Below are 57,671 nucleotides of genomic sequence, written 5' to 3' on the forward strand. Positions count from 1 at the left end.
CCGGCCACAGGGAGGATCGCCGCCCTCCCCTTGCACCCCTCGCCCCACTCTCCCATATCCGCCGCATGAACGATCCCCATGCGCATAGTGCCGCGCCCTGGCACGGAACCACCATTCTTTCCGCCCGCAGCGCCGACAAGGTCGTCATCATCGGCGACGGCCAGGTGTCGATGGGCCAGACGGTGATGAAGCCCAACGCGCGCAAGGTGCGCCGCCTGCACGACGGCAGCGTCATCGGTGGTTTCGCCGGCGCGACCGCCGACGCCTTCACCCTGTTCGAACGGCTCGAGAGCAAGCTCGAACGCCACAATGGCCAGTTGCTGCGCGCCGCGGTCGAACTCGCCAAGGACTGGCGCACCGACAAATATCTCCGCAACCTCGAAGCGATGATGATCGTCGCCGACAAGGAGGTGACGCTCGTCATCACCGGCAACGGCGACGTGCTCGAACCCAAGGGCGGCATCGCCGCGATCGGCTCGGGCGGAAATTTCGCGCTGTCGGCCGCTCGCGCGCTGGTCGATTATGAAAAGGACCCCGAAGTACTGGTGCGCAAGGCAATGGAAGTCGCCGCTGACATCTGCGTCTATACCAACGACCAGTTCACCCAAGAAACCATCGAAATTCAGGCATAAGACCCCATGAACGAAGCCCTTACCCCGAAGGCGATCGTCGCCGCGCTCGACACGCATATCATCGGCCAGCATGCCGCCAAGCGCGCGGTCGCCGTCGCAATGCGCAACCGCTGGCGCCGCCAGCAGCTCGGCCCCGACCTCCGCGACGAGGTCAGCCCCAAGAATATCCTGATGATCGGCCCCACCGGCTGCGGCAAGACCGAGATCTCGCGCCGCCTGGCCAAGCTCGCCGACGCGCCCTTCATCAAGGTCGAGGCGACGAAATTCACCGAGGTCGGCTATGTCGGCCGCGACGTCGAACAGATCGCCCGTGACCTTGTCGAGGAAGCGGTGCGGCTGGAGAAGGACCGCCGCCGCGAGGCGGTGCGCGCCGCCGCCGAGGAAGCCGCGATGGAACGGCTGCTCGACGCGCTCACCGGCAAGGGTGCCAGCGAAGCAACGCGCCAGAGTTTCCGCCAGCGCATCCGCGAAGGCCATCTCGACGACAGCGAGGTCGAGATCGAGGTTTCCGATGCGCCGTCGATGCCGTTCGAACTGCCGGGCCAGCCGGGGCAGATGAGCATGATCAACCTGTCCGACATGCTCGGCAAGGCGATGGGTGGTGCGCCCAAGAAGCGCCGCAAGCTGAAGGTCATCGAGGCCGCGACGCGGCTGATCGAGGAGGAGCAGGACAAGCGCCTCGACCAGGACGATGTCGCGCGCATCGCGCTCGCCGATGCCGAGGCGAACGGTATCGTCTTCCTCGACGAGATCGACAAGATCGCGGTCAGCGATGTGCGCGGCGGATCGGTAAGCCGCGAGGGCGTCCAGCGCGACCTGCTGCCGCTGATCGAAGGCACGACCGTCGCGACCAAATATGGGCCGATGAAGACCGACCATATCCTGTTCATCGCCTCGGGGGCCTTCCATGTCGCCAAGCCGAGCGACCTGCTCCCCGAACTCCAGGGTCGCCTGCCGATCCGGGTCGAACTCGGCGCCCTGACCGAGGGGGATTTCGTGCGTATCCTGACCGAGACCAAGGCCGGACTGCCCGAGCAATATTCGGCGCTGATCGCGACCGAGGGCGTGACGCTGAACTTCACCCCCGATGCCATTGCGCGCGTCGCGAAGCTCGCCGCCGACGTCAACGAGAAGGTTGAGAATATCGGCGCGCGGCGATTGCAGACGATCATGGAACGACTGGTCGAGGAAATCAGCTTCACCGCCGAGGACCGCGGCGGAACGGTCATCGACATCGATGCCGCCTATGTCGACAGCCAGCTTTCCGACATCGTCGGCGACACCGACCTCAGCAAATATGTGCTCTGACGGCCTGCCGCGCGGACGGGCGTAATTCCCGTCCTTTTCAGCCGTTCCTTTGCCGAACTTCATTTGACTTTGCCGCGCCGTCAGTGCGATGAACGGCGCGCAAGGTCGACATGGGTTGCAAACGACCGGCACGGAGATTTTGATGGCAGACGAGGAAGCCCCGGAGCAGGGCGAACTGGCGATCACGCGGACGGGCGACCGGCTGCGGTTGGCCCGCGAAGCCGTGGGCCTGTCGCTCGCCGATGTGGCGACACGGACGCGCATCACCCAGCGCCATCTCGAAGCGATCGAGAAGTCCGAGTTTTCGGGACTGCCGGGCCGCACCTATGTGACCGGATTCGCGCGCGCCTATGCCCGCGCCGTCGACCTGCCCGAGGCCGAGATCGGCGCGGCCATCCGCCGCGAACTCGAAGAAGACGCTTATGGTTCGCGCCCGCTTTACGAAGCCTATGAACCGACCGACCCGGCGCGGCTGCCGACCGCTCGGCTCGCCTGGACCCTGGTCATCGTCGCGCTGCTGCTCGGGTCCGCTTATGGGATCTGGCGTTTCCTGTCGGTCGAACCCGACGAGGCGCTGATCGCGGCGCAGAATCAGGCCGCCGACAACTCCGAGGCCCCGGCGACCGCGCCCGGCACCGCGCCGGCGCCGAAAGCCGCCGCGCCGGGCCAGGCCGTCCCCGCCGATGCGCCGGTCGTGCTGACCGGCCTGTCCGAAGTGTGGATCGGCTTCGACGATGCGACCGGCAAGACCGAGAATTGGCGCACCCTCGACGCGGGCGAAACCTATGAGGTGCCGGCGGCATATGTTCAGCAGTTCACGCTGCGCACCAGCATTCCGCAGGCGCTGAAGGTCACCGTCGGCGGCCGCGACATCGGTGCGGTCGGACCCGCCGATACGCTGGTCAAGAATATCTCGCTCAAGCCCGCCGATCTGGTCGCGCGAGCCGACGGCGCGGGGGCGGCGCAAACCATCCCGCCGGTGGCGACGAAGCGCTGAGCGGCGCCCCGGTCCGCCGGGCTGAAAGGTCGCCGCGCCGAATTGGGTTTGCGCAAGCGGCCCTTGGCGCGTTATGAGCCAGGTAATGGTTAATCGGGTGTGGGAGCCGAAAAGGCAGATGACGATGCGTAACTATTTTCTGGGAACCGCGGCCGCCGCGCTGCTGGTTTCGCTTCCCGGTGCCGCGCACGCGCAGGACGACACGATCGGCAAGCGCGTCGACCGGCTCGAAAAGGAAATGCGCGCGGTACAGCGCTCGGTGTTTCCGGGCGGCAGCCCCGCCTTTTTCGAAGGCGAGATCGCACCCGACAATGTCGCCGGCGACCGGGTGAAGAGCAGCGCGCCGGTGATCGACCTCACCGCGCGCGTCGACGCGCTCGAAAACCAACTGCAGACGCTGACCGGCCAGACCGAGCAGAACGCGTTCCAGCTGCGCGAACTCGAAAAACAGTTCACCGCCTACAAGGCCGAGGTGGACAAGCGCTTCGCCGCGCCGCCGCCGACGGTCGAAACGACGCCCGCGAGCCTGCCCGTCACGACGGTCGCCAGGCCGCCCGCGACGACGCCTGCCTCGACGACGAAGCCGGCCACGACCACCGCCGCCGCGCCGGTGAAAAAGCCCGCGGCGCCCCCGGCAGCCCCCGCCGCGAGCGCCGCCCGCCTCGCGCTGGTAAAGAAGGTCGAGATTCCGGCGACCGGAAACGAAACCGACGACGCCTATAATTATGGCTATCGCCTGTGGGAGGCGAAGCTCTATCCCGAGGCGCAGACCCAGCTGAAGGACGTCGTCGCCAAATGGCCGCAGCACCGCCTCGCCAGCTTCGCGCAGAATCTGCTCGGCCGCACCTATCTCGACGAAGGCAAGCCGAGCCTCGCCGCGGTCGCCTTCTATAACAATTACAAAGATCGGCCGAGCGGCGCCCGCGCCCCGCACAGCCTGATGTACATGGGGGTCGCACTCGACAAGCTGGGCCGCAAGGCCGACGCCTGCAAGGCTTTCCGCGAGCTCGAGGAAGTCTATGGCGACAAGGCTCCGCAGGATGTGCGTACCGATGCTGCCGCCGCAAAAACAAAAGCCGGCTGCTGAGGCCGACGCCGTCCACCGGCTGGGGCGCCAGCTGGCGTCGCTCGTCGGTCCGGACTGGCAGCAGCGCAGCTATGGCGTCGCGGTATCGGGCGGGCCGGATTCGATGGCGCTGCTCTGGCTGATGACCAGCCTGCTGCCCGGGCAGGTGCGCGCGGCGACCGTCGATCACGGCCTGCGACAGGGTTCCGACGAGGAAGCCCGCATGGTCGCGGGCTTTTGCGCGCGTGAACTCATCCCGCATGCCACGCTGACCCCGCCGACCCCGATCAAGGGGTCGCAGCAGGCGGCGGCGCGCACCGAACGCTATCGCTTGCTCGAACAGTGGCGCAAGGACGAGGGGCTCGGCCACATCCTCACCGCGCATCATGCCGACGACCAGCTCGAAACGATCGTGATGCGGCTCAACCGCAGCAGCGGCGTCGGCGGGCTGGCGTCGATCCGCGCCAGGAACGGCGCGATTCTGCGTCCGCTGCTCCATTGGCGGCACGACGAACTGGTCCGCATCGCGCTCGACGAGGACCTTCCCTTCGTCGACGATCCGTCGAACAGCGACAGCCGTTTCGACCGTGCCCGGCTGCGTCATGCGCTCGCGTCGCAGAAGCTGCTCGACGTCGAGGCGGCGTCGCGTTCGGCCGACTGGCTGGCCGAGGCCGACGACGCGATCGACTGGGCGGTCGAACGGCTGATCGCCTCCTGGCCCGACGCCTCCGACATCGCGGTGATCCGCGACGAAGGCTATCCGCCGGAGATTTTCCGCCGGGTCGTAACCCAGCGGCTGCGCGCCAACGACGGCGGTCTTGCGCTACGCGGCGCCTCGCTCGACGGGGTCGTCACGGCGATGAAGAATGGGCGGCGCGCAATGGTGGGGGCGCTGCTGATCGATGCGGTTCCGGGCCTCGCCGGCACCATCTGGCGTATTTCCGCCGCGCCGCGCCGGAAAGCCCGCAAATAACCGCCTTTGGCTCATTGTCATTTAACGCGATTATCCTATCTTGGCAGGGTTGATGCGCGACGTGCGCGATATTTGGAAAGTTTCCGATGCAGGACGACAAGGAACCGCAGGGCAACCCCTGGATGAAGAGCGTGATGATCTGGAGCGGCATCTTGCTCGCCATGCTCCTCGTCGCCTCGATGTTCGGCGGCGCGTCGCAGCCCGCGGGGACCCCGCTGACCTACTCCGAATTCCGCCAGAAGGTTCAGGAAGGCACGGTCAAGGACGTCGTGCTGACGGAGGAGCGTGCCACGGGCACGTTGACGAACAACGAACGGTTCAGCGCCAACCTGGTGCCCGATCCCAGCCTGCTCAAGCTACTCAACGACAACAATGTCAAATATGACGGCAAGCCGACCGAAACCGGCAATATCTGGGTCTATCTGCTGATCCAGTCGCTGCCCTTCCTGCTGATTCTCGGCATCGCCTTCTTCGTCTTCCGCCAGGTGCAGAAGAACAACGGTTCGGGCGCGATGGGATTCGGCAAGTCGCGCGCCAAGATGCTTACCGAGAAACAGGGCAAGGTGACGTTCGACGACGTCGCCGGCATCGACGAGGCGCGCGAGGAGCTTGAGGAAATCGTCGAGTTCCTGAAAGACCCGACGAAATTCTCGAAGCTTGGCGGCCAGATTCCCAAGGGCGCGCTGCTCGTCGGCTCGCCCGGCACCGGCAAGACCCTGCTCGCCCGCGCGATCGCCGGCGAGGCGGGCGTGCCCTTCTTCACCATTTCGGGCTCGGACTTCGTCGAAATGTTCGTCGGCGTCGGCGCCAGCCGCGTACGCGACATGTTCGAACAGGCCAAGCGCAACGCGCCGTGCATCGTCTTCATCGACGAGATCGACGCCGTCGGCCGCCATCGCGGCGCCGGGCTCGGCAACGGCAATGACGAGCGCGAACAGACGCTCAACCAGTTGCTTGTCGAAATGGACGGCTTCGAGGCGAATGAGGGCATCATCATCGTCGCCGCGACCAACCGCCCCGACGTGCTCGACCCCGCGCTGCTGCGTCCGGGCCGCTTCGACCGCCAGGTCGTCGTGCCGCGCCCCGACATCGAGGGTCGCCAGAAGATTCTTGAGGTGCACACGCGCAAGAAACCGCTCGCGCCTGACGTCGATCTGCGCCGCGTCGCGCGCGGTACGCCGGGCTTCTCGGGCGCCGATCTGGCCAACCTCTGCAACGAAGCCGCACTGCTCGCCGCGCGCAAGGGCAAACGCCTGATCGCCAGCGACGAATTCGAGGAAGCCAAGGACAAGGTCATGATGGGCGCCGAGCGGCGTTCGATGGTGATGACCGAGGACGAGAAGAAGTCGACGGCCTATCATGAGGCCGGCCATGCGCTCGTCTCGCTGCACGTCGAAGGCTGCGACCCGCTCCACAAGGTGACGATCATCCCGCGCGGCCGTGCGCTGGGCGTGACCTGGAATCTGCCCGAGCGTGATCGCTATTCGACCAACATGAAGCAGATGAAGGCGCGGCTCGCGCTCTGTTTCGGTGGCCGCATCGCCGAGCAGCTGATCTATGGCAAGGATGAGCTCAACACCGGCGCGTCGAACGATATCCAGCAGGCGACCGACATGGCGCGCTCGATGGTCATGGAATATGGCATGTCCGAAAAGCTCGGCTGGCTGCGCTATCGCGACAACCAGGACGAGGTGTTCCTGGGCCATAGCGTGTCGCGCGCGCAGAATATGTCCGAAGACACCGCGCGACTGATCGACGCCGAAGTCCGCCGCCTCGTCGAGGAAGGCGAGAATGTCGCGCGCAAGGTGCTCACCGACAATCTCGACGAGCTTCACCTGCTCGCCGCCGCGCTGCTCGAATATGAGACGCTGTCGGGTGAGGAATCGAAGCGCGCGATCAAGGGCGAGGACATCGGCCGCGAGGACGACCAGAGCAAGCACGGCACCCCGGTGTCGGGCCACGCCGGCTCGCTGCCGCAGATCAAGCGCAAACCGCGCCCCTTCGGCGACGTCAATCCGCAGGGTGCGTAAATTTCCGTTGGTGGGGGTTTGGGAATGAAGCGCAAGAAGTTCGGCCTGCCGCGGTTCGGCCTCGGCGTCGCGGCGATGTTCGCGCTCGCCAGTCCGGTGCAGGCGTTCCAGCGCGTCGAGTTCAGCCAGAATGTCGAGGTCGAGACCGTGACGACCGGCGCCGAGGGCCAGCGCAAGATCAGTTTCTCGGCACCCGAGACCGTCGTTCCCGGCGACCGGCTGCGCTTCACGCTGCAACTCGACAACCAGACCAGCGAATCCGCCGCCGGCCTCAAATTCGTCAACCCGATCCCGCCCGAGGTGCGCTTCGCCAGCACCGACGATATGGCGGGATTTTCGGTCTCGATCGACGGCGGCAAGACCTATGGGACCCTTGCCGGGCTGACGGTGCCGGTGGCTGGCGCGGCGGCACGTCCGGCGACCGCCGACGACGTCACCCATGTCCAATGGGTCCTGCCCGAACCGCTGGCGGCGGGCGCGGTCAAGAAGGTGACCTTTTTCGGCATCGTCCGCTAGGCTGCGGGCATGACCATTTATTGCGATGAATCGGGCGGACTCAACGCGGGCGCGATGACCTTCGCCGCGGTGATGCTGACGCCCGAAGCGGCGGCGGACATCCACAAGCGTTTTCGCGGCGTCACCGGGCTGCGCGGCGAACTGAAAGGCAGCCGCATCTCGGTCGTCGAGCGCGCCTATCTGCTCGAACTGTTCGACCGAGCCGGCGGCCGCGCCTGGGTCGCGGTGGCTGAGCGCGATACGCTTGCGAAAAACGCGGACGGCACCATGCCGAGCGACCTCGCTCTCTATGGCGCATTGCTCAACAGTGCAGTCGGCCACTGGCTGCCCGAGACCGGCGGCGTGTGCACCGACGTCGTCATCGACGACGGGCGCTACGACCCCAAGATCCTGTCGCACGTCCGCGCGGAAATCCAGGCCGGCCTCGGGCAATGGGGCCGCGCCTCGCTCGCCGACAGCAAGCGCAGCGACGGCGTCCAGATCGCCGACGTGATCGCCAACAGCCTGTTCAACATCGCGGTGAAGTCCCCACGCGCGGCGCGGATCGAGCGGATCATCGAGCCGATGCTGGCGTCGAAGGCGATCCGGGTGGCGGAGCAGACTCGAGTTCCCTAAGCGAGCTATGGCAACTCGCCGCCCCGGATGCGTGCCGAAAGCGGCAGCCCATATGCCGACGCGAGTTCAGGATTCTCACGAAGCAATTTATCGAGATCTGCTTGATTCTCCTTTAGGCGCGCAACCTCCAATTCCAGCGCAGCTGCGCGATCTTCGCTCTCACGCCACTGGAACAGATCGCGCTGATCGGGTTCCAAGACTTCCGTGACCACATCGCGTGACACGCCGAGCACGAACAGCGGGACAATGGCCGCAAGGAAAAGCAGCAGGCAGGAGAGCGTGTTCGACCGAAATGCCAGTATCCCCAGAAGGACGGTAGCCAGAGCGGCACCCCAGAAGCCAATCGTCAGCCAAGCCACCATGAGAGATGGACGGCCCAGCATACGCAGAAGGCGTCGGATTTCCAGAAGTGCGTACAGGCTTGCCATGATCGATACGCCCGTCAGAATCGAGCGTCCCCATGATTGGGGCATACCCGCCTGATAGAGTTCAAACGAAGTTGCCAGCGTTTCGACAAGGCCGACAAACAGGGCAAAAATGCTCGCTACGGCTAGCTTATAGGGGCGATGGGTCATGTCCACCCTCCGGGACATCGAAACTATCTGTAAGTCTTGCGTCGAGAGAATAGCATGCAACCTTTTTGCCAACAAAAAGGGCCGCGGTTTCCCGCGGCCCTCCTTGGTGATCCGATATGGCTTCGACTTATTCGAAGTCGCTGCCACCGCCCGCGGGGCTGCGCGGCGGCGCAGCGGCGGTGAGGCGCAGGGCTTCGGCCGAGCGGCTGATCGAGCTGATTTCATCGGGCGTATCGTCGTCGTCGACGACAACCTTCTGCAACGATATGGTCAGCGCTTCCGACAGATCCTTCGGGCGCACGGTCTGTTCGGCGATCTCGCGCAGCGCGACGACGGGGTTCTTGTCGCGGTCGCGATCGACGGTCAGCTCCGAACCACCGGAGATTTCGCGGGCGCGGTGCGCCGAGAGCAGAACCAGATCGAAACGGTTGGAAACTTTGTCGACGCAATCTTCGACGGTAACGCGGGCCATGTGTTTTCCTTGATCGAGGAGAGGCCAGCCCGGAGGCATGGCGGCAAGCGCTGCGCGCTAGCAGGCGGCCCGACGAATGTCAACGAATCCCCTGCCCTTGCCCCCACCGTCGCGGCCGTCCTATGAGCGATGGCATGATCGCCGATCCCGTCCCCGCCAGCGAACTCCAGACGCTGCGCGCCGACGTCGCCGGCCACCGGCTGGAGGTCATCTTCGACGGGGCGGAACGGCTCGAACGGCTGCTGGCGCTGATCAACGGCGCGATCCGCAGCATCGACCTGGTCATGTATATCTTCCGGCAAGACGGTGCGGGCACGCGGATTCTCGACGCGATGACGATGGCGGCGAAACGCGGGGTGCGCGTTCGCGCCGTGATCGACAGCTTCGGCTCGTCGGACACCGCCGACGCCGTCTTCGCCCCGTTGCGCGACGCCGGCGGCGGCGTGACCTTTTTCTCGCGCCACTGGCGTTCGACCTATCTCATCCGCAATCACCAGAAGCTGTTGCTGGTCGACGAGGAGATCGCGGTGACCGGCGGTTTCAACATCGCCGACCCCTATCTCAACCGCCGCGACACCCATTGCTGGTTCGACCTTGGCATCGTCGTGCGCGGGCCCTCGGTGGCGCGAATGGTCGACTGGTTCGCCGAGATCCACGATTACACCGTCAACGACGACGGCAAGCTGCTCGCGCTGCGCCGCCTGATCCGCGAATGGCCGGTGGACAGCGGGCCGGTGACCTGGCTCGTCGGCGGCCCGACCCAGCGGCTGTCGCCCTGGGCGCGCGCGGTGCGTACCGACCTCGAGGGCGCGCGTCGGCTCGATATGGTGATGGCCTATTTCTCGCCCGGCCAGGGCATGTTGCGGCGGCTGGGCAGGGTCGCGCGGCGCGGGCGGACGCGCTTCATCATGTCGGCGAAGTCCGACAATCCCGCCACGATCGGTGCCTCGCGGCTGCTCTATGGCTATTTGCTGCGCAAAAGGGCGGCGATCTGGGAATATCAGCCGTGCCGGCTGCATATGAAGCTGATCGTCATCGACGATGTCGTGCACGTCGGCACCGCCAATTTCGACATGCGCAGCCTGTTCGTGAACGTCGAGGTGATGCTGCGTATCGAGGACGCCGGATTTGCGGCGCAGATGCGCGATTTCGTCACCCGGCAAAAGCCCGACTGCGAGGTCATCACGCGCAAGCGCCACAAGGCGCGCGCGAGCTGGCTGACCCGGCTGCGCTGGACGCTCGCCTGGTTCGTCGTCGGGGTGGTCGATTATACGGTGACGCGCCGGCTCAACTTCGGGCTTGGAGAGATCGATCCCGAGACCGAGATCTGATCCTCAGTCCTTCCAGCCCCAGAACAGGAAGCAGGGCGGGACGTTGACCCATTCGAAGGCATTGTCGATGCGCGCGAAATGCGCCGCGAGGAAATCGCGCGCGCGGGCGCGGAACTGATAGACGAGGAAGGCGCCGCCGGGGCGCAATGCGCGGTGCGTCGCCGCCGCGATCGCCGGGCCGACACCTGCGGGCAGGGTCGAGAAAGGCAGGCCCGACAGGACATAGTCGGCATGGTCGAAACCATGGGCGCGAATGATCTCCTCGACGTCGGCGGCCGACCCGTGCACCGCGATGAAGCGGCTGTCGCGGATGTCCTTGCGCAGATAGTCGATGAAATCCTCGTTGGTGTCGATCGCGATCAGCGTCGCATCGCCCGCCATCCGTTCGAGCACCGGGCGGCAAAAGGTGCCGACGCCGGGACCATATTCAACGAACAATTTGGTATTCTTCCAGTCCACCGGCTTCAGCATGTGGCGGATCAGCGTCGGCGACGACGGCACGATCGACCCGACCATCACCGGATGCTTGATGAAGCCCTTCACGAACATGCCCCACGGCCCGAAAAAGCGCCGCGCGCGGTCCCTGATCCGTTTGATCAGGGGAACCTTTTGTTCTTGGGCCTGCGCCCGGGGATTGGACATGATGGCTTTCGCGTTGTTGCGGACCCTTGAGGCGTGGCAAAATCGGGCGCGCGGCGCAAGGAAAGAGTGCGCTTGACAATCCCCGCCCACGTTCCGTCGCTGGACAGACGGGACAGGCCGTGTAGGACAATCGGGCCAACGACTTATGCAAAAAGAGGGGGAGCCGGGAATGTCGAATGTCAGCCGTTCGATCCCCCCCGACCGGATGGCGGTGCTGTTCGCGGTGATGCTTGTCGCCGCCGCGGGCAATACCGCGATGCAATCGATCCTGCCCGCGATCGGCGCGAAACTGCATATTCCCGACGTCTGGGTCAGCCTGGCGTTCAGCTGGTCGGCGCTGCTGTGGGTGCTCACCGCGCCGCATTGGGCGCGCCAGTCGGACAAGCGCGGGCGCAAGGCGCTGATGGCGCTCGGCGTCATCGGGTTCCTGTCGTCGATGGCGCTGTGCGGGCTCGTCCTCTGGTCCGGGCTGATGGGCTGGCTCGCCGCCGGCACCACCTTCATCCTCTTCGCGCTGTTCCGCAGCCTTTATGGCGGCTTCGGCTCGGCCGCGCCGCCGGCGGTCCAGGCCTATGTCGCGGCGCGCACCGACCCGGAAGAGCGCACCCAGGCCCTGTCGCTCGTCTCCTCGTCCTTCGGTCTCGGCACCGTCATCGGCCCGGCGATCGCGCCCTTCTTCATCCTGCCCATCGTCGGGTTGGCGGGCCCCCTGCTCGTCTTCGCGCTGATCGGGATCATCGTGCTGGTCATGCTGCGCTGGCGCCTGCCCAACGACATCCCGCGCTTCGCCGCGCGCGGCGCGATCGCGTCTTACCCGCTGTCGGCGGGTCCTTCCGAACCGACCGCCGAAGACGAGAATGAACCCGACCTGCCGCCACAGGAACCCTTGAGCTGGAACGATCGGCGCGTGCGCCCCTGGCTGCTCGCAGGCTTTTTCGGCGGACAGGCGCAGGCGATGATGCTCGGCGTCATCGGCTTCCTGATCCTCGACCGGCTCGAACTGCGACTGCGCCCCGACGAAGGGGCGGCGATGACCGGGATCGTGCTGATGGCCGGCGCCTTCGCGACCCTGCTTGCCCAATGGGGGCTGATCCCGCTGTTCAGACTAACCCCGCGCCCCACCGTGCTGTGGGGCGCCACGCTCGCCATCGGCGGCATATTGATGACCGGCCTCGCACAGGATCTGCACGGCATCGTCATCGGTTTCGCCACCGCTTCGCTGGGTTTCGGGCTGTTCCGCCCGGGCTTTACTGCGGGCTCGTCGCTCGCCGTGCCGCGTCGCGACCAGGGCGCCGTCGCCGGCATGACGGCATCGATCAACGGATCGGCCTATATCATTTCGCCCGCGATCGGCGTGCTGCTCTATAACTGGCACCCGATGGTCGCCTACGGCCTGATGGCCGGATTCTGCGGCTGGCTGGTCCTCTGGGGATGGAAGGCGCTGCGGCAGGACCAGGCCTTCGGTACCGCCCACGAACCCTAGCCCCGAGCCTGTCGGTTCGGGGCTAGGGGGAATTCAGTCGGTCGCCTCGTCGTGCTTGCGCTCGCGCACTGGCTTGAGCATGCCGGGCGCGAAAAAACCGATCGGATCGACGCTCATCGCGTTCTGTTTGATCTCGCCCTGGATTTTTTCATAATCCTTCTCCATCGCCTCGGTGACCGAGGCGCGCGTATCCTTGAGCGCGGTGTCGAAGTCCGCCATCGTCACCGTATCGCTGTCGATCGACCGCTTGAGCGCGGCGAGGCCGGCGCGGCGCGTCAAATCCTCCAGATCGGCGCCGGTGAAGCGGTCCGATTTCTCGGCGAGCACCGACAGGTCGACATCGTCCGCCAGCGGCATCTTGCCGGTCTGGATTTCCAGGATGCGCTTGCGCCCCTCGGCATTGGGCACCGACACATAGATCAACTCGTCGAGCCGCCCCGGGCGGAGCAGTGCCGGGTCGATCAGATTGGGCCGGTTGGTCGCCCCGATCACGACGACCGACTGCATCTCCTCGATCCCGTCCATCTCGGCGAGGATCGTATTGACGACGCGTTCGGTCACCTGCGGTTCGCCCGACGTGCCGCTGCCGCGCGCGGGCACCAGACTGTCGAGTTCGTCGATGAAGATGATCGTCGGCGCGACGGCGCGGGCGCGGGCAAACAGCCGCGCGATCTGCTGCTCGCTCTCGCCATACCATTTCGACAAGAGGTCGGACGATTTGATCGAGATGAAATTGGCGTCGGATTCGCGCGCCGCCGCCTTGGCGAGCAGCGTCTTGCCCGTGCCCGGCGGGCCATAGAGCAGGAAGCCCTTGGCCGGACGAATGCCGAGCCGCCGGAACGCCTCGGGGTTCTTCAGCGGCAGTTCGATCCCCTCGATCAGCTTGTCGCGCGCCGCGTCGAGCCCGCCGATGTCGCTCCAGCGCGTCTTGGGCGCCTGCACCATCACCTCGCGCATCGCCGACGGCTGCACGCGTTTCAGCGCATTGTTGAAGTCCTCGCGCGTGACGCGAAGCTCCTCCAGCACCTCGGGCGGAATCGTCCCCTCCTCCAGGTTGAGCTTGGGCATGATCCGCCGCACCGCCTCGATCGCCGCCTCGCGGGTCAGCGCCGCCATATCGGCGCCGACAAAGCCAAAAGTCGTGCGCGCCAGTTCGCCCAGGTCGACGTCCTCGGCCAGCGGCATACCGCGCGTGTGGATGCCCAAAATCTCGCGCCGCCCGCTTTCGTCGGGAACGCCGATGACGATTTCGCGGTCGAAGCGGCCCGGACGCCGCAGCGCCTCGTCGATCGCGTCGGGGCGATTGGTCGCCGCGATCACGACCAGGTTGGTGCGCGGTTCCAGCCCGTCCATTAGCGTCAGCAACTGCGCGACAAGGCGCTTTTCGGCCTCGCCGGTTACCTGTCCGCGTTTCGGCGCGATCGAATCGATTTCGTCGATGAACAGGATCGACGGAGCGGCCTTGGTCGCAGCCTCGAACACGTCGCGCAGCCGCTTTTCGGACTCGCCATAGGCGGACCCCATGATCTCGGGCCCGTTGATCAGGAAGAATTGCGCATCGCTCTCGTTGGCGACCGCGCGCGCCAGCCGCGTCTTGCCGGTGCCCGGCGGCCCGTGCAGCAGCACCCCGCGCGGCGGATCGACGCCGAGGCGGCGGAACAGTTCGGGGTAACGCAGCGGCAGTTCGACCATCTCGCGCAACTGGTCGATCGTCTCGCCCAGCCCGCCCAGATCGTCATAAGTGACGTCGGTGCGCCGCGCATCCTGCGGCTCCTGATATTCGGGGAGCAGCTCGATCTCGGTATTCTCGTCAATGAAGACGACGCCCTTCGGGGCGGCCGATACGACGATCAGGCGAACTTCGGCGAGCGCATAGGCGGGCGCGTTGAGCATCTGCCGCAATTGCGGCGGCATGTCGCCCGACGGCAAGCGCTGCTGCCCGGCGGTCGCCACCGTATCGCCGGCCACCAGCGGACGGCCGAAAAAGCTGCGCTTCAGCGCGTTCGCCGATCCCTGCAGCCGCAGATTTTCCTGCGCCGGGGCGAACACCACGCGCGTCGCGGGGCGTGTTTCGACCCGGGTCAGCGCCACCATGTCTCCCGCGCCCGCACCGGCATTGGCGCGCTGCAGGCCATCGAGGCGGATCACATCGAGTCCCTCGTCCTCGGCATAGGGCAGCACGACGCGCGACGCAGTGCCGCGCTTGCCGCTGATCTGGACGATATCGCCTTCGGTGACGCCCAGTTCGGCCATCGCCGCGCGCGGAATGCGGGCGATGCCGCCACCGCTTTCCTCGGCGCGGGCGTTCGCCACCTGCAATTTGACCTGTTTTTCTTTTACCGCTGCTTCGGCCAAGGCGTGTCTCCCGCAAAATGGTCAGAACGGCGAAGATAGGACGCCGGTTCCCGTTTTGCGACCCCTTTGGATACACGCCGGCCAAGCGGGACTTATGCCGCAGCGCACAAAAATTGTTGGCATGGGCCGCACTGTCATGTCACTATCATGGACACACGATATGCCACGTCTCCCTCCCCTCAGCAGCATGGAAGCCTTTCTCGAGGTTGCCCGGCACGGAACGGTCAAGGCCGCGGCGAGCGAACTCGGCCTGTCGATGCCCGCGTTGTCGCGGCGCATCCAGACGCTCGAACATGCCGTCGGCCGACCGCTGTTCGATCGCCACCACCATGGATTGCGGCTGACCGAAGCGGGACGCGCGCTGCAGGACCAATTGTCGCCGATCCTCGACGAATTGCGCGCGGTGGTGGTGCAGGCGAGCAGTCCCGACGCGTCGATGCGGCTGCACCTCAACGTCCTGCCGCTCTTTGCCCAGCAGCGCCTGTTCCCGCGCCTGCCCGAACTCCGGCAACAACATCCCGAACTGCATATCGACATCGACACCATGTCGCACGCCGAGGCGCGGCTGGGCGAAGGGATCGACGCCGCGATCGCGCTCGCCCGCACGATCGACCCCGCGCTCTATGCGGCGCGGCTCGACCAGGACAAGGTGTTCCCGATCGCGTCGCGGACGCTGACCGAAACGGGCCGTCCGATCACGGTCCCCGAACAGTTCCAGCGCCTGACGATCCTCGTCCATCGCGAAATGCCCGAAACCTTCACCGAATGGAAAAAGGCGATCGGCATGCCCTATCTCGAGCCCGCCGGGATCGACTATTTCGATTCGGGGCCGCTGATGCTCGAGGCCGCGGCGCAGGGCATCGGCGTCGCCTTCATGCACGGCCATCATCTCGACGACGCGCACGACCCGCGGCTCATCCGCCTGTTCGATTTCGACGTCGACAGCCCGTACAGCTATTGGTTCGTCTGCCGCCCGCGCGCGCTGCGCCAGCCGGCGGTGAAGCTGTTCCACGACTGGCTGCTCGCGGCGAAGATCTGAGCGGTCAGGCCGGGCTGGCGGCGGATTCGCCGCGCATGGTCGTCGCAATGTCCCATACGGCGATGAACATCGCGGCGATCACCGGGCCGATCACGATGCCGTGAAACCCGAAAAGCTGGAGCCCGCCGAGCGTGGTGATCAGCACGACATAATCGGGAATGCGGGTCTCGCGTCCGACCAGCACCGGGCGCAGCACATTGTCGACCATCCCGATGACGAACAGCCCGCACAGCACCAGCACCAGCCCCTGCCAGATTTGCCCGGTGAACAGCAGGTAGAGCGCCATCGGAACCCAGACCAGCCCCGTCCCGACCGCGGGAAGTAGCGAGGCCGCGCCCATCAGCACCCCCCACAACAGCGCCGCCTCGATCCCCAGCGCCCACAGCACGATCCCGCCGATCAGCCCCTGCAGGATCGCGACGACGATGCTGCCCTTGATTGTGGCGCGAACCACGACGACGAAACGACTGGCGAGCAGTTCGAGATGGTCGGTGCGCAGCGGCATCGCACGCCGGATGCTCTGTTGCAGGCCCTCCCCGTCGCGGATCAGGAAATAGGCGAGATAGAGCATCACCATCAGGTTGATCAGCAATCCGAAGAGGCTCTGTCCGATCGACAGCGCCTGCCCCAGGATCGCGCGGACGCCATCGGCCGCTCCGCCGCCCAAAATGCTCTTCGCGGTCGCGATATTGCCCAGGTCGATGCGGTCGACCCACGATGCCAGCCATTCGGGCATGCCGGCGCGGAAGTTGGTCCAGATAAGCGTCGGGTCGATCGCCCCCGAATGGATGCGCTGATAGACGGCGGCGGCTTCGTTGATCAGCGCGACGGCGAGGATGGACGCGGGCAGGATGACCATCGCCAGGATCAGCAGAATGGTCAGCAGCGCGGCGCCGTTGCGCCGCCGGGGCATCTTCGTCAGCAGGCGGCGATAGAGCGGCTCGAACAGGATGGCGGCAATCACCGCCCACAGGATCGCGGCGGCGAACGGCAACAGGACCACCGCAAAGGCGATCGAAATCGCGATCAGGATCGCCAGAAAGGACCAGCGATTGCCGTCCCGCATCCGATCGTCGCTGTCCGCCATGCTTCTCCCCGCCGATGCCGCCGGGCGCGGCACGCCCGCGACTCTAGGCCGCGAGGTGCGCCGCCGTAAAGCTGAACGTCGCTGTCAGGAAAATGGTGCTGCTGGACAGGATTGAACTGTCGACCTCGTCATTACCAATGACGCGCTCTACCACTGAGCTACAGCAGCAACCGGGCCGCCGCGAACGCGTGTTCGCTGGGCAGGCGCGGCCTATGGCGGGGCCTCTGCCGCCTGTCAAGGCGATAGGCTTGACGCTTTGCCGATTTCGCGGGCATGGACGATGGCGTGAGCAAGCCCCCCTCCCCCGCCGACCTCGAACGCGAACGCCGCCTGGCCGAAGCGCTGCGCGAAAATCTGCGCAAACGAAAGGCGCAGGCGCGCGAAACCCGGACCGAAACCCCGCCTAAAGACTGACGGTCACCGTCACGTCGTCGCCCTCGGCGATCCCCTCGGCCTTGCGCACCGCGGCCTTCACCGGAAGGATCCAGCCGCCGCTTTCCTTGTGCGGAAAGACCGAGGTGTTCCAGCTTGTATCGCCGATCGTCACCGCGACCCGCGCCGACCCGAATCCGCCGCGCTTGTCGAGCCATTGCCCCGACATCGCCGCAACGCGAATGCCGTCGGCGACCTCGCCGTCGATCGTCAGGAAAAACCAGGCGGCGGGCGCCGTCGCCGACTGCCAGCGCCATAAAGGCGTGGTGGTGGTAAAGCTTTCCACGCCTGCTATTTCGCCGCGCGGACCGGGACCGGGATATTGCAGATGTCGGCACCACCGGCGGGCTTGATGAAGAACGGATCGCGCCGGTTCGCCCGCGCATCGGCATATTTCGCGAAGCTGTCGCTCTCGGTCGAGAGATATTCGAACTTCGGCTGGTCGGCGGGCGGCAGATCGGTCGCGATCCGGATCGACGCGATCGGCACCCGCTCGGCTTCGCTTTCATAGAAACCAAGTGCGCCCGTCCCGCGCGGCAGGCTCGACAGATATTCGATGCCGCTGATCACGCGCCCGACAAGCGCGATATTGCGGTCGAGGTGGCGGGGGGCATGGCCGATGACGGTGTAGAGTTCGGCGCCCGATCCGGTGTCGGGTGAGAGGTTGCGACCGACACCGACCATGCCATAGCAATGGATCGGCCAGGCGCTCTGCGTCAAATTCGACGGAATGGACTTGCCCTTCTCGTCTTGAATGAGCGTATCCCAGATTTGATCATAGGCAACCGCCCAGCCTTCGTAGAAGAAATTGCTCCTGCTGTAGGCGTCGATTCCATATGGCGATTGCGGATCGATCCTGATCGGGTTTGTTGCGATCGCCGGGTTTGCAATCGCCGTTTCGTAAGCGCTCTCCGGCACCACCGCCAAACCCTCGGGCAGCGCCTTCTTCTCGGTCGCGTCGCCCCATTGCGCGACATAATTGTCCTGCACCCGGTTGACGCTCGTCCCGTCCCACCAATGCGCGGCGGCGAGCTTGCGGATATTGCCGATCCACCCCTGGCTGAACGGCACGGGCATCAGCTGGATGACGACGCGGCGCGGCTTGCCCTTCGCGTCCAGCGCAAGGTCCATCACCAGCAGGTCCGATGCGGGAATCTCGATCCAGTCCGCCGCCGGCGCGGCCGCCGCGATCTCGCCCGGTGACGGGATTTCGGCGGCCGGCGCCGGTGCCTGCTGCGCGGCGGAGGGAGCGGTGAGCGTGAGGGCCGCTGCGGCGGCGAGGAGGCTGTGTTTCATAGGCGATGTCTGCCACGCCCATGCCGCTTGCGAAAGCCCCGCCAAGCGATTAGGGCGCCCCTTCCAGTGCATGCGGAGCGGTGGCCGAGTGGTCGAAGGCGCTCGCCTGGAAAGTGAGTATACGTCAAAAGCGTATCGAGGGTTCGAATCCCTCCCGCTCCGCCATTTTCCCTATTCGGTCGAAATCCCATCGTCGCCCAGCGAGCGGTACAGCGTGATCCGGTTCCGCACCGCTGCCAGTTCGACCGCGATCTGGGCGCGGCGGGCGCTGTAGAGGCTGCGCTGCGCGTCGAGGCTCGACAGGAAGCTGTCGACCCCACCGCGATAGCGCGCGTCGGTCAGCCTTGCCGTATCGGCCGCCGCCTCGGTGTTGGCGCGCGCGGCGCGCAGCCGCTCGCCAAGCGTGCCCTGATCGGCGAGCGCGTCGGCGACTTCGCGAAACGCGGTCTGGATCGCGCGTTCGTAACTCGCGAGCGCCGCATCGCGCTGCGCCTCGCTGACCGCGACCCCGGCACGGCGCCCGCCGGCGTCGAAGATCGACAGGCTGGCGTCGGCGCCCGCGCTGAAGCGGAGCGCGTCGCCGGTGAACAGCGACCCCAGCGCATCGCTCGCGAAACCGAGCAGCCCGGTCAGCGAGATCGTCGGGAACAGCCGCGCGCGCGCGACGCCGATATCGGCATTGGCGGCGCGGAGCAGATATTCAGCCTCGACCACGTCGGGTCGGCGCAGCAGGACTTGCGAATTGGTTCCCGCCGGCAGCGTCGCGATCGACGCGCTCACCTCGTCGAGGGTCTGCGGCAACAGCGCCTTGTCGTAATCGGCACCGACGAGCAGCCGGATCAGATTCTCGTCCTGCGCCACCGCGGCGGTTTGCAACGCCAGGTCGCCCTCGGCGGTCGCCAGCACCTGTTCGGCCTGGCGCAGGTCGGTGCGCGGTGCGACCCCGCCCTCCAACCTTGCACGGGTCAACGTGACGCTGCGCCGCGCGCTGTCGGCGGTCTCGCGCGCGATTCCCAGCAGTTCGCGGTCGGCGGCATGGTTGGTCCAGGCCTCGGCCAGGTCGGCGACCAGCGCCAGGCGCACGGTGCGGGCCACCGCCTCGGTGGAAAAGGCGCGGTCGCGGTCGGCGGCGGTCGCATTGGCGAGCCGCCCGAACAGGTCGAGTTCGAACGCCGAGACCCCGGCCTGCAACGCATAGCTCTCGCGTCCACCGCTCGCGACGCCACCCGAAATACCGCCGTCGGTATAATCGCCCGAGCCGCTGATCCCGATCGCCGGGAACTGCGCCGATCGGGTCACCCGCACCTGCGCCCGGGCTGCCGCGACATTGGCGGCGGCGACGCGCAGTTCGCGGTTGTTGGCGAGCGCCTGATCGATCAGCGCCAGCAGCCGCGGATCGCGAAACAGGGCGGCGAGCGTCACCCGCGGCAGCGCCGCCTCGCTCTGCGCCAGATAGGCGTCGCCGACCGGCCACGACGCCGGCACCGGCGGCGCCGGCTGGACATATTTGGGCGCCAGCGAACAGGCGCCCAGCGCCAGCGTCGCCGCGCCCAGAAGCAGGACGCGCGTCATGCCGCCACCTCGCTGCCGTCACGCCGGCGGCCGATCCAGCCGCGCACCGCGAGCAACCCGTCGCGCACCCCGCGGCGGACGAGGACGAAGAAGAGCGGAATGAAGAAGATCGCGAGGAAGGCGGCGGTGAGCATGCCGCCGATCACCGAGGTGCCGATCGCGACGCGACTGTTCGCGCCCGCCCCGGTCGCGATCGCCAGCGGCAACACGCCGAAGATGAAGGCGAAGCTGGTCATCAGGATCGGACGCAGGCGGATGCGCGCCGCGGCGACCGCCGCCTCGATCACGCGCTTGCCCTTGCGCTCTTCCTGTTCGGCGAATTCGATCATCAGGATCGCGTTTTTCGCCGCGAGTCCCATCGTCGTGAGCAGGCCGATCTGGAGATAGACGTCGTTTTCGAGCCCGCGCAGCGTCACCGCGAAGACCGCGCCGATCAGTCCGAGCGGAATGACGAGCAGCACCGCGAGCGGGATCGACCAGCTTTCATAGAGCGCCGCGAGGCACAGGAAGACGACGAGCAGCGAAATCGCATACAGGAAGGGCGCCTGCCCCGACGACAGCCGCTCCTGATAGGAGGAACCCGACCAGGCCACGCTGGTGCCGGCAATCTCGCCCGCCATGCGCTCCATCTCGTTCATCGCCTCGCCCGAACTGGTGCCGGCGGCCGGCTGCCCCGAGATTTCGAACGCCGGCACGCCCTGAAAACGCGAACTGCTGCTCGGCGTCGTCGACCAGCCGACCTTTGCAAAGGCCGAGAAGGGCGACATCTCGCCGTCGCTCGATCGGACGTACCATTGGCCCAGATCCTCGGGCTTGGCGCGATAGGGCGCATCGCCCTGCACATAGACGCGCTTGACGCGGCCCTTGTCGATGAAGTCGTTGACGTAGCGCCCGCCCCAGGCGGTCGCGAGCGTCGAATTCACGTCGCTGTTGGTCAGTCCATAAGCGGTCAGTCGCTGGGTATCGACGTCGACCTTCAGCGTCGCGACGTCGGGAAGGTCGGACAGGCGCACCGATGTCAGCTTGGGATTGGCGTTCGCCATCGCCAGCAGTTTCTCGCGCGCTTCCACGAATTCTTCGCGGCTCATGCCGCTGCGGTTCTGGAACTGCATCGTGAAACCCGAGGAATCGCCGAGACCGCGCACCGCGCCGGGCACGAGCGCAAAGATCTGGGCATCGCGCAGTCCGCTCAGCGCCTTGCGCGCGCGCGCAGCGATCGCGTCGGCGGTGTTTTCATCGCCCAAACGCTCGTCCCAATGGACGAGGTTGACGAAACCCTGCCCGGTATTCTGTCCCGCGGCCGAACCGCCGCCGCCACCCGCGATCAGGAACAGCGCCCCGACGTTCGCCTTTTCCTCGGTCAGCATATATTTTTCGATCGCGTCGCGGACCTCGAGCGTCCGCCCCTGCGTCGCGCCGGCGGGCAGACGGAACTGGACTTGGACGCGCCCCTGGTCCTCGTTGGGCAGGAAGCCGCCGGGCAGGCGCAGGAAGAGCACGGCCAGCGCGACGAGCAGCACCGCATAGATGCCGAGGAACAGCCATTTATGGTCGACCACCTTGGTCACGCTGCCGACATAGCGCTCGACGGTGCGGTCGAAGCGGGTGTTGAAGCCGTCTTTCGCCCGCTCGAGCAAGGCGCGCGCGCGTGGAAAACGCCCCCGCGGCGTCGCGGCGTCGCCCTGATGCTTGGGCTTGAGCAAGGTCGAGGTCAGCGCCGGGCTGAGGATCAGCGCGACGAGCACCGACAGCATCATCGCCGAAATGATCGTGACCGAGAACTGGCGATAGATGACACCGGTCGATCCGCCGAAGAAGGCCATCGGCAGGAACACCGCCGACAGCACCAGCGCGATCGCGATCAGCGCGACCTGCAATTCCTGCATCGACTGGATCGTCGCCTCGCGCGCCGACATTTCGGGATTCTCTTCCATCAACCGCTCGACATTCTCGACGACGACGATCGCGTCGTCGACGAGCAGGCCGATCGCGAGCGTCAGCCCGAACAGCGTCAGCGTGTTGATGCTGAACCCCAGGATATAGAAGATCGCAAAGGTCCCGAGCAGCACCACCGGCACCGCGATCGCCGGGATAAGCACCGCGCGCCAGCTTTGCAGGAAGACGAACATGACGAGGATGACCAGCAGGATCGCCTCGAACAGCGATTTCTGCACCTCGCTCACCGACAGCTTGATGAAGGCGGTGGCATCGTTGGCGTAGCTGTAGGTCAGTCCGTCGGGGAAATCGGCGGCGAGTTCCTCCATCCGCGCCTTCACCCGGTCGGCGGTTTCCAGCGCGTCGGAACCGGGCGACAACGAGATCGACATGCCGGCGCCGGGGTGGCCGTTGATGCGGCTCACGACGGCATAGCTTTCGGCGCCGATCTCGACCCGCGCGACATCCTTGATCCGCACTGCCGCCCCGTCGGGCAGCGTCTTGAGCACGATATTTTCGAACTCGGCCACCGTCTGCATTCGCGACTGGGCGGTGACCGTGGCGTTGAGCATCTGGCCCTGCGGCGACGGCAGGCCGCCGACCTCGCCCGCCGCGACTTCGGCATTCTGCGCGGTGATCGCCGAAATCACATCGCTCGGCATCAGCGACACCGCGGCGAGCCGCTGCGGGTTGAGCCAGATTCGCATCGCGTGCGGGCCGCCGAAGATATTGACCTCGCCCACGCCCTCGACGCGCGACAGCGGGTCCTGGATGTTCGACGCCATATAGTCGGACACGTCCTGGTTCACGCGCGTGTCGGTCGCGTCATAGACGCCGACGAGTAACAGCGTGTCCGAATTGGCCTTGGTGACGCGAATGCCCTGCGCCTGCACCTGTTGCGGCAGGCGCGACAGCGCCGCCTGGATCTTGTTCTGGACCTGCACCTGCGCGATGTCGGGGTCGGTGCCCTTGGCGAAGATGGCGGTGATGTTCGCCTGCCCGCGCGAACTCGACTGCGAACTGAAATAGAGCAGCCCGTCGATCCCGGTCAGTTGCTGCTCCAGTACCTGGGTGACGCTATTCTCGATCGTCTCGGCCGATGCACCCGGATATTGCGCGCGGATGTTGACCTGCGCCGGCGCGATGTCGGGATATTGCTCGATCGGCAGCAGGTACAACCCGCCAACCCCGCCGAGCATGACGATGATCGCCAGCACCCATGCGAAAATCGGACGATCGATGAACAGACGCGACATGGGCGGTCAGTTACCCTTCGCCGCTGGCTTTTCCGAAGCGCCGCCCGCCGTGCCGCCCTTGGGCACCCCGACACGTTGCCCGCTGCTCGCCGTGACAGGGCGGATCGGCTGCCCCTGCCGCAAATTGCCGAGCCCCTGGCTGATGACGCGGTCGCCCGCCTTCAATCCGTCGGTGACGATCCAGTCGGTGCCCAATGTGCGATCGGCCTTCACCTTGCGGCGCTCGGCCTTGTTGTCCTTGCCGACCAGATAGACGAATGCCGACCCGTCGAAATCGCGCTGCATCGCCGCCTGCGGCACGCGGAAGGCATTTTCTTCGATCGCCTGGTCGAACGCCGCCTTCACGAACATGCCGGGAAGCAGCGTGCCTTTGGGATTCGGGAAACGCGCGCGCAATGTCACCGTGCCGGTTTCCTCGCTGACCACCGCTTCGGAAAATTCGATCGTTCCGGCAAAGCCATAAGCGCTGCCGTCTTCGAGGATCAGCCGCACGCTGGTGCTGCCCGGCAGGACACCGCCCGCGGCGATCGACTGGCGCAGCGCGGTCAATTCGGCGCTCGACTGCTGCATGTCGACATACATCGGGTCTGTACGCTGGATCACCGCGAGCGGATCGGTCTGGTTGGCGTTGACCAACGCACCGGCGGTGAACAAGGTTCGCCCGATGCGACCGCTGATCGGCGCGGTGATCGTCGTATAGCGCAGGTTGATCCGCGCGGTTTCGAGCGCCGCTCCATTCTGTGCGACGACCGCATTGGCAACGCGCGCCTGCGCCAGTGCGTCGGTGTAATCCTGCTTGGCGATCGCCTCCATCTCGGCGAGCGGGCGGAAACGGTCGGCCTTGACCTTCGCCGCTTCTGCGCTGGCGCGCGCGCTCGACAGATTGGCGGCCGCCTGGTCGACCGCGGCCTGATACAGGCTGGCGTCGATCTGGAACAGCGGCTGGCCGGCGCGGACATAACCGCCCTGTTCGAACAAGCGCCGCCGGATCAGACCGTTGATCTGCGGGCGGACTTCGCTCGTCTCGAACGCCACCGTCCGCGCGCCAAGTTCGATCGGCACCGGAACGGTGGCCGGCTGGACGACGACATAGCCGACCTCCGGCGCCTGCCGGTTGCCATCGCCCTCGTCGCTCGCCGAACAGCCCGCAAGCAGCACCATCGCGACACAGATCGCGCCGAGCCGAAGCCTCGGCCGCCCATTCACATGCATTCGAAGAACCTTTTCGGGCTGGGGACTAGCCTTAAGTCGCTATCCTTGAGCAAATTGGGCGGTCTTGCGCAATGCTTTGGTTACGATTGCGACAGGTTGCGACAATTTTGCTGGCCGCGAGCGATTTTTTTCCAAGGCTGCGCAGGGCGGGGTCCGTCTTGAGATTGTCGCGGGACCCTTCCCGCCCCGATTTCAAGAGGACCTTCATGCGCAAGACCCTACTCGCGTCCACCTGTCTTGTGGCTGTCATCGCCACGCCTGCCTATGCCGAAACCGTGATCGGCAACGCGCTCACCACGCCCATCCGCACCTCGACGGTCAATGGCGGAACCGCCCCCGATGACGCGAGGCTCGCCGCTTCGGGATCGATCAAGCCGACCTCGGGCACCGCGGTCACGATCGACAGCAATCACAAGATGACCAACGAGGGCACGATCCAGATCACCAACGCCGATGGTTCGATCGGCATTTTGGCCAATGCGGGGACGACCGGCGCGATCACTAACGCGGCCAGCGGCAAGATCGTCATCGACGAGACCTATGCGCCGACCGACATCGACAATGACGGCGACATCGACGGCCCCTTCGCGGTCGGCACCGGACGCGTCGGCATCGCGACCGCCGGCGCCTTTACCGGCAACATCGTCAATTCGGGTGCGATCACGGTCGAGGGCAATGATTCGGCCGGCATCCGCCTCGGCGGCCCGCTGACCGGCAAGTTCACCAATGATGGCACGATCTCGGTCCTCGGCGACCGCGCGCTCGGCGTCGGCCTGCGGGATGTCACCGGCAATGTCCGCCTCGCGGGCACGATCACCGCGACCGGCCTCGATGCCACCGCAGCGCGTCTCTCGGGCAACATCACCGGCGCGCTTGAGATCCAGGGCACGTTGACCTCGACCGGCTACCGCACCACCACCGTCCCCGCCGACCCTTCGAAGCTCGACGCCGACGACCTGCTCATCGGCGGCCCGGCGCTGTCGATCGAGGGCGACGTGACCGGCGGCATCATCTTCGCCGTCCCGCCCAAGGACAGCAGCACCACCGACAATGACGAGGACAAGGACGGCATCGAAGACGCCAAGGAAGGCTCGGCTTCGGTCCGCTCCTTCGGGTCGGCGCCCGCCGTGCGCATCGGCGCCGCGGGGCGCGATGTCACCATCGGCCCCGTCGCGGGCACCGGTACCAATTTCGGCGTCATCATCGACGGCGCGATCCTCGGCAACGGCCTCTATGCCGGCAAGAATGCGGCCGCGATCCAGATCGGCGGCATGGGCGGAAACGTCACCATCGCCGGCGGCCTCGCGATCGGCAGCAGCGGCACCGTCACGGCGGTTTCCAACGGCGCTTCGGCGACCGCGCTGCAGGTCGGCGCCGGCGCGACCGTCCCCGAAATCCGTAACGCGGGCAGGATCGAAGCCTCGGGCGGCAACGCCGCGACGGCGATCTCGACCGGCATCCTCGTTCAGGCCGGCAGCAATGTCGGGATGATCCGCAACAGCGGCACGGTCAGCGCCAAGGCGGCGGGCACCGACGGAACCGCACGCGGTATCGTCGACCTGTCGGGCAATGTCGGGCTGGTCGAAAACAGCGGCACGATCACCGCGACCGGCGCGCTGGGCACCTCCGACCGCAACATCGCGATCGACCTGTCGGCCAATACCGGCGGCGCGTCGGTCAAGCAGACCGCCGTCGCTTCGGGCATCACCGCACCGTCGATCGTCGGCGACATCCGTTTCGGCGTCGGCAACGACCTGATCGACATCGCCGACGGTTCGGTGAAGGGCGACAGCTTCTTCGGCACCGGCAACAACACCCTCGCGCTGTCGGGTGACGCGACGTACGACGGCACCGCCCAGTTCGGCAACGGCAACGACATCATGACGCTTGCCGGCACCTCGAAATTCGGCGGCCTCGCCGACTTCGGCGGCGGCAGCGACACGCTGACCATCGGCGGCACCGCGATCTTCTCGGGTCGCCTCGCCAATGCGCAGGGCCTCGCGGTCGCGGTCAACGGCGGCGCCTTCGACGTCGTCGGCGCGGCGACGATTTCGTCGCTCGCGGTCACCAACAAGGGCGTGCTCGGCGTCACCCTCGACGGCGGCACCACCGGCACCGCGATCCAGGTGACCGGCAACGCCAGCTTCGGCGCCGAATCGAAACTGGCGCTGCGGCTGTCCAGCCTCGACAATGCCGAGGGCCAGCATGTCGTGCTGACCGCCGGCACGTTGACGGGTGCCAGCAACCTCACCACCACCTCGACGACGCTGCCCTTCCTGTTCAAGGGCACCCTGACCTCCAACGCCACCCAGCTGATCGTCGACGTGTCGCGCAAGAGCACGACCGAACTCGGCCTCAACCGCTCCGAAGCGGGCGCCTTCAACGCGGTGATCGACGCGCTCGCGGGGGACGAGGCCATCGAACAGGTGTTCCTCGACATCACCAACGGCACCCAGTTCAAGGGCCAGCTCGGCCAGATGCTGCCCGAGCATGAAGGCGGCGTGTTCGAAACCGTCACCTCGGGCTCGCGCGCCCTCGGCCGCTACCTGATGGATCCCAACGCGCCGTTCCAGGACGAAGGCAAATGGGGCTATTGGGTCAACCAGGCCGTGTGGGGCACGTCAAAGAGCATCGGCGACACCGCCGGTTACGACGTCACCGGCTGGGGCATCTCGCTCGGCGCCGAAATCAAGTCCGACATGGGCAATTTCGGCGGCTCGATCGCGTTCCTCAGCGGCAAGGACGGCAACGCCAGCAACCTCAATGAAGTGACGTCGAGCCAGTTCGAAGGCGCGCTGCACTGGCGCCTGCGGTCGGACGGCTGGATGGCGAATGCCCGTATCTCGGGCGCGCCGATCAGCTTCAAGGGCACCCGCCGGTTCCAGGCCGAGGCCGGCGCCGACGACATCGACGAAACGATCCGCGGCAAGTGGGACGGCACTTTGTGGTCCGCCTCGGGTTCGGTCGCGCACGACGGCCGCCTGGGCGGATTGTCGGTGCGCCCGACGGTCGCGGTCGACTATTACAAGCTCACCGAAAAGGGCTACACCGAAACCGGCGGCGGCGACGCGCTCGACCTGACCGTCCTCGGCCGCGACAGCGACGAACTCGCGGTCTCGGGCACCGTGGCGGTCGGCCTCGATTTCGGCGGCACCGACGAATATGACGGCTGGACGCGCTTCGAGATCGAAGGCGGCCGGCGCCAGATCGTCGGCGGCTCGCTCGGCACGACGACGGCGTCGTTCAAGGACGGCACGCCCTTCACCCTCGTCCCCGACGATCGCACGAGCGGCTGGGTCGGCCGCATCCGCGGGATGGCCGGCAACTCCTCCTTCCAGGTGGGCGGCGAACTTTCTGCGGAAGAACAGCAGAGCCATATCGGCTGGGCTTTCCGCGCGAGCCTCAAGGTCGGTCTCTGAAGGGCACGCCCCCGCCCCTGACCGGCCTTGTCCGCAAGGGGGAAGCATTACCCCACCCTCCGCTTCCCCCTTGCCTTGCTTTTTGAACGAACGATGAGGACCATGATTGCCGCCACCGCCCCCTTTCTCCCCGAGCAGGACCGCCGTCCGGGCATCGGCGGAGTCATGCTGCGGTTGCGCGTGCCGCACGGTGCGCTATATGACGGCTCCGCCAGGGGGACGGGGGGCGCCGGCCAAACAGGTGTCGTTCAGCAGCAGATGGCGTTCCGAATCAACCGATCCATGACCGATGCGACCGACGCACCCTCGCCCGCGCAGGGCATCGAAGGCGTATTGCTCGCCAACCGCGACCGCATCGTGCGGTTCCTCGAAGTGCGCGGCGCGGGCGACGGCGCCGAGGACCTGTTCCAGGACCTATGGATGCGGCTGACCGAGCGCCGCACCGGACCGATCGCCGATCCCTTGTCCTATGTGATGCGCGCGGCGAACAATCTGATGCTCGATCGCTATCGCTCGGCGCGCCAGCGCATGCTGCGCGACCATGCGTGGGGCGAAAATACCTCGGTCGAAAGACCCTCGGCCGAGGCCGCGCTGATCGCGCGCGAGCAGCTCGTGCAGGTCGAGGCGGCGGTGACCGCGACCGGTGAACGACCGGCGCGCATCTTCCGCCGTTTCCGTGTCGACGGCATCGCCCAGCGCGACATCGCCGCCGAATTCGGCGTCAGCCTCAGCACCGTCGAGGCCGATTTGCGCAAGGTCTATGCGGCGCTTGCCGCGGTCAGGAGGCATTTCGATGCGTCCTGAAACCGACCCCATCATCGAAGCCCGCGCGATCGACTGGGTGATCCGCCAGCGCGACCCCGAATTCGCCGACTGGGACGCCTTCGCCGACTGGCTCGGCACAAGCCCCGCCCACGCGGCGGCCTATGACGCGGTCGCGCTCCTCGACGCCGATCTCGACGCGCTGCCCCGCGATCCCGCGCCGTCGGTCGTTATCCGCGAAGACGCGGCACCGCGCCGCGCTCCTTCGCGCCGCGCCTGGTTCGGCGGCGCGATCGCCGCGGCGCTGGTCGGCGCGATCGTCCTGCCCAACCTCGGCCTGTTCGCCGACCCGAACCGCATCCAGACCGCGGCGGGCGAACATCGCACCCTGACGCTCGCCGACGGCTCGAAGATCGAGATCAACGGTGGCTCGGTCGTCACGCTCGACGAGGATCGCCCGCGTTTCGCGCGCCTCGAAAGCGGCGAGGCGATGTTCCACGTCGTCCACCGCGAAGGCGATCCCTTCGTCGTCGAGGCCGGCGAAAACCGCATCGTCGACCTCGGCACCGCGTTCAACGTCGTGCGCCGCCACCGCGAAACATCGGTCGCCGTGTCCGAAGGCATCGTCGTCTATAATCCGCAGCGCGACAATGTCCGCATGCTTGCCGGCGAAGGCATCGAGGCCCGGGACGGCGACGCCAGGCCGCCCAAGGTGCGCAGCGTCGATGCCGCGTCGATCGGCGGCTGGCGCTCGGGCCTGCTCGTCTATGCCGACACGCCGCTGGCGGTGGTCGCCGAGGATTTGCAGCGCACCGCCGGGATGAAAGTGACCGTCGCGCCCGAGGCGGCGCAACAATCGTTCCGCGGCGCGCTGGTCGTCGGCGACGATCCGGCCCGTACCATCGCCGACCTCGCCGCCCTGTCGGGGACACGCGCCGAAAAGCGCGGCGACGGCTGGGTGTTGACGCGCTGATATGAACCGCACCCTGCCCTTCCTCGTCGCGGCCGCCGCCCTGTGTGCGCCCACCGCGGCGTCGGCGGCGGAAGAGCGGGCGTTCGACGTGCCCAAGGGCAGCCTCGCGACGGCGCTGCCGCTCGTCAGCCGCCAGGGCGGGGTCAGCATCAGTGTCGCCGATGCGCAATTGTGGAACGGGCGGGTCAAGGCGGTGCGCGGGCGGATGAGCGTCGACGAGGCGATCCGCCGCATGCTCGCCGGCACCGAAGCGCGCGCGGTCCGGGTCAGCGCGACCAGCTGGCGGATCGAGCGCCGCCCCTCACCGCCGCCGAAGGTCGCGCGGCGGGCGACCTCGCCGCCAAAAACGCCGCCATCTAGGGCACGGGAACCCGACAATCTGGTCGCGGGTCCCGGCGACGAGATCATCGTCACCGCCTCAAAGACCGACCTTCCCTACGCAAGCTTTGCCGGCGTCGCCACCGTTCTCGATGGCGGCGATTTGGCGTTCGGCGGCGAGCGTGGGATGGAATCGATCCTGTCGCGGATGGCGACCGTCTCCTCGACCCACCTCGGCTCGGGGCGCAACAAGCTGTTCATTCGCGGCATCGCCGATTCCAGCTTCACCGGTCCGACCCAGTCGACCGTCGGCCAGTATCTCGGCGACATCCGGCTGAGCTACAACGCCCCCGACCCCGACCTGCGCCTGTACGACATCGAAAGCGTCGAGATTCTCGAAGGGCCGCAGGGCACCCTCTATGGCGCCGGATCGCTCGGCGGCATCATCCGCGTCGTGCCGCAGGCGCCCGATCCCGACCGGCAGACGGTACAGGCGAGCGCGGGCGTGTCGCTGACCCAGCATGGCGACCCCGGCGGCGACCTCGGCGCGACGGTCAACCTGCCGATCGGCGAGACCGGCCATGCGCTGCGCCTCGTCGGCTATATGATCAGCGACGGCGGCTATATCGACAATCCGCTGCGCGGGCAGAAGGACGTCAACCGTGTCAATGTTCGCGGTGGCCGTGCCACCTTCCGCGTCGACGCCGGCGACGACTGGACCATCGATCTCGGAGGTGTCTATCAGTCGATCGTCTCGCAGGACGCACAATATGCCGACAAGAACGCCCCGCCGCTGATCCGCAATTCGATGGTCGAGCAAAATGCCAAGGCGAAATACGGCCTCGGCACGATCGTGGTGATGAAGGACTGGGACGGGCTGCATTTCCAGTCATCGAACGCCTTCGTCAGCCACCGCCTGTTTGAGCGCTTCGACGCGAGCAATCCGAACGACCCGCCGCGCATCCTCGACCAGCGCAACGCGACGCGGATGTTCGTCAGCGAGACGCGCCTGTCGCGGCCGTTCGACGATGGCCTCGGCTGGGTGATCGGGGCCAGCATCCTCGACAACCGCACCCGCCAGAGCCGCGAACTCGGCAACGCACTGGTCCAGATGCCGCTTACCGGCGTCGCCAACCGCATCACTGAATTCACCGGTTATGGCGAGGCGACTGTCGAAGTCATGCCGAACCTGATCGCAGCGGGCGGCCTTCGCCTCTCGCATGCGAGCCTCGACGGGTCCGGCAGGGATATCCCGCTCGATGTCGCTTTCGCGGGCCGCGCCGAAACCGCGCATCGGTCGGAGACCGACCTGTTGCCGTCGGCGTCGCTGCTCGCCTTACCGGTGCGCAACGTGACGCTCTACGTTCGTTACCAGGAGGGCTTCCGTCCCGGCGGCCTCGCGGTCGACAATAATTTCGTCCGCCGCTTCCGCAACGACCAGGTCCAGACGCTCGAAGCCGGCGTGCGCTTCGGAGAAAAGGGCTGGACGCCGTTCGACGCCAGCCTCTCGGTCTCGCACAGCCGCTGGCGCGACATCCAGGCCGATTTCATCGACACCAACGGCTTTCCGACCACCGCCAATATCGGCGACGGCCGGATCACCAGCATCACCGGCGCCTTTGCGGTGCGGCCGACGCCCGAATTGTCGTTCGAACTTGGCGCGGTCTATAACCACAGCCGCGTGACCGAGCTTTTCTCCGGCGAACTGCGCACCATCGCGGTTCGCGCCGCCGCTGCGGGGGGCGATGTCGGGATCACCATCCCGCAGGAGGCGCTGCTCGCGCGCCTCGGCCAGATTCCCAATGTCGCGCGCTACGCGGTCCGCGGTTCGTTCAACTATGCCGCACCGATGGGCGACGAGGATCTGCGCATCAACGGCTGGGCCAATTATGTCGGCCCGTCGCGGCTCGGTATCGGCCCGATCCTCGGCGAGGGTCAGGGCAAATATCTCGACACCGGCCTCGCGATGCGCCTCGGCGATCATCGCCGCGGCCTGTCGCTGACGCTGACCAACCTGTTCGACGCCAAGGGCAATCGCTTCGCGCTCGGCACGCCGTTCGTCGAGGGCAGCGCGGGCTTCCTGACCCCGCTACGCCCGAGGACGATCCGCATCGCGATCGACGTGGCGTATTGATTGTGGTGAATGCCCGCTTTTGGGGCAGGAAGCGGACGTAAAGATCTTCCCTGTCGCGAAGCGATGGGGAGGTGGCGGCGGCGGAGCCGCTGACGGAGGGGCCGACGCCGTCAGGCGTCGTGCAACCTTTCGGCCCCNTCCTCCTCCCCACGGCTTCGCCGCAGGGAGGATTGAATGGGACCCGCTAACGCCCGCGAGCCGCCTTACAGGCTACTCCGCCAGCGTCAGCGCCTCATAGCGTTCCATATGATAGTCGGCGCTGCCGAACTGGCCCTCGATCATCGTTGCGCGCTTGAAATAATGGCCGATCGCCAGTTCCTGCGTGATCCCGATGCCGCCATGGGTCTGGATCGCATTCTGCCCGACGAAGTTCGCGCCGCGCGCGACCTTGTTCTTCGCCGCCGACACCGCCGCCTTGCGTTCGTCGGCGGGCAGACCGAGCTTCAGCGTGCCCATGATCGTCATCGATCGCGACTGTTCGACCTCCATGAACATATCGACCATGCGATGCTGCAGCACCTGGAACTTGGCGATCGGAATGCCGAACTGCTTGCGCTGCTGGGTATATTCCAGCGTGCCTTCGTGCAGCTTCTGCATCACACCCGTCGCCTCGGCGCAGACCGCGACCGTGGCTTCATCGACGACCTGTTCGATCAGCTCCAGCCCCGCGCCCTCGCCGCCGAGCAGCGCATCCGCAGGGATCGCGACATTCTCGAAATAGATTTCGGACGCGCGGCTGCCGTCGACGGTTGGATAGTCGCGGCGTACGATGCCCGGCAGGGTCGCGTCGATCAGGAACAGAGACACGCCGTCGCGGTCGCGCTGGCCGCCGCCGGTGCGCGCGGTGACGAGCAGATGCGTCGCCCAGGGCGCGGCATAGACCACGCCCTTGTGTCCGTTGAGCACATAGCCCGCACCGTCCTTCTTGGCGGTCGTGCGCAGGTTCGCGAGATCGTAGCGGCCCTGCGGTTCGGCATAGGCGAAGGCGACGATGACATTGCCCGCGATGATCTCGGGGATGAATTTGTCCGCCTGCGCGCCGCCAACGGCCTTAAGTGCGCCGCCCGCGATGACGACGGTCGGCAGATAGGGCTCGATGCCCAGCACCTTGCCCAGTTCTTCCATGATGATCGCATTTTCGAGCGCGCCGCCGCCAAGGCCGCCATGCTCTTCGGAAAAGGACGCGCCGAGCATGCCGAGGTCCTGCGCCAGCGCGGTCCAGATCGCGGGGTCGCGGCCTTCGTCGCTCGCGATGAACTTCTGGCGCGTCTCGAAATCATAGGTGTCGCTCAGGAAACGGGCGAGCGTGTCGCGGATCATGTCCTGCGTTTCGGTGTAGGTGAAATCCATCTCTATATCCTCGTCGCCCCCGCGAAGGCGGGGGCCGCTATCGTTTTACACTGCGGCGCTGGATAAGGCCGACTGCGGTCCCCGCCTGCGCGGGTACGACGCATGCTTCAGAGTCCGAGCACCATCTTCGCGATGATGTTGCGCTGGATCTCGTTCGACCCGCCGTAAATCGTCGTCTTGCGGACGTTGAAATAGGTCGGCGCGGCGCGGTGGGCATAGTCGGGCCCGATCGGATGCTCGTTGTCGCCTTCCCCGAAACCGCGGAAATAGGGCGCGCCATAATGGCCGACCGCTTCCAGCGTCAGTTCGGTCAGCCGCTGCTGGATTTCGCTGCCCTTGATCTTGAGCAGGCTCGATTCCGGCCCCGGGCCCTTGCCCGCATTCGGGCCGGCCAGGCTGCGCAGTTCGGTGAATTCGAGCGCGGTCAGGTCGATCTCCAGCTCGGCGATCTTGCGCTTGAAGAACGCGTTGGCGAGCAAAGGCTTGTCGCCGTCGAGTTCGGTGCGGGCGATTTGCTTGACCTTCTCGACTCCGCGCTTCGACGACGCGACGCCGGCGATGCCGGTGCGTTCGTGGGCGAGCAGGAACTTGGCGCAGGTCCAGCCCTTATTCTCTTCGTAAACACGCTGCGACTGAGGGACGCGAACGTCCTCGAGCCACACCTCGTTGACCTCATGCTCGCCGCCGAGCGTGATGATCGGGCGCACGGTGATGCCGGGCGATTTCATGTCGATCAGCAGGAAACTGATGCCTTCCTGCTGCTTCGCGTCCTTGTCGGTGCGGACGAGGAAGAAACCCCAGTCGGCGTGCTGCGCCATCGTCGTCCAGGTCTTCTGGCCGTTGACGATATAGTCGTCGCCGTCGGGCACCGCCGCGGTGCGCAGGCTGGCAAGATCGGACCCGGCGCCGGGTTCCGAATAGCCCTGGCACCACCAATCCTCGCCCGACAGGATGCGGGGCAGGAAATAGGCTTTCTGCTCGGGGGTGCCAAAGGTGTAGATCACCGGGCCGACCATCGCGAGGCCGAAGGGCATCAGGCGAATACAGTCGGCGCGCGCGGTTTCCTCCGAAAAGATGAAGCGCTGCGTCGGGGTCCAGCCGGTGCCGCCATATTCGACGGGCCATGCCGGGGCGACCCAGCCCTTGTTGTACAGGATCTTGTGCCAGGCGAGGAAATCTTCCTTGGCGAGTTCGTCGCCCTCATCCTGCTTGCCGCGCAGGTCGGCGGGGTAATTTTCGGCGATGAAGCTGCGCACTTCCTGCTGGAAGGCGAGGTCTTCGGGGCTGAACTCCATGTCCATTATGATTCTCCCAAGGGCTATGCCGACCTTATATGGCCGGTTCACGCTTACGTAAAGGTAAGTTGTCTTTCGCAACGCGATGCGCGGCAACTTCGCCAACTTCCGCGAACTTGTCCAGCATGGACACGGCACGTTCGAATTGGGATGTCGTCGCGATCAGGAGCGCGGGGTCACCAGCACCACCGCGCCGTCGCTGAAATAGGCGTTGCGCCGCTCGGCGATCGACAGCGTCACCGGGATGACGGCCCCGTCGCGCACCACCAGGTCGGATTCGATCCGCGCCGGTTTCCCGTCGCGCAGCACCCCCTCCAGCGCATCCGAAAATTGCGCCCGCCGCGCGACCGCGAGCAAGGCGGAGAATTTCACCCGCCGGATCGCCTCGTCGCCGACCCCAAGCATGGCGGTCAGCGAGGCATTCGCATATTCGACCGCCTCGCGCAGCGAGATACACGCATGGCCGATGCGGCCATCGGCATCGAGCGCGCGGAGCGCCGCCGTCCGCGCATCGCTGGCCTCGAGCGCCGCGATCACCTCGCTGACGTCGCGCAGGATGATCGCGCCGCCGATCGGCAGCGGAACGAGGTCGGCGTGCAGCCATTGCCCGGGCCGCAACAGCGACGGCAGATCGCCCGAGAAGCGCTCGCGATGGTCGATCATGCGCAGGATGTGGTGGAAGATCAGGCTCGTCTCGATCCCCGGCAGCGCCGCGGCGAGCGGCTGCCCGACCAGCGCCGCCGCGGCGACCTCGAGCATGTCGGCCGCCGCCGGATTGGCCGCCGCGATCTGCCGCTCCCGATCGACGAGGATCAGGCCGTCGCGCACCGATTCGAGCAGCAGGACCTGTGAATCGCGCAGCTGCGTTTCATTGGAAACGCCCTCGCCCGCCCCGCCCAGCCGCCGGTAATCGTCGAGCGAGATCAGCACATGCGCGTCCTTGCCATGATGGGTCACCACGACCGGCTTGCGCGCCGAATGCAGTCGCCAGCTGGCAAAACCGCGAATGAAGTCCGCCGCCGATACGCGCGCATGGGACTGGCCTGTTTCCATCTCATCCTCCGAAGCATCGCTGCTCCTTCCCTTATGGGTCGGTTTGGGACGCTTTCGCTCCGGAACGGACTAACCGACGAGCTTCGCCTGGCCGCAGCGCAGCGCGTTGACGCGTGCATCGGCCTGACCGACATGGACCCCGAGCACCCCGGTCACCTGCTGCAGCACCCCGTCGAGCAGCGGCGCGGTTGCGCCGACCGTGGTGGCGACAAGCGACTTCAAAGCCCCCAGATTCAGTCCGATCCCGAGCACCGACCCGCTAAGGTCCATGCGGTCGGCGAGCGACTTGGCCGCCCCCGCGACCAACCCCGTGCTCGACACCGTCTTGACCGTGCCGTCGGTGATATTGGTCCGCGAAAAAGCGACGGGTTTTTCCGCCAGATCGGACAGAACAAGTTCGGCCTCGGCGTCGACGCTGGCCAGCGGCAGTTTCAGCAGGCGCGCCTTTTGGGGATCGAGCGGGCGGTTCATGTCGCGAAACGCACTATCGGTGACCGTCCCGATCGCCAGCGACGCGGGCGACGTCGTTACCGCCAGCGTTACCGCCTTGCTCGCATTCTTGCTGCAATCGATCGCAGAAATCCGCGCTGAGGCCGATCCGAGTTCGGCGAGGATCGGCAATTCGATCGTCGCGACCGGCGTCGCGATCCGGGTGTCGATCCGCAATCGCACCTGCGCGGTGCGGACGACGACCTGATTGTCGTCGGTCACCGCGATCAGCGGCGAATTCGCCGGCGGCTCGCCGATGATCAGCGCCAGCTTCGCCTGTGTCCCGCCCGGCAGCGCGCCGACGAGGTCGAGGTCGACCTGCCGGTCCGCGGATCCCAGGATCAGCATCGTGCGCAGCAAGCTGAGCAGGTTGACGCGCACCGGGTTGGCGGCGTCGACCCGCACGCTCGACGAACGCGGGCCGAGGTCGATCGCCGACGCCGGCACGAGTTGCGTCGCGCTGGCCCGCGCTGCCATATGGTCAACCAGCGGCGCGACATGGCTGTCCGATGCCGCCGCGAGCGCCGACAGCACCTGCGGCATCGTCACCCGGCTGTCGAGCGTCTGGCCGAAGGTCAGCGCCTCGACCCCGATCTCGCTGCGCAAGGCGTCGGAGAATTTCAGCAGGTCGACGTCGGCGCTGGCGAGCGCGTTGTAATCCATCAGCGACAGGTTGAGTTCGCTGCCGGTCAGCGCCGACAAGATCGCATTGGGGACCCCGCCGCTCACCGCCGCGACGCGTGAGCCCAGCGAAAAGGCCGCATAGCCGCGCCGCGCCCCCGTCGCCGAAGCGCTGATGATATTGCTGTCGCGTCCGGTGATGACGCGGCCGAAGAACAGCCGATGCTCGCGCGTCAGCACGACGCGCACCGCGTTGGGCGACGCGCCGCCGGGCGTGAAGCGCCGTTCAGCGGCGATCCCGACGTCGGCGACATAGCGCCCGGGGGTCAGCGCGGCGATCGTGATGCCGCAATTGCAATTGGCGGCGACGATGCGCTCGGCCGCGGCGCGTTCCTCGCCCGGTTTCGCCGCTGCCGCCATCGCCGCGGCGTCGGCGATCCCCTGCAGTTTGCGGCGATCGAGGTGGAGCGATCCGACATCGACCGCGAGTGCGGCGGCGCCGATCAGCATGATCATGCCGAAAGCCGCGGCGACGCTGATGCTGCCACGAACGTCGCGCGACAGCCGGACAAGAAGGGCCCGCGCGCGCATCATTCGGCCGGCAGTTCGAAGGTCGCGGTGGCGCGGATGATATCGCCCGGCGTGGGCACCAGTGTCGAGCGCAGCAAATTGCCTTCGGGCACATGATAGGCGAGATCGACCGTCACCGCCTGCGCATTTTCGGACACCAGCACGCTGCGCAATTCGCGTCGATAACCGCCGACACCGTGCATGCTGCGGTCGATCGCGCGGATCGCGACGGCGCGCCGGTCGGCGGCATCGAGCCCGGTGATCGCGGCGCGTGCGCCGTCGTTCGCCGCCTGCTGCACGCTGTGCGCGAGCAGGAAATATTGACCGTAGATGAGGATGCCGAGCAACAGCATCAGGAAGAGCGGCAGCAGCAGCGCCGTCTCGATCATCGCGGTGCCGCGTCGATCGCGGGCCAGTCGGGTCGATGTCTTTGTCATACCCGCCACTATGGGCGGGGGACGTAAGCGGACGCGCCAGCATCGCGAAACCGCAAAATACCGAATTTACATATTTTCGCTGCGCCCGTTCACCCGGTCTGCCTATCCGGTAAGGAGCGAACTACGCGGTTTTCGGCTTCGCCCGCGCGAAGGCTTTCACAGTCAAGACCAACAGACCCGCCGCCAAAGCTGCCAAATGCGTAAAATCAGTTACGCGACGGGAAGATCCCCTCAATGGCGATACAGGTGGTGATCGCGACATAGGGTTGCAGGGTCGAGATCGGCTGGCTGGCCCCCGCGGGTTGCACCTGAACCATGCTGCGGTCCATGAAATTGCTCGCCGGCGGCGTGACGTCTTCAAAGCTCTCGTTGCTCGAAATCCCGAAAGCGTTGCCCGCCGGGGTGGTCGCATTGGCCTGCGCGTTCGCGGTCTGGATCGCGCCGCGATGATCGTGCTTGGGCAGATTGTTCGTCGTCAGCGTGACCGTTTCCGTTCCGGCGGTTTCGCCGAGCGAGAATGCCGTCAGACCCGCCCCCTGCCCGTTGTGGATCGCCGAGCGTCCGCGCAGGTCGGGCAATTGGAACGTCGTCTGGCCGTTACCGCCATAGGTGGTGCCGAGTAACGCGAACAATGCGGTATTCTGCGAGATCGACAGCGTCTGGCCGCTTGTACTGGCATAGCCCCGCGGACAGAAATTGGCGCCGATATAGATGATCTCGCCCAGAAGCGGCTGGGGCCCCTGCGCCATTGCCGGCGCCGACATCGCAAGCGTCGATACGCCCACCGCCAGCCCGACCGTGAATGTCCGAATATTTGCCATGCCCGCCTCCATGTTTCGATTGTCCGCCATTGCCGCCCGCGATCAGTTTCGTGACGGGAACACCCCGAATAGGGCGATGCAATAGCGCGTCACCGTGAAGGGCGAGAGATTGGGGATAGGCGAACTGCCGCCGGTTTTCTGGACCGTGATCGTCGCGCTGTTCATCGCCCCGCTGAAACTCGTGATATTGGTCGTATATTGATTGTCCGGGGTGATCGCGAACGCGTTGCGGAACGACCGCCGATTGTTGGCCTGGCCGTTGACCGTTTGGAACACCGCCTGATGCACATGTTGCGGCATCTGGTTGATGGTGAGCGTCTGCGTTTCGGTGCCGGCGACCTGCCCCAGATCATAGGGCGAAAGGCCGGGGCCTTGCCCCGGACCGACGACCAACCGGCCCCGGATATCGGGCAGGGCGAAGGTCGTCTGCCCGTTCCCGCCATAGGTCGTGCCGAGCAAGGCGAAGAGCGCCGTATTCTGCGCAATCGAAAGGAGCTGGCCGTCCGTCCCCGCAAAGTCTCGCGGACAGAAATTGGCACCCGTCTGGATGATCTGGCTGACGTAATAATTCTGGGCCGTCGCAGGAACGGCAATCCCCGTGGCCAGTGCGCTTGCCAGCGCCAATGATGTCTTGTGCCGCATCGTCTGTCCCCTCAAAAACGCTGCTTGGTATCGACCGCGTCAGCGGATCAGTTTCGCGGCGGAAAGATTCCGGTCGTCACCACGCAATATTGGATGGCGAGCACAGGCGAGCGGTGGCCAAACGGCTGCCCTTCGCCGGTCGGACGAATGATCACCGTGTCGCGGTTCATCAACGCCGAGGCGGGCGTGGTGCCGCTGACATATTTGTTCGCGGAGGTCGTGCCGAAAGCGTTGCGAAAGGCGCGCCGCGAGTCGCCCGCCGCCGTCGTCGCCTGAACCAGCGCGACATGCTCGTGCCGCGGCATTTGGGCTTCGGTCATGGTGCTGGTTTCGGTCCCGCCGACCTGGCCGAGCACATAGGGCGAAAGACCCGGCCCCTGCCCCTCATGCACCGTCGCGCGCCCGCGAAGATCGGGAAGCGCGAATGTGGTCTGCCCATTGCCGCCATAGGTCGTACCGTAGAGCGAGAAAAGCGCGGTATTCTGAGCGATCGACAGAATGGCGCCAGCCGCCGGAGCCGTGTTGCGCGGACAAAAATTATACGGCGTCTTCAATATCTCGCCGAGGTAATAGGACTGCGCCGACGCCGGCGCCGCGATACCGGCGCATCCCGCGCCGACCGCGATCGTCGCCAGCAATATTCGCGTGATAGCCATCACCGCCCCCCTGTCCGCTGATCCGACGACAAGGCTAATCGGAATTTAACCGGAGTCAAACGGGCAGAGTCATCCTTTTGATTATATATATTTTTATTGCCGACCATTGCCCCGCAAGGCACCCAAACGGACCGGGCCGCCGCTCGAAACGACGAAAGCCGCGCCGGGTGCGGCGCGGCTTTCAGACCATCGGCAATCGGCAAATCGATTGCGAAACCTGTTGCCCGGTGTCAGTTGCGCGCGGGGAAAATGCCCTGCGTCGCGATGCACCACTGCACCGTCAGATAGGGCGGGCGAACGGGGATCGGGATATTGTTGCCCGTCGGCTGGAACTGGACCGTTCCCGGACTCATCAAATTGCCGACCGGGTCGCTACCGCCCAGGAAGCTGCTGTTCGACGAAATACCAAAGGCATTGCCGCTCGCGGTGGTCGCATTCGCCTGCGGCACCGCGGTCTGAACCGCCGAGCGGTGGGTGTGGCTCGGGATTTCGGACGTCAGCAACGTCGTCGTTTCCGTCCCCGTCTGCTCGCCCACAACATAGGGCGACAGACCCGGTCCGCTGCCCTGGTTGATCGCCATGCGCCCGCGCATGTCGGGCAGCGCGAATGTGGTCTGCCCGTTGCCGCCATAGTTCGTGCCGAGCAACGAGAAGAGCGCCGTATTCTGTGCGATCGAGATGATCTGGCCCGACGCAGATGCCCAGCCACGCGGGCAGAAATTGAAGCCGACCTGCATCATCTGGCCAAGGTACATCTCGGTCGCCTGCGCCGATGCCGGCGACGTATAGGCCAGCGAGCTGGCGGTCGTCGCCAACAGCAACGCGACTTTATGAAAATTCCCAGTGCGTGTCATATACGCCTCCCCAAATTTCAATAGGTTCGTCGAGCGCGATCAGTTGCGCGACGGGAATATGCCCTGCAGCGCGATGCAGAAACGGTTGACGAGGAACGGCGACACCGTCGGCGCCGTCGTCGTCGCGGTGTCGCCCGCGCCCTGTACCGTGATCGTATCGACATGCATCGTGACGTTCAGGTTGGTCCCGGTCGCATATTGATTGTCGGCCGTCACGGCGAAGGCATTGCGGAAGGAGCGTCGCTCGGTCGCATTGCCCGGATTGGTTTCGATCGTCGCGACGTGGATATGCGCCGGCAGGTTCGACTGGTTCAGTGTTGCCTGCTGCGCTCCGCCGACCTGGCCCAGGGTATAGGGGCTGAGGCCCGGCCCCTGACCCTGGCTGATCGCCATGCGCCCGCGCAGGTCGGGCAGCGCGAAGGTCTGGACACCATTGCCGCCATAGGTGGTCCCCAGCAACGAAAAAAGCGCTGTATTCTGTGCGATCGAAAGAATCTGGCCGTCGGTGGTGGCCCAACCGCGCGGGCAGTAGCTGTTACCGACCTCGATAATCTGCCCGAGATAATAGTCCTGCGCCGCCGCCGGCACCGCCGCGATCGCTGCCGCGCTTGCCGCGCCCAGTGCGAGAATTTTTGTATGCCGCATCGTCATACTCCCCTGAAATCCCTCTACCCTCGATACGCGCCCGCGCGCGCCGACCCGTGCCTCAGTTCTGCGGCGGGAAAACCCCGAATGCCTTCACGCAATAGCGGATCGCCAACAGCGGCGGCACGATCGAATAGGGCTGATTGCCGCCGGCATTCGCGACGACGATCGACCCGCGCTCCATCAGGTTCGAGTTGGGTGCGGTGCCGTTGATATATTTCATCGCCGGCGTCGTCGCAAAGTTATTGCCGACCGGCGTCGTGGAATTGGCAGCATCGCTCGTCGCCTTCATCAGCGCGATATGCTCGTGCTTCGGCATCCCGGCCAGCGTCATCGTGTTGGTTTCGGTGCCGCCGGTCTGGCCCTGAGTGCGCGTGGACAATCCACCGCCGGTCCCGACATGCATCGAATAACGCCCGCGCATGTCGGGCATGCCGAAAGTCGTGACGCCGTCGCCGCCATAGGTCGTCCCGAACAGCGCATAGAGCGTCGTATTGTCCGCGATCGCGATCAATTGCCCGTTCGCTTCATAGGTATCGCGCGGGCAGAAAGTAAAGGGGACCTTCAACAGCTCCCCCATATAGGTAGTCTGCGCCGCCGCCGGCGCTGCCAGTCCGATCACGCCGACCGCCGCTGCGGCCGCATACCAACGCGATTTATGCACGAAAGCCATTGCCCCGTCCCCCTGCCCTGATCAATGGCGCGAAGGCTAGATGTTTTTACTTCAAAGTCAAACAGCCTTTGCCTATCCCAAAAGAATTTGGGAGGACTTTAGTTGCGCGCCGGGAAAATGCCCTCGACCGCAATGCACCATTTCAGCGCAATATAGGGCGGCCGGTTCGTAATCGGCTGCGACCCGCCGGTCGGCAGGACCTGTACCATCGTACGATCCATGGTGTTGCCCGTCGGATCGACCCCGGTCAGGAAGCTGTTGTTCGACGAAATGCCGAACGCGTTGCCCGAAGCGGTCGTGCTGTTGGCCTGCGCATTCGCGGTCTGGATCGCGGCGCGGTGGTCGTGCTTGGGCAGGTTGGCCACAGTCAGCGTCGTGGTTTCGGCTCCCGCCTGCTGCCCGGGGTCATAGGTCGACAGCCCGGGCCCCTGCCCCGGATGATTGGCGGAGCGGCCGTTCATATTCGGCAGGGCAAAGGTCGTCTGGCCATTGCCGCCATAGGTGGTGCCCAACAGCGAAAAAAGCGCCGTATTCTGCGAAATCGGCAATGTTTGACCGCTGGCCTGGAGAAAGCCGCGCGGACAGAAGTTGAAACCGACCTGAAACATTTCGCCGAGGTAAGGATCTGCAGCGTCGGCCTGCGCCGGTGCCGAATAGGCCAAAGTGCTGCCGCCCGCCACGAGCGCCAGGGTGAAATTCCGGATTGCCGTCTTGCCTGCCATGTCCCGCCTCCAATTTCGATGTTTCGATCGCCCGAAAGCGCAGCTCAGTTGCGCGAGGGGAATATGCCCTGCAGCACGACGCAATACTGGGTCACCAGAAAGGGCGACATATTCGGAATCGGCACCCCGTCGGTGCCGGTCTTCTGGACCGTCAGCGTTTCGGAATGCATGGTGCCGTCAAACGACACCGGGCCGCTCACCGGCGGCGTTTTATACTGGTTGTCGGGGGTCGTCGCAAAGGCATTGCGGAACGACCGCCGCTCGTTCGTCGCATCGGTCAACGACAGGAAAGCCCCGGCATGGGAATGCGACGGCAGCGTATTGCTCGTCAGCGTGACAGTCTCCTGCCCGGAAATCTGACCTTGTTGATAGAATGCGCCACCGCCGAGTTGCCCGTCGCCGATCACCATCCGGCCGCGGATGTCCGGAAGCGCAAAAGTGTTGACGCCATTGCCGCCATAGGTCGTGCCGAGCAGCGAAAACAAGGCCGTATTCTGCTGGATCGAGAGAAGCTGTCCGCTCGCGCTTGCAAAACCGCGCGGGCAGTAAGTCGCTCCGACCTCCAAAATCTGCCCGAGAAAGAAAGTTTGCGCCGCCGCGGGCGTTGCCGATGCAATCGCCGCCACAGATGCCGTGGCCAGCGCCAGAGATTTTCCGTGCCGCATGATATTTCCCCTAAAGCCCTTTACCCGAAGCGCCGCCGTGCCCGGCATCGCCTAATTCGACGACGGATAGATGCCCGCCACGACCACGCAATAACGGATCGTCAGCGTCGGCGGCCGGTGGTCCCACGGCTGGTCGCCGCCGGTCGGCCGGATGATCACCGTCTCGCGATTCATCAGGTTCGACACCGGGACGGTTCCGCTTACATATTTGTTCGCGGGCGTGGTCGCGAAAACGTTGCGGAACGAACGCTGCGAATCGCCTGCCGCCGATGTGGTGCGGAGCAGCGCGACATGCTCATGCCGCGGCATGTTGGCGATCGTCATCAAATTGGTCTCGGTGCCGCTTTTTTGCCCGAGGACACGGTTGGTCAGGCCCGGCCCCTGCCCCACGCTGATCGAAGAGCGCCCGCGAAAATCGGGCAATGCAAAGGTGGTGACCCCGTCGCCGCCATAAGTGGTGCCGTATAGATTATAGAGCGTATTTTCCTGCGCGATGCTCAGCAACTGCCCCTCGGCATTCAACGTGCCGATCGGACAGAAACTGCCGGCAGTCTTGACGATCTGACCAACATAATTGTTCTGCGCCGCTGCGGGTGCCGCAAGGCTCGCCGCGCCGATCGCCAGTGCGGATACCGAAATATATGTGAATCTGCGTGGCACAGCCATCACCCCCCTTGATGCCGCAAGTCGGGGAACGGTAACGGCTGCTTGCCAAAAGTCAAAGCCGACAATTCATATATTTCAGCCGCTTGAACCGGCCTCGATGATCAGCTGCCGTCGGCGACCGCCAATTTATCCTGCGTCCGCGTGTCGAAATCCGACGCGTCGTGCCGCTCGTGCAACTGGCTCGCGGGGTCGCCGGTCACCCGGTTGACCATGCGTCCGCGCTTGACCGCGGGCCGTGTCGCAATGGCGTCGGTCCAGCGCTGGACATTCTTATATTCGTGCACCTGCAGGAACTCGCCCGCATCATAGACCAACCCCTTGGCGAGCGCGCCATACCAGGGCCAGGTCGCCATGTCGGCGATGCTGTAGTCGCTGCCGCCCAGATACTCGCTTTCGGCAAGGCGGCGGTCGAGCACGTCGAGCTGGCGTTTCACCTCCATCGCATAGCGGTTGATCGGATACTCCATCTTATAGGGCGCATAGGCGTAGAAATGGCCGAAGCCGCCGCCAAGGAAGGGCGTGCTGCCCATCTGCCACATCAGCCATGACAGCACCTCGGCGCGCGCCGCGGTTTCGGTCGGCAGGAAGGCCCCGAACTTCTCGGCAAGGTGGATCAGGATCGCGCCCGATTCAAAGATGCGGATCGGCGCCGCACCGCTGCGGTCGACCATGACCGGGATCTTGCTGTTGGGGTTGGCGGCGACATAACCGCTCGAAAACTGGTCACCCTCGCCGATGTTGATCAGCCAGGCGTCATATTCGGCGCCGCTATGGCCCGCTGCGAGCAGCTCTTCGAGCATGACCGTCACCTTCACGCCATTGGGCGTGCCGAGCGAATAGAGCTGGAGCGGATGCTTGCCGACCGGCAGGTCCTTGTCGTGGGTTGGCCCGGCGATCGGCCGGTTGATGTTCGCGAAACGCCCTCCGCTTTCCTTGTCCCAGGTCCAGACCTTCGGCGGAACATAGTCGTTGGCGTCGCTCATCGGGCACTCCTGCGCTAAATCTGTACTGACCGGTATCTAATCATCCGCAGCCGCGACGTCCAGTGAGGCCGTTCAAATTATACTTTGCGCCCGCAAAGCCGAAATCGCGTCGGTATCATAACCGATTTCCGCGAGGATCGCGTCGCTATGCTCGCCGACCTGCGGCGCGGCGGCGGGATCGGCCTTGGCACTCGCCGACAGGGTGATCGGGGTGCGCACGACGGGCGCCGTACCAAATGCGCCCGGATAGGCCATCGCTTCGACCAGCCCCGTCGCCGCGACCTGCGGGTGCGCCAGCGCCTCCGACGGCTTCAGCACCGCCCCCGCCGGCACCCTCGCCGTGCCCAGTTCGGCCAGCGCCGCTTCGTTCGTCCGCGCCGCACACCATTCGGCCATCACTGCGCTCAGTTCCTCACCATGGCCACCACGCGCAATGTCGTTAGAGAAGCGCGGGTCGTCGGCCAGCTCCGGCCGCCCGACCAGCCGCGCCCAGCGCGCAAAGATCGGGTTGCCGACGACCTGCGTCATGATCCATCCGTCCTGCGTCGCAAAGATGTCGGTCGGCGCCGAACTGAAGGCGCGGTTGCCCATCATGCCGCGGTCGATGCCGTTCAGCGCATGGTCGATCGTCAGCCCGTTGGTGATCGCGAGCGCTGTGCCGAGCAGCGATCCCGACACGCGCTGGCCCTCGCCCGTCGTCTCGCGCTCGCGCAGCGCGAGCATCACGCCGAAGGCGCAATGCAGCGCGGTGGTGAAGTCGACATAATTGACCTGCGCCCGCGCGGGTTCGCCATGCTTGCCGCCGATATGCACCGCGCCCGACATCGCCTGTCCCACCGCGTCGAACCCGACATGCTGCGCCAACGGCCCTTCTGTTCCGAAAGCCGAAGCGGTGACCAGGATGATGCGTGGGTTGAGCGCCGACAGCGTCGGATAATCGAGCCCCAGCTTAACCAGCGCGTCGTCGGGCATGTTGGCGATCACGACATCGGCGGTGGCGACCAGCTTGCGCACGATCGCGCGCCCCTCATCGCTGCCTGGCTTGAGCGTGAGGCAGCGCTTGCCGCGGTTCATCTGAAGGAACATCGCCCCCGACCCATCCTCGGCAATCGGCACCGAAAAGCGGTCCTCATTCCCGCCGGGCGCCTCGATGCGGATCACGTCGGCGCCGTAGTCGGCGAGCAGCGCGCCGCAATAGGGACCGGCGATATAGCGTCCGAAATCCAGCACCCGGATACCCGTCAATGGCACGCCTTGCTCTCCCGCTTATGTTTCTGGCGAACGGGCTAGCAGCCGTCCGTCGACCGGACCAGCGCCTTCATCGAAACCCCGCGCTTGCACTCGGGCGGCAAAGCCATATGGTCGCAGCATTATTTCAACAGGGGAAACTAAAATGGCGCGCTATGCACTCGCCCTGGCCATGTCGCTGGCCTGCTCGACCTCGGTCTTCGCTCAAACCGCTGCGGCGCCCGCCCCATCCGAAAACGGAGACAAGAAGGCCGAAAAATGGGACGTCAACGCGCCCCCCGGCATGACGACGCGCAAGGTGAGCATCGCGGTCGACGAGGGCAGCTGGATGAATGTCGATGTCGCACCCGACGGGCGGACGATCGCCTTCGACCTGCTCGGCGATATCTACACGATGCCGATCGAGGGTGGCACGCCAACGCGCATCGCCGAGGGCCTGGCCTATGAGCACCAGCCGCGCTTCTCGCCCGACGGCAGCCGCATCGCCTTTGTCTCGGATCGCGGCGGCGGCGACAATATCTGGCTGATGAACCGCGACGGCAGCGGCAAGGTCCAGCTGTCGAAGGAGGATTTCCGCCTGCTCAACCAGCCGAGCTGGTCGCCCGACGGCCAGTTCATCGTCGCGAAGAAGCATTTCACCACCGGTCGCTCGCTCGGCACCGGCGAAGTCTGGATGTACCATGTCTCGGGCGGCGCGGGCGTGCCGCTGGTCAAGAAGGCGAGCGAGCGGCTGCAAAAGGAACTCGGCGAGCCGATCTTCGCCGCCGACGGCAAGAGCGTCTTCTACACGCGCAACGTCACCCCCGGCCCGATCTTCGAATATGCGCAGGACAGCAACAGCGACCTGTTCCACATCGAACGCTATGCGCTCGCCGATGGCGAAATCAGCACCGCGGCCTCGGGTGCCGGCGGCGCGGTGCGTCCCACCCCTTCGCCCGACGGCAAGAAGCTTGCCTTCGTCCGCCGCGAAGGCACCCAGTCGAAACTTTATGTGAAGGACCTCGCTTCGGGGCAGGAGCGCAAGATCTACGACGCGCTCGACCAGGATGTGCAGGAAACATGGGCGGTCACCGGCGTCTATCCGAACATGGCCTGGACCCGCGACAACAAGGACATCGTCTTCTGGGCTGGCGGCAAGCTCCGCCGCGTCGGCGCGGATGGCGGTGAGGCGCGGATCATCCCGTTCCGCATCGCCGACGACCGCGTCGTGATCGACTCGACCCACCCGACCGTCGAAGTCGCCCCCGACAGCTTCGAAACGAAGATGCCGCGCTGGGCCGAAGTCTCGCCCGATGGCCGCACCGTCGTGTTCGAAACGCTTGGCAAGCTGTGGACCAAGCCCGCGACCGGCGGCACCGCGCGCCGGCTGACCTCGACCAAGGACAATGCGATGGAGCTGTGGCCGAGCTGGTCGCGCGATAACAAATCGATCGTTTTTGTGCGCTGGACCGACAGCGGCCTCGGCGAAATCCAGGCGATTCCGGCGGCCGGCGGCACCGCGCGCAAGGTCACGGTCAATCCCGGCCATTACGCCGAACCGCGCTTCTCGCCCGACGGTAAGACGATCGTCTTCGAAAAGCGTGGTAGCGGCGGGCTGACCTCGACGCGCTGGAGCGAGGATCCGGGCATCTATCGCATCGCCACAACCGGCGGAGCGCCCGAGCGTATCAGTTCTGATGGCGCCAAGCCGCAATTCGGTGCTGACAACGACCGCATCTTCATGATCACCGCCGGCGACGGCAAGAGCCAGCTCGTCAGCACCGACCTCCACGGGCAGGATAAGCGCACCCATGCGAACGGCGAACTGGTCAGCGACTATGAAATCTCGCCCGACGGCCGCACGCTCGCGTTCCGGCAGAATTACGATGCTTATGTCACCCCGCTGATGCCCGGCGGGCAGGACGTGTCGCTCGGCACCAAGAGCGGCGCGCTGCCGGTCACCCGCGTCAGCGGCAGCGGTGCCGATTTCATGCACTGGTCGAACGACGGCGCGAAGCTTCACTGGAGCCGCGGTGCGACCCTGTTCAGCGCCGACCTCGCCAGCCTTTTCGCCAACGCCCCGGCGGACGAAAAGGCGCCCAAGTTCGCGACGCCCACCGACGGCGTTTCGCTGGCGATGACGCAGGCCGCCGCGAAGCACAAAGGCACGGTCGTCATCACCGGCGCCCGCATCGTCACCATGGCCGGCAACGACGGCGGCATCATCGACAATGGCGCGATCGTCATCGAAGGCGACCGCATCACCGCGGTCGGTCCGCTCGCGTCGATCAGCGTCCCCGCGGGCGCGGTCACCGTCGATGCCGCCGGCAAGACGATCGTCCCGGGCTTCGTCGATGCCCATGCGCATGGCTCGCACGGAGACGACGAGCTGGTGCCGCAGCAGAACTGGTCCGAAATCGTCAATCTCGCGATGGGCACGACGACCAGCCACAACCCGTCGTCGCGCGCATCGGAGATTTTCCCCTCGGCCGAAATGCAGCGCGCCGGGGTGATCCTCGCGCCGCGCATCTTCTCGACCGGCGAGATCATCTACGGCGCCAAGGCGGCTGGGGTCTATGCCGAGATCAACAGCTATGAAGACGCCCTCGCGCATGTCCGCCGCCTGAAGGCGCAGGGCGCGCATAGCGTGAAGAACTACAACCAGCCGCGCCGCGAACAGCGCCAGATGGTCGTGAAAGCGGCCCAGGCCGAAGGCATGGAGGTCGTTCCCGAGGGTGGCTCGCTCTACACGATGGACCTGACGCTGATCCAGGACGGCAATTCGACCGTAGAGCATAATATCCCGCTACACACCTTCTATCAGGATCTGGTTCAGCTCTGGGGCCAGACCACTGTCGATTACACCCCGACATTGGTCGTGACCTATGGCGGCCCGGCGGGCGATCCCTATTGGCGTGCTCACACCAATGTCTGGGAGCATCCGATCCTGTCGCGCCACGCGCCGCCGACCGAACTCGCCGCCCAGAACAAGCGCCGCACGATCGCGCCCGAGGGCGATTATGTCGACGACGATTCGGCGCGCGAGGCGTGGAAGATCGCGCAGGCGGGGCGCAACGTCTCGATCGGCGCACACGGCCAGCAATCGGGACTCGGCGCACATTGGGAGATATGGTCGTTCGTGCGCGGCGGCTGGAGCAACATCGACGCGCTGCGCGCCGCCACGATCATGCCCGCGCAATCGCTCGGCTATGCGAAGGACATCGGTTCGCTCGAACCCGGCAAGCTCGCCGATCTCTTGATCCTCGACGCCGATCCGACGCAGGACATCCGCAACACCGACAAGATCCATCGCGTGATGCTCGGCGGGCGGCTGTACGATCCGCTGACGATGAACGAGGTCGACACCGGGAGCCGCAAGCGGGCACCCTATGGCTGGGAAAGCGATTTGCCGTCGGCACCATCGAATTAATCTGGTCGTCATTGCGAGCGAAGCGAAGCAATCCAGAGCGGTTTACGCAGGCTCTGGATTGCCGCGTCNGCCTTCGGCTCCTCGCAATGACGGAGACTGGATTCATGCTCCCGCTATGAAACGACGAACTGTTGGGGTGAACGGCGCATCGCCCTTGCACCATGAAGCCCTTTGCCTATAGAGTTTTAAGCTTGGGGAGTGCTGAGGCCTGCGGGCCGGGGGGATGATTTTGCGTAAACTAAGTGCCAGACTATCGGCGATTGCTGCCACCGCGACCGGCCTTTTCCATGCATCCGCCGCCTATGCGCAAAGCAGCCTTCCCGACCCCGAGGGGTCTGGCGCCATCGTCAACGCGGTGCGGTGGCTGCAAGGCACGCTGCTCGGCACCGTCGCCACCGTCGTCGCGATCATCGCGGTCGCCTCGGTCGGCTTCCTGATGCTCACCGGACGGATCAACTGGCGTTACGGCGCCACCGTGATCCTCGGTTGCTTCATCCTGTTCGGCGCTGCCAGCATCGTCGCCGGCATCCAGTCGACCTCCGGCGGACTCTAGGGGCTCGCCGTGAGCGACCTCGACCGCGACCCCCTGTTTGTAGCGCTGACCCGCCCGCAGATGTTCGCGGGCGTCACCTACAGCTTCTTCGTGATCAACGCGATCGTGGCGACCGAGCTGTTCCTGATCTTCCGCTCGCTCTGGGCGCTGTTCGGCGCGCTGCTGGTCCATCTGGTCGGCGCATTGCTGTGCCTGCGCGAACCGCGCTTCTTCGATATATGGCTGACCAAGGTCAGCCGCTGTCCCCGCGTCAAGAATTTCAAGACCTGGCAGTGCAACTCCTACCGACCCTGAAACCGCACCCGGCGGCGAGCGACGGCGAGGTGCCGGCGGGCAAGCATTTGCCCTATGGCCGCCATGTCGACGATCACACGATCGAGACCCGCGACGGCATGCTGATGCAGGTCATCCGCCTGCGCGGCATCCTGTTCGAGACCGCCGACAGCGACGAGCTCAATTACCGCAAGCTGCTCCGCGACGCGATGCTGCAGGCGATCGGATCGTCGCGCTACGCGCTCTATCATCACGTCGTGCGGCGCGAGGCGAGCATCACCCTCGACGGCGATTTCGGCGATGATTTCTCGGCGGGACTCGACGAACGCTGGCAGGCGCGGCTCGCGACCAAGCAACTCTATCGCAACGACCTCTATCTCACCCTCGTTCGCCGCCCGGCGCCGGGGCGTATGGGATTGCTCGACCGCCTGTCGGGCTGGCTTGGTTCGACAGGGCAGGATTACCGCGCCACCGTGAAGCAGGAACTGCGCCTGCTCGATACCGCGCGCGAGGCGTTGATGGCGCAGCTCGGCAGCTACCAGCCCGAACTGCTCGGTCTCTACGACACCGATCAGGGGCTTTGCTCCGAACCGCTCGAATTTTTCGGCCAACTCTTCTCGGGCGAGCCGCGCCGCCTGCTCGCCCCGCATCAGGACGCCGGCGACTATCTGCCCGATCGCCGGATCAGCTTCGGCGCCGAGACGATCGAACTCGCCCCCGTCGGCAACGCCGAGCGCCGCTTCGTCGGCATCGTCGCGATCAAGGATTATCCCGCGTCGACCGCGACCGGCATGTTCGACGAATTGCTGCGCCTGCCCTTCGAAATGGTGATGGCGCAGAGCTTCGCCTTCGTCGACCGCCAGCCAGCGCTCGGCAAGATGAACCTCGCGCTGCGGCGCATGCGCTCGACCGAGGATGAGGCGCTCAGCCTGCGCGATCAGCTCGCGCGCGCCAAGGACGATGTTGCGGCGGGCCGCGCCGCCTTTGGCGAACATCATATGACGATCGCCGTCCATGGCGCGAGCGAGGTCGAGGTCAGCGCCAATATCGCCGACGTCCAGGCCTCGCTTGCCGAACTCGGCATTATCTCGGTGCGCGAGGATGTCGCGCTCGAACCGAGCTTCTGGTCGCAATTCCCCGGCAACTTCAAATATATCGTCCGCCGCGGCATGGTCTCCTCGGCCAATTTCGCGGGGCTGGCCAGCGGGCATAATTTCGCCGCGGGCCGCGCCGAGGGCAATGTCTGGGGCAAGGCGGTGACGGTGTTCGAAACCACCGCCGCCGGTCCCTATTATTTCAATTTCCACCAGGGCGACCTCGGCAACTTTACCGTCATCGGCCCGTCGGGCTCGGGCAAGACCGTCGTCGTCAATTTCCTCCTCGCGCAGGCGCGCCGTTTCGACCCGCGCATCATCTTCTTCGACAAGGATCGCGGTGCCGAGCTGTTCATCCGCGCGATCGGCGGCCGCTACGACCAGCTTCGGCCCGGGGTCGCCAGCGGGCTGAACCCGCTCCAGCTCGACGACACCCCGGTCAACCGCCAGTTCCTGATCGACTGGCTGGCACAGCTCGTCGGCGGCGCCAGCATCGAGGAAATGGCGCAGATCAAGGATGCGGTCGACGCAAGCTATGCGCAACCGCCCGCGCACCGGCGCCTGCGCCATGTCGCCGAGCTGTTCCGCGGCGGCGCCCGTCCGCGCGCCGATGACATGTGGTCACGGCTGCGGCCCTGGTGGGGCGACGGCGAACGCGCCTGGCTGTTCGACAATGTCGAGGATCTGACCGACATGGACAGCCCGACGATCGGCTTCGACATGACCGTCATCCTCGACGATGCCGCGATGCGCACCCCGACGATGATGTATCTCTTCCACCGCGTCGAGGAGCGGCTGACCGGCGAGAAAACGATCATCGTCGTCGACGAGGGTTGGAAGGCGCTCGACGACGATGTCTTCGTGCGGCGGATCAAGGATTGGGAAAAGACGATCCGCAAACGCAACGGCATCGTCGGTTTCGCGACGCAGAGCGCGCAGGATGCGCTCGAAAGCAAGATCGCCAGCGCGCTGATCGAACAGGTCGCGACGCAGATCTTCATGGCGAACCCGAAAGCCCGCGCCGCCGACTATATGGACGGCTTCGGGCTGACCGAGCATGAGTATCAGCTCATCCGCACCCTGCCCGACGATGCGCATTGCTTCCTCGTCAAGCATGGCAACGACAGCGTCGTCGTGCGGCTCAACTTGACCGGCGAGCGCGACCTGCTGACCATCCTCTCGGGCCGCGAGCGCACGGTGCGCCTGCTCGACCAGATCCGCGAGACCGCGGGCGACGATCCCGGCGTGTGGATGTCACGCCTGCTGGCCGTCGCATGAGCTTTGCCCTCGCCACCTGCACGCCATCCTCGGGCGACAGCTTCGTCGCCGGGACATTGAGCGCCATCGAGTGTCAGGCGCAGACGATCGGCAACGCCGGTTATCTCGCACTGTCGGCGCCGGGGTCGGGCATCATGGCCTTCCTCACCGCGATGCTGACGATTTTCGTCGCGCTGATCGGTTACCGCATGTTCGTCGGGCGCGGCCCCGACCTTGGCGGCGGGCTGCTGATCTTCGCCAAGATCGGCATCGTCCTCGCCCTCGCAACGAGCTGGCCGGCCTTTCGCACCCTTGTCTATGACGTCGCGATCGACGCACCGGCACAGCTCGGCGCAACCGTCGGCGGTGCGGCCTCGCTCGACGGCGGCGGGACGGCGCTGACCACGCGCCTGTCCGAAACCGACCGCGCGCTGCGCACGCTCAACGCCTGGGGCATCGGCGCCGAGCCTAACCGAGCCGGGGTCAGCGATGATCAGGGCATCGAACCCGACACCACCTATGAGACCAAGGCGCTCGGCGCCGCGCGGATGAGTTTTCTGACCGGCGCGATCGGCAGCATCGCTCTCACCCGCCTCGCCGCCGGCGTCCTGCTCGCGCTCGCTCCGCTCTTCATCGCCTTCCTGCTCTTCGACGCGACGCGCGGCCTGTTCGGCGGCTGGCTGCGCGGACTGATCGGCCTCACCCTCGGCACCACCGCGAGTTCGCTGGTTCTCGCGGTCGAGACCGCCATCTTCCAGCCGCGTGTCGTGACGCTGATCAACCTGCGCGCCTCGGGCTATTCGATCCAGGGATCGGCGACCGAATTGCTCGTGCTCGGCATCGTCTTCGCCTTCGTCGCCCTCGCGGTGCTGCTCGTCTCCTTCTATGTCGCGGCGGGCCTGCGCCTGCCGAGCTGGCAGTGGACGCAGCAATATCTGCCCGCCTCGCTCGGCGGCGGCGCCGGACAGGCCGGTCAGCGCCCGCTCGCCCAGCCCGCCGAACGTCAGGACCCGCGCTCGCGCGCCGCGGTCGTCGTCGATGCGGTCGAGGCGATGCAGCGCCGCGAAACGACCGCCGGCGCAGGTGCAGGCGGCGGCAATGACCGCGCCCGTGCCGTCGCCGGGGCGGTGTCCGCCACCAACGCGCCGCGCAATCCGCAACGCGCCTCCATCGATAGCGGCAGCGACGCACCGTCGCGCCGCCGCACCACCGGTCGCACCTCGACGAGCGGCAGCCGCCGGGACACACGTTGATGAAACAGGATATGAAACAGAACCGCGAAGACTATCTGCAGGCCGCCGAAAGCTGGGGCGCCGACCGTCACGACGAGCTGACGAAATCGCGCCGGACCGCGTGGATCGTCGCCGGCGTTGCGGCGGCGATCGCGCTGTTCGAAGCGATTGCGCTGGTTTTCCTGACCCCGCTCAAGACCGTCGAACCCTATACGTTGCTCGTCGATCGCCACACCGGTTTCGTCCAGGCGCTCAACCCGCTCGAGCCGCAGCGGGTCAGCGGCGACACCGCGCTGACGCAAAGTTTCCTCGTCCAGTACGTCATCGCGCGCGAGAATTATAACGTCGACACGGTGCAGAACGACTATCGCAAGGTCGCGCTCTGGTCGGCCGACAAGGCGCGCAGCGACTATCTGACGATCATGCAGTCGAACAATGCCGCCAGCCCGCTCGTCAAATATCCGCGCGGCACGATGATCGAGACGCTGGTGAAGAGCGTGTCGCCGATCAGCGCCAATGTCGCGCTGATCCGCTTCGACACCCGCCGCCGCGACGCCGCGGGCGACTGGCAGCCGGCGCAAAGCTGGGTATCGACGATCAAATATCGCTATTCGGGCGAGCCGATGAAGCAGGAGGACCGGGTGTTCAACCCGCTCGGCTTCCAGGTGCTGAGCTATCGCCGCGACGCCGAAATGCTGCCCGCCGCCGTGCCCGCCGCGACGAATACGCCCGCCAAGCAGGGGACCGCAGGCGCCCCGATCGCGGTCGGCGACGAAGTGCTGCCACAACCCCCTGCCGGGGGGACGCGTCGCGGCGACGTCGTGAAGGTCCTTCCCGACGGCACACAGGTAACGCTGTGATTCGCCTGACGCCCGTCCTGCTAGCCGCGCTGGTCGCGCTGCCCGCGGCGGCGCAGATCGACCCGCAACCGGTCGGCATCGATCCGGCGATCCAGTCGGTCACCTATGCCGAGGGCAAGGTCGTGCGACTGACCGCAGCGACCGGCTACCAACTCACCGTCGAAATCTCGCCCGATGAGACGATCGAGAATATCGCGCTCGGCGACAGCAGCGCCTGGCAGGTTTCGCCCAGCCGCCGCGGCGACCGGATTTTCATCAAGCCGCTGCAATATGGCATCACCACCAATATGACGGTGGTGACCGGCACCCGCACCTATTTGTTCGAACTCGCGCCGGCAAATTATGGCGGAGCGGGCGCGGCTCAGATCGTTCGTTTCGCCTATCCCGAACCGACCGCGGTTTCGACCCCGCCCGACGAGCAGCGTATCGACCAGGGACTCTACAAGCTCAGCGGCACGCGCGAACTCTATCCCGCCGCGATCAGCGAGGATGGCAAGCGCACCTATATGCAGTGGAACGACGACGCCCTGCTCCCGGCCATCTATATCGTCGACAAGCTGGGGCAGGAGGTGCTGGTCGATGCGATGATGCGCGACGGTATCCTGACCATCGACGAGGTCGTGCCCAGCCTCGTCTTCCGTCTCGACGGCAAGCTCGCCCGCGCGGTGCGCCGCAGCCAGGCGCGCGCGAAATGACCGACACCACGATCGCCCCCGAACCGGCACCGACCAACGCGCCGCAGGTGCGCCGCCCGCGCCAGGGTCTCCCGACCGCGCTGCTCGTCGGGCTTGCGATCCTGGCCGCCATCATCCTGTTCGTCGCGCTCGAAGCGCGGCGCCAGAATGCCGAGGCCCCGGCCGTGACCGGCGCCCAGACCGCGATGATTGCCGCCCCGCCACCGCTCGCCATCCCCGACGATTACCCGCAGCCGCCACAGCTTTTGCCCGCGCCGCTGGAACGCGATCTCGAAGCGCCGGCCCGCAACGCACCGCCCCCGCCGCCGCAGATCGTCTATATGCCGCAACCCAACCCGGGTCCGCCGCAAGGTTATGACCCGCCCCAGCCGCCGCCGCGTGCGGTCGGGGCCGGTCCGGTCCTCGTTTACGACGGTGCGGGTTCGACCGGCGCGGCGAGCGGATCGCAGGACGACGGCAACGGTTCGACATCGCGCGCCGCCGCACCCGCCGAGGCCGGGCGTGTCCGCGCCGGGGTGCTCGCCAACCGCTCGACCACCGTCGTGCAGGGCTCGCTGATCCCCGCCGTGCTCGAGACCCCGCTCGACAGCTCGCGCCCCGGCTTCTCGCGCGCCGTCGTGGCGCGCGATGTGCGCAGCTTCGACGGCAGCCGGGTGCTGATCCCGCGCGGCAGCCGCCTGATCGGCGAATATCGCTCCGAAGCGACGCAGGGACAGAAGCGCGCCTTCATCACCTGGACGCGCCTGATCCGCCCCGACGGTGCGACGATCTCGCTGAACTCGCCTTCGGGCGACCCGCTCGGCCGCGGCGGGATCAAGGCTAAGGTGAACAGCCATTTCTTCTCGCGCTTCGGCGAGGCGATCCTGCAGTCGGTGCTCGACATCGGCGTCAACGCCGCAGCGAGCGCGACCAATTCGCCGGTCGTCATCCTGCCCGGCGGCAGCGGAACCCAGCGCCCGCAGCCGAGCAATATTGCCCCGACCCTGAAGGTTGCGCAGGGCACCAGCATCTCGGTATTCGTCGCACGCGATCTCGATTTTTCGGGCGTGGAGCGGCGCTGAGATGAGCAATGTCGCGGCCCTGCCGGACGACCGCGTCTATTTTCGCAGCTACCTCGCGCCGCTCGCGCCCCTGCTCGGCCGCGATGACGTCACCGACATCTACGTCAATCGCCCGGGCGAGGCCTGGGCGGAATCGCTGACCGGCAGGATCGAAACCCACGACATCCCGGCGCTGACCGAACAGGTGCTCGAACGGCTCGCACGCCAGATCGCGGCGCTGTCGCATCAGGGGATCAACCGCGAGCATCCGCTGCTGTCCGCCACGATGCCCGACGGCGCGCGCGTCCAGATCGTCGCACCGCCGGCGACGCGTGGCGGCATGGTGCTGGCGATCCGCAAACATGTCTCACCCGACCTTCGGCTCGAGGACTATGCCGACAGCGGCGCCTTTGCCGCGACCAGGGCGGGGCGGCTTGG

At 66.0% G+C, this 57,671-nt stretch carries 51 protein-coding genes and 2 tRNA genes (1 of these 53 running past the window's edge); 26 read left to right on the plus strand and 27 right to left on the minus strand.

Annotated features, from left to right (window positions below; translation table 11 throughout):
- Positions 1–65: 65 nt before the first annotated feature.
- The 8 genes from hslV (at position 66) to ASD67_RS21875 (ending at position 8,137) form a co-directional block, all read left to right on the plus strand.
- Positions 66–632: an ATP-dependent protease subunit HslV gene (hslV, locus tag ASD67_RS21840; RefSeq protein WP_056351629.1), complete on the plus strand. Its 567-nt coding sequence runs from the start codon at positions 66–68 to the stop codon at positions 630–632.
- Between the two features lie 6 nt (positions 633–638).
- On the plus strand, positions 639–1,940 hold the full coding sequence (gene hslU, locus ASD67_RS21845) for an ATP-dependent protease ATPase subunit HslU (protein ID WP_056351632.1): 1,302 nt from the start codon (positions 639–641) through the stop codon (positions 1,938–1,940).
- Positions 1,941–2,082: 142 nt separating this feature from the next.
- On the plus strand, positions 2,083–2,937 hold the full coding sequence (locus tag ASD67_RS21850; protein ID WP_056351634.1) for a helix-turn-helix domain-containing protein: 855 nt from the start codon (positions 2,083–2,085) through the stop codon (positions 2,935–2,937).
- Between the two features lie 124 nt (positions 2,938–3,061).
- Positions 3,062–4,024, plus strand: coding sequence for a hypothetical protein (locus ASD67_RS21855; protein WP_082545289.1), 963 nt, complete (start codon positions 3,062–3,064; stop codon positions 4,022–4,024).
- Positions 3,978–4,976 (plus strand): tRNA lysidine(34) synthetase TilS, encoded by a 999-nt coding sequence (tilS, locus tag ASD67_RS21860; RefSeq protein ID WP_082545247.1) that lies wholly within the window; start codon positions 3,978–3,980, stop codon positions 4,974–4,976. The genes ASD67_RS21855 and tilS overlap by 47 nt, the downstream gene beginning before the upstream one ends.
- 86 nt (positions 4,977–5,062) lie before the next feature.
- Positions 5,063–7,006: an ATP-dependent zinc metalloprotease FtsH gene (ftsH, locus tag ASD67_RS21865; RefSeq protein WP_056351640.1), complete on the plus strand. Its 1,944-nt coding sequence runs from the start codon at positions 5,063–5,065 to the stop codon at positions 7,004–7,006.
- A 24-nt stretch (positions 7,007–7,030) separates the two neighbouring features.
- Positions 7,031–7,522, plus strand: coding sequence for a hypothetical protein (locus tag ASD67_RS21870; protein ID WP_056351644.1), 492 nt, complete (start codon positions 7,031–7,033; stop codon positions 7,520–7,522).
- A gap of 9 nt (positions 7,523–7,531) precedes the next feature.
- Entirely contained in the window at positions 7,532–8,137 is a 606-nt protein-coding gene (locus ASD67_RS21875) for a DUF3800 domain-containing protein (RefSeq protein ID WP_056351647.1), read from the plus strand.
- Positions 8,138–8,142: 5 nt separating this feature from the next.
- Here ASD67_RS21875 and ASD67_RS21880 read toward each other — a convergent pair whose 3' ends face one another.
- Together ASD67_RS21880 and rpoZ are read right to left on the minus strand one after the other, a co-directional pair.
- A complete protein-coding gene (locus ASD67_RS21880) occupies positions 8,143–8,712 on the minus strand; it encodes a hypothetical protein (RefSeq protein WP_156377827.1) in 570 nt (189 codons plus the stop codon).
- Between the two features lie 127 nt (positions 8,713–8,839).
- On the minus strand, positions 8,840–9,184 hold the full coding sequence (gene rpoZ, locus ASD67_RS21885) for a DNA-directed RNA polymerase subunit omega (RefSeq protein WP_056351653.1): 345 nt from the start codon (positions 9,182–9,184) through the stop codon (positions 8,840–8,842).
- Between the two features lie 122 nt (positions 9,185–9,306).
- Here rpoZ and ASD67_RS21890 point away from each other — a divergent pair, with 122 nt between their 5' ends.
- Positions 9,307–10,515, plus strand: a complete 1,209-nt coding sequence (locus tag ASD67_RS21890; protein ID WP_235535785.1) for a phospholipase D-like domain-containing protein — start codon at positions 9,307–9,309, stop codon at positions 10,513–10,515.
- A gap of 3 nt (positions 10,516–10,518) precedes the next feature.
- On the opposite strand, the gene ASD67_RS21895 is transcribed toward ASD67_RS21890, so the two are convergent.
- Positions 10,519–11,157 (minus strand): class I SAM-dependent methyltransferase, encoded by a 639-nt coding sequence (locus ASD67_RS21895; RefSeq protein ID WP_156377828.1) that lies wholly within the window; start codon positions 11,155–11,157, stop codon positions 10,519–10,521.
- 169 nt (positions 11,158–11,326) lie between these two features.
- On the opposite strand from ASD67_RS21895, the gene ASD67_RS21900 reads away from it, so the two are divergent.
- The gene (locus ASD67_RS21900; protein ID WP_056351658.1) at positions 11,327–12,640 is read left to right on the plus strand and encodes an MFS transporter; all 1,314 of its coding nucleotides are present in this window, start codon (positions 11,327–11,329) and stop codon (positions 12,638–12,640) included.
- A 33-nt stretch (positions 12,641–12,673) separates the two neighbouring features.
- Here ASD67_RS21900 and ASD67_RS21905 read toward each other — a convergent pair whose 3' ends face one another.
- The gene (locus ASD67_RS21905; RefSeq protein WP_082545248.1) at positions 12,674–14,995 is read right to left on the minus strand and encodes a CDC48 family AAA ATPase; all 2,322 of its coding nucleotides are present in this window, start codon (positions 14,993–14,995) and stop codon (positions 12,674–12,676) included.
- A 160-nt stretch (positions 14,996–15,155) separates the two neighbouring features.
- Between ASD67_RS21905 and ASD67_RS21910 the strand changes: the two genes are divergently transcribed.
- Entirely contained in the window at positions 15,156–16,034 is an 879-nt protein-coding gene (locus ASD67_RS21910) for a LysR substrate-binding domain-containing protein (protein ID WP_056351661.1), read from the plus strand.
- A 4-nt stretch (positions 16,035–16,038) separates the two neighbouring features.
- On the opposite strand, the gene ASD67_RS21915 is transcribed toward ASD67_RS21910, so the two are convergent.
- Together ASD67_RS21915 and ASD67_RS21920 are read right to left on the minus strand one after the other, a co-directional pair.
- A complete protein-coding gene (locus tag ASD67_RS21915) occupies positions 16,039–17,121 on the minus strand; it encodes an AI-2E family transporter (RefSeq protein WP_056351664.1) in 1,083 nt (360 codons plus the stop codon).
- 93 nt (positions 17,122–17,214) lie between these two features.
- Positions 17,215–17,289 (minus strand) — tRNA-Thr (locus ASD67_RS21920).
- A 117-nt stretch (positions 17,290–17,406) separates the two neighbouring features.
- Here ASD67_RS21920 and ASD67_RS23895 point away from each other — a divergent pair.
- Positions 17,407–17,535, plus strand: a complete 129-nt coding sequence (locus tag ASD67_RS23895; RefSeq protein WP_262408005.1) for a hypothetical protein — start codon at positions 17,407–17,409, stop codon at positions 17,533–17,535.
- On the opposite strand, the gene ASD67_RS21925 is transcribed toward ASD67_RS23895, so the two are convergent.
- Both ASD67_RS21925 and ASD67_RS21930 read right to left on the minus strand, forming a co-directional pair.
- Positions 17,525–17,839 carry a DUF1905 domain-containing protein gene (locus ASD67_RS21925; RefSeq protein WP_187141397.1) on the minus strand — a complete coding sequence of 105 codons (315 nt, stop codon included), beginning with the start codon at positions 17,837–17,839 and terminating at the stop codon, positions 17,525–17,527. The two genes, ASD67_RS23895 and ASD67_RS21925, sit on opposite strands and share 11 nt — an antisense overlap.
- Before the next feature lie 5 nt (positions 17,840–17,844).
- Positions 17,845–18,849, minus strand: coding sequence for a peptidylprolyl isomerase (locus ASD67_RS21930; RefSeq protein ID WP_056351672.1), 1,005 nt, complete (start codon positions 18,847–18,849; stop codon positions 17,845–17,847).
- Between the two features lie 74 nt (positions 18,850–18,923).
- On the opposite strand from ASD67_RS21930, the gene ASD67_RS21935 reads away from it, so the two are divergent.
- Positions 18,924–19,014: transfer RNA gene (locus ASD67_RS21935), tRNA-Ser, on the plus strand.
- Between the two features lie 6 nt (positions 19,015–19,020).
- On the opposite strand, the gene ASD67_RS21940 is transcribed toward ASD67_RS21935, so the two are convergent.
- From ASD67_RS21940 to ASD67_RS21950, 3 genes are read right to left on the minus strand one after another with little or no spacing between them, the layout of a single operon-like run.
- Positions 19,021–20,421: an efflux transporter outer membrane subunit gene (locus ASD67_RS21940; protein WP_056351675.1), complete on the minus strand. Its 1,401-nt coding sequence runs from the start codon at positions 20,419–20,421 to the stop codon at positions 19,021–19,023.
- A complete protein-coding gene (locus tag ASD67_RS21945; RefSeq protein ID WP_056351678.1) occupies positions 20,418–23,612 on the minus strand; it encodes a multidrug efflux RND transporter permease subunit in 3,195 nt (1,064 codons plus the stop codon). Before ASD67_RS21945 ends, ASD67_RS21940 begins: the two co-directional genes overlap by 4 nt.
- Positions 23,613–23,618: 6 nt before the next feature.
- Positions 23,619–24,824: an efflux RND transporter periplasmic adaptor subunit gene (locus tag ASD67_RS21950; RefSeq protein WP_056351680.1), complete on the minus strand. Its 1,206-nt coding sequence runs from the start codon at positions 24,822–24,824 to the stop codon at positions 23,619–23,621.
- A 206-nt stretch (positions 24,825–25,030) separates the two neighbouring features.
- Here ASD67_RS21950 and ASD67_RS21955 point away from each other — a divergent pair, with 206 nt between their 5' ends.
- The 4 genes from ASD67_RS21955 (at position 25,031) to ASD67_RS21970 (ending at position 32,430) form a co-directional block, all read left to right on the plus strand.
- Positions 25,031–28,243, plus strand: a complete 3,213-nt coding sequence (locus ASD67_RS21955; RefSeq protein ID WP_056351683.1) for an autotransporter outer membrane beta-barrel domain-containing protein — start codon at positions 25,031–25,033, stop codon at positions 28,241–28,243.
- A gap of 93 nt (positions 28,244–28,336) precedes the next feature.
- A complete protein-coding gene (locus tag ASD67_RS21960) occupies positions 28,337–29,047 on the plus strand; it encodes an RNA polymerase sigma factor (protein ID WP_327197040.1) in 711 nt (236 codons plus the stop codon).
- Positions 29,037–29,978, plus strand: coding sequence for a FecR family protein (locus ASD67_RS21965; RefSeq protein ID WP_056351687.1), 942 nt, complete (start codon positions 29,037–29,039; stop codon positions 29,976–29,978). Before ASD67_RS21960 ends, ASD67_RS21965 begins: the two co-directional genes overlap by 11 nt.
- 1 nt (position 29,979) lies before the next feature.
- The gene (locus ASD67_RS21970) at positions 29,980–32,430 is read left to right on the plus strand and encodes a TonB-dependent receptor domain-containing protein (protein ID WP_056351689.1); all 2,451 of its coding nucleotides are present in this window, start codon (positions 29,980–29,982) and stop codon (positions 32,428–32,430) included.
- Positions 32,431–32,640: 210 nt separating this feature from the next.
- Here the strand turns inward: ASD67_RS21970 and ASD67_RS21975 are convergent, their stop codons facing one another.
- From ASD67_RS21975 to ASD67_RS22050, 16 genes are all read right to left on the minus strand, one after another.
- Positions 32,641–33,780 carry an acyl-CoA dehydrogenase family protein gene (locus ASD67_RS21975; RefSeq protein ID WP_056351693.1) on the minus strand — a complete coding sequence of 380 codons (1,140 nt, stop codon included), beginning with the start codon at positions 33,778–33,780 and terminating at the stop codon, positions 32,641–32,643.
- A gap of 107 nt (positions 33,781–33,887) precedes the next feature.
- Positions 33,888–35,081, minus strand: a complete 1,194-nt coding sequence (locus ASD67_RS21980) for an acyl-CoA dehydrogenase family protein (RefSeq protein ID WP_056351696.1) — start codon at positions 35,079–35,081, stop codon at positions 33,888–33,890.
- A 156-nt stretch (positions 35,082–35,237) separates the two neighbouring features.
- Positions 35,238–36,128, minus strand: a complete 891-nt coding sequence (locus tag ASD67_RS21985) for a PAS domain-containing protein (RefSeq protein ID WP_056351699.1) — start codon at positions 36,126–36,128, stop codon at positions 35,238–35,240.
- 69 nt (positions 36,129–36,197) lie between these two features.
- Complete coding sequence (locus ASD67_RS21990; RefSeq protein WP_056351701.1) at positions 36,198–37,832, minus strand: TadG family pilus assembly protein; 1,635 nt, start codon at positions 37,830–37,832, stop codon at positions 36,198–36,200.
- Complete coding sequence (locus ASD67_RS21995) at positions 37,829–38,245, minus strand: TadE/TadG family type IV pilus assembly protein (RefSeq protein ID WP_056351704.1); 417 nt, start codon at positions 38,243–38,245, stop codon at positions 37,829–37,831. The genes ASD67_RS21990 and ASD67_RS21995 overlap by 4 nt, the downstream gene beginning before the upstream one ends.
- A gap of 206 nt (positions 38,246–38,451) precedes the next feature.
- Positions 38,452–39,066 carry a phage tail protein gene (locus tag ASD67_RS22000; RefSeq protein WP_235535786.1) on the minus strand — a complete coding sequence of 205 codons (615 nt, stop codon included), beginning with the start codon at positions 39,064–39,066 and terminating at the stop codon, positions 38,452–38,454.
- A 42-nt stretch (positions 39,067–39,108) separates the two neighbouring features.
- Positions 39,109–39,708, minus strand: coding sequence for a phage tail protein (locus ASD67_RS22005; protein ID WP_082545249.1), 600 nt, complete (start codon positions 39,706–39,708; stop codon positions 39,109–39,111).
- Between the two features lie 47 nt (positions 39,709–39,755).
- Positions 39,756–40,364: a phage tail protein gene (locus tag ASD67_RS22010; RefSeq protein ID WP_056351707.1), complete on the minus strand. Its 609-nt coding sequence runs from the start codon at positions 40,362–40,364 to the stop codon at positions 39,756–39,758.
- 230 nt (positions 40,365–40,594) lie between these two features.
- Positions 40,595–41,218 carry a phage tail protein gene (locus ASD67_RS22015; protein ID WP_056351709.1) on the minus strand — a complete coding sequence of 208 codons (624 nt, stop codon included), beginning with the start codon at positions 41,216–41,218 and terminating at the stop codon, positions 40,595–40,597.
- A gap of 39 nt (positions 41,219–41,257) precedes the next feature.
- Complete coding sequence (locus ASD67_RS22020; RefSeq protein WP_082545290.1) at positions 41,258–41,863, minus strand: phage tail protein; 606 nt, start codon at positions 41,861–41,863, stop codon at positions 41,258–41,260.
- 61 nt (positions 41,864–41,924) lie between these two features.
- Entirely contained in the window at positions 41,925–42,536 is a 612-nt protein-coding gene (locus ASD67_RS22025) for a phage tail protein (RefSeq protein ID WP_056351715.1), read from the minus strand.
- 98 nt (positions 42,537–42,634) lie between these two features.
- Positions 42,635–43,258: a phage tail protein gene (locus ASD67_RS22030; RefSeq protein WP_056351718.1), complete on the minus strand. Its 624-nt coding sequence runs from the start codon at positions 43,256–43,258 to the stop codon at positions 42,635–42,637.
- A 44-nt stretch (positions 43,259–43,302) separates the two neighbouring features.
- Positions 43,303–43,923, minus strand: coding sequence for a phage tail protein (locus ASD67_RS22035; RefSeq protein WP_082545250.1), 621 nt, complete (start codon positions 43,921–43,923; stop codon positions 43,303–43,305).
- Positions 43,924–43,974: 51 nt separating this feature from the next.
- A complete protein-coding gene (locus tag ASD67_RS22040) occupies positions 43,975–44,583 on the minus strand; it encodes a phage tail protein (protein WP_162248631.1) in 609 nt (202 codons plus the stop codon).
- Positions 44,584–44,690: 107 nt separating this feature from the next.
- Complete coding sequence (gene yghU / locus ASD67_RS22045) at positions 44,691–45,572, minus strand: glutathione-dependent disulfide-bond oxidoreductase (RefSeq protein WP_056351726.1); 882 nt, start codon at positions 45,570–45,572, stop codon at positions 44,691–44,693.
- A gap of 72 nt (positions 45,573–45,644) precedes the next feature.
- Positions 45,645–46,823, minus strand: coding sequence for a CaiB/BaiF CoA transferase family protein (locus ASD67_RS22050; protein ID WP_056351729.1), 1,179 nt, complete (start codon positions 46,821–46,823; stop codon positions 45,645–45,647).
- A gap of 142 nt (positions 46,824–46,965) precedes the next feature.
- Here ASD67_RS22050 and ASD67_RS22055 point away from each other — a divergent pair, with 142 nt between their 5' ends.
- The 9 genes from ASD67_RS22055 to virB11 form a co-directional block, all read left to right on the plus strand.
- Positions 46,966–50,229, plus strand: coding sequence for an amidohydrolase family protein (locus tag ASD67_RS22055; protein ID WP_056351732.1), 3,264 nt, complete (start codon positions 46,966–46,968; stop codon positions 50,227–50,229).
- Positions 50,230–50,458: 229 nt separating this feature from the next.
- Positions 50,459–50,782 (plus strand): TrbC/VirB2 family protein, encoded by a 324-nt coding sequence (locus ASD67_RS22060; protein WP_262408008.1) that lies wholly within the window; start codon positions 50,459–50,461, stop codon positions 50,780–50,782.
- A 9-nt stretch (positions 50,783–50,791) separates the two neighbouring features.
- Complete coding sequence (locus ASD67_RS22065) at positions 50,792–51,076, plus strand: type IV secretion system protein VirB3 (RefSeq protein WP_056351740.1); 285 nt, start codon at positions 50,792–50,794, stop codon at positions 51,074–51,076.
- Positions 51,049–53,427, plus strand: coding sequence for a VirB4 family type IV secretion/conjugal transfer ATPase (locus tag ASD67_RS22070; protein ID WP_443028066.1), 2,379 nt, complete (start codon positions 51,049–51,051; stop codon positions 53,425–53,427). The genes ASD67_RS22065 and ASD67_RS22070 overlap by 28 nt, the downstream gene beginning before the upstream one ends.
- Positions 53,424–54,659, plus strand: a complete 1,236-nt coding sequence (locus ASD67_RS22075; protein WP_056351746.1) for a type IV secretion system protein — start codon at positions 53,424–53,426, stop codon at positions 54,657–54,659. The genes ASD67_RS22070 and ASD67_RS22075 overlap by 4 nt, the downstream gene beginning before the upstream one ends.
- Entirely contained in the window at positions 54,659–55,498 is an 840-nt protein-coding gene (locus tag ASD67_RS22080; RefSeq protein WP_082545251.1) for a virB8 family protein, read from the plus strand. The genes ASD67_RS22075 and ASD67_RS22080 overlap by 1 nt, the downstream gene beginning before the upstream one ends.
- On the plus strand, positions 55,495–56,193 hold the full coding sequence (locus tag ASD67_RS22085) for a TrbG/VirB9 family P-type conjugative transfer protein (protein WP_056351748.1): 699 nt from the start codon (positions 55,495–55,497) through the stop codon (positions 56,191–56,193). Before ASD67_RS22080 ends, ASD67_RS22085 begins: the two co-directional genes overlap by 4 nt.
- Positions 56,190–57,254: a TrbI/VirB10 family protein gene (locus ASD67_RS22090; RefSeq protein ID WP_235535787.1), complete on the plus strand. Its 1,065-nt coding sequence runs from the start codon at positions 56,190–56,192 to the stop codon at positions 57,252–57,254. Before ASD67_RS22085 ends, ASD67_RS22090 begins: the two co-directional genes overlap by 4 nt.
- Before the next feature lies 1 nt (position 57,255).
- A protein-coding gene (gene virB11 / locus ASD67_RS22095; protein ID WP_056351750.1) for a P-type DNA transfer ATPase VirB11 crosses the window boundary here: on the plus strand, positions 57,256–57,671 show its 5' portion. 586 nt of this gene lie beyond the right edge of the window; only the first 416 of its 1,002 coding nucleotides appear in the window; the start codon lies at positions 57,256–57,258; its stop codon lies beyond the right edge, outside the window.

Source organism: Sphingopyxis sp. Root1497, assembly GCF_001427085.1.
Taxonomy (GTDB): Bacteria; Pseudomonadota; Alphaproteobacteria; order Sphingomonadales; family Sphingomonadaceae; genus Sphingopyxis.

Bases quoted from the DNA above. Each gene is read 5' to 3' on its own strand.
- hslV (WP_056351629.1), top strand. From the start codon at position 66: ATGAACGATCCCCATGCGCATAGTGCCGCGCCCTGGCACGGAACCACC.
- hslU (WP_056351632.1), top strand. From the start codon at position 639: ATGAACGAAGCCCTTACCCCGAAGGCGATCGTCGCCGCGCTCGACACG.
- ASD67_RS21850 (WP_056351634.1), top strand. From the start codon at position 2,083: ATGGCAGACGAGGAAGCCCCGGAGCAGGGCGAACTGGCGATCACGCGG.
- ASD67_RS21855 (WP_082545289.1), top strand. From the start codon at position 3,062: ATGCGTAACTATTTTCTGGGAACCGCGGCCGCCGCGCTGCTGGTTTCG.
- tilS (WP_082545247.1), top strand. From the start codon at position 3,978: ATGTGCGTACCGATGCTGCCGCCGCAAAAACAAAAGCCGGCTGCTGAG.
- ftsH (WP_056351640.1), top strand. From the start codon at position 5,063: ATGCAGGACGACAAGGAACCGCAGGGCAACCCCTGGATGAAGAGCGTG.
- ASD67_RS21870 (WP_056351644.1), top strand. From the start codon at position 7,031: ATGAAGCGCAAGAAGTTCGGCCTGCCGCGGTTCGGCCTCGGCGTCGCG.
- ASD67_RS21875 (WP_056351647.1), top strand. From the start codon at position 7,532: ATGACCATTTATTGCGATGAATCGGGCGGACTCAACGCGGGCGCGATG.
- ASD67_RS21880 (WP_156377827.1), bottom strand. From the start codon at position 8,712: ATGACCCATCGCCCCTATAAGCTAGCCGTAGCGAGCATTTTTGCCCTG.
- rpoZ (WP_056351653.1), bottom strand. From the start codon at position 9,184: ATGGCCCGCGTTACCGTCGAAGATTGCGTCGACAAAGTTTCCAACCGT.
- ASD67_RS21890 (WP_235535785.1), top strand. From the start codon at position 9,307: ATGAGCGATGGCATGATCGCCGATCCCGTCCCCGCCAGCGAACTCCAG.
- ASD67_RS21895 (WP_156377828.1), bottom strand. From the start codon at position 11,157: ATGTCCAATCCCCGGGCGCAGGCCCAAGAACAAAAGGTTCCCCTGATC.
- ASD67_RS21900 (WP_056351658.1), top strand. From the start codon at position 11,327: ATGTCGAATGTCAGCCGTTCGATCCCCCCCGACCGGATGGCGGTGCTG.
- ASD67_RS21910 (WP_056351661.1), top strand. From the start codon at position 15,156: ATGCCACGTCTCCCTCCCCTCAGCAGCATGGAAGCCTTTCTCGAGGTT.
- ASD67_RS21915 (WP_056351664.1), bottom strand. From the start codon at position 17,121: ATGGCGGACAGCGACGATCGGATGCGGGACGGCAATCGCTGGTCCTTT.
- ASD67_RS21930 (WP_056351672.1), bottom strand. From the start codon at position 18,849: ATGAAACACAGCCTCCTCGCCGCCGCAGCGGCCCTCACGCTCACCGCT.
- ASD67_RS21940 (WP_056351675.1), bottom strand. From the start codon at position 20,421: ATGACGCGCGTCCTGCTTCTGGGCGCGGCGACGCTGGCGCTGGGCGCC.
- ASD67_RS21945 (WP_056351678.1), bottom strand. From the start codon at position 23,612: ATGTCGCGTCTGTTCATCGATCGTCCGATTTTCGCATGGGTGCTGGCG.
- ASD67_RS21950 (WP_056351680.1), bottom strand. From the start codon at position 24,824: ATGCATGTGAATGGGCGGCCGAGGCTTCGGCTCGGCGCGATCTGTGTC.
- ASD67_RS21955 (WP_056351683.1), top strand. From the start codon at position 25,031: ATGCGCAAGACCCTACTCGCGTCCACCTGTCTTGTGGCTGTCATCGCC.
- ASD67_RS21960 (WP_327197040.1), top strand. From the start codon at position 28,337: ATGAGGACCATGATTGCCGCCACCGCCCCCTTTCTCCCCGAGCAGGAC.
- ASD67_RS21965 (WP_056351687.1), top strand. From the start codon at position 29,037: ATGCGTCCTGAAACCGACCCCATCATCGAAGCCCGCGCGATCGACTGG.
- ASD67_RS21970 (WP_056351689.1), top strand. From the start codon at position 29,980: ATGAACCGCACCCTGCCCTTCCTCGTCGCGGCCGCCGCCCTGTGTGCG.
- ASD67_RS21975 (WP_056351693.1), bottom strand. From the start codon at position 33,780: ATGGATTTCACCTACACCGAAACGCAGGACATGATCCGCGACACGCTC.
- ASD67_RS21980 (WP_056351696.1), bottom strand. From the start codon at position 35,081: ATGGACATGGAGTTCAGCCCCGAAGACCTCGCCTTCCAGCAGGAAGTG.
- ASD67_RS21985 (WP_056351699.1), bottom strand. From the start codon at position 36,128: ATGGAAACAGGCCAGTCCCATGCGCGCGTATCGGCGGCGGACTTCATT.
- ASD67_RS21990 (WP_056351701.1), bottom strand. From the start codon at position 37,832: ATGATGCGCGCGCGGGCCCTTCTTGTCCGGCTGTCGCGCGACGTTCGT.
- ASD67_RS21995 (WP_056351704.1), bottom strand. From the start codon at position 38,245: ATGACAAAGACATCGACCCGACTGGCCCGCGATCGACGCGGCACCGCG.
- ASD67_RS22000 (WP_235535786.1), bottom strand. From the start codon at position 39,066: ATGGCAAATATTCGGACATTCACGGTCGGGCTGGCGGTGGGCGTATCG.
- ASD67_RS22005 (WP_082545249.1), bottom strand. From the start codon at position 39,708: ATGCGGCACAAGACATCATTGGCGCTGGCAAGCGCACTGGCCACGGGG.
- ASD67_RS22010 (WP_056351707.1), bottom strand. From the start codon at position 40,364: ATGGCTATCACGCGAATATTGCTGGCGACGATCGCGGTCGGCGCGGGA.
- ASD67_RS22015 (WP_056351709.1), bottom strand. From the start codon at position 41,218: ATGACACGCACTGGGAATTTTCATAAAGTCGCGTTGCTGTTGGCGACG.
- ASD67_RS22020 (WP_082545290.1), bottom strand. From the start codon at position 41,863: ATGCGGCATACAAAAATTCTCGCACTGGGCGCGGCAAGCGCGGCAGCG.
- ASD67_RS22025 (WP_056351715.1), bottom strand. From the start codon at position 42,536: ATGGCTTTCGTGCATAAATCGCGTTGGTATGCGGCCGCAGCGGCGGTC.
- ASD67_RS22030 (WP_056351718.1), bottom strand. From the start codon at position 43,258: ATGGCAGGCAAGACGGCAATCCGGAATTTCACCCTGGCGCTCGTGGCG.
- ASD67_RS22035 (WP_082545250.1), bottom strand. From the start codon at position 43,923: ATGCGGCACGGAAAATCTCTGGCGCTGGCCACGGCATCTGTGGCGGCG.
- yghU (WP_056351726.1), bottom strand. From the start codon at position 45,572: ATGAGCGACGCCAACGACTATGTTCCGCCGAAGGTCTGGACCTGGGAC.
- ASD67_RS22055 (WP_056351732.1), top strand. From the start codon at position 46,966: ATGGCGCGCTATGCACTCGCCCTGGCCATGTCGCTGGCCTGCTCGACC.
- ASD67_RS22075 (WP_056351746.1), top strand. From the start codon at position 53,424: ATGAGCTTTGCCCTCGCCACCTGCACGCCATCCTCGGGCGACAGCTTC.
- ASD67_RS22080 (WP_082545251.1), top strand. From the start codon at position 54,659: ATGAAACAGGATATGAAACAGAACCGCGAAGACTATCTGCAGGCCGCC.
- ASD67_RS22090 (WP_235535787.1), top strand. From the start codon at position 56,190: ATGACCGACACCACGATCGCCCCCGAACCGGCACCGACCAACGCGCCG.